The organism is Endozoicomonas sp. PH6C (genome assembly GCF_059322965.1).
In genome coordinates this window covers 5,485,687-5,543,357 of record NZ_CP185342.1, presented here as the reverse complement: position 1 = coordinate 5,543,357, position 57,671 = coordinate 5,485,687, and the positions used below count along the sequence as shown (strand labels likewise).

Here is a 57,671-nt window from a genome sequence, read left to right as displayed (position 1 = left end):
CAACTGCTCGACAGCATCCCAGTTGTAGACCAACGCACCATTGTGCTCCATCACCTGGTGATCCAGCCAGACCTGCGGGGTCTGGGAGATGGCATAACCGGGCGTGCCGAACAGCGGGTTGTCCATCAATGTGTCCAGTGCCTGGTGGTCCAGCCCCAGGGTGGAGGTAAAGACCACGGGCATCAGGACATTGGTACTGGTTTGCTGGCGCAGGGCACGGAGCACCTCCACGCCACTGAACAACCGGTGTGATAAATCAGACGACAACTGCTGTTGCACACGCCGGGCCTGCGACAGGAAATCCACAGTGGGGTCAGGGTGAATTTCCAGCAGGCTCAGGGCGGTGAAGTCGCCAATGACCCGGTCGACCTCCTCATGCACCGGCAGTCGCTGGAAGGTGGTCAGGTTCAGGGTCATGGCCGGTTCCCGGCACCAGCGGGCCAGCACCAGGGACCAGGCGGTTAACAGGACGGCATTGGCCGTCAGTCCCTGCTGACGGGCCTGGTTCTGCAGTGCCTGCCAGTGTTCAGGCGACAGTGTGCCGGAGCGCCGGACAAAGCGCGGTTGTTCTTCAGGTGCCAGGGCTGTCACCGGTAACTGGGGTGCCGTTGGCAGGGTATCAAGCCGTTCCAGCCAGTAGTCGCGGTCCCGGAGACGGGCCGGATGATCCTCCGGCACTGCCAGCAAATAGTCCCGGAAGGTCAGCTGCAGTGGCGGGTAGACAACCTCCGGATGTTGGTAGCGATCGGCCAGTTCGGCAAAGATCAGCAAGAAACTGCCGGCGTCAGCGACCAGGGCGTCCATACGGAACAGCAAGCGGCCACGCTGGTTGGGTAACCGAATCAACTGACAGTCGAACAGGGGCCATTGTTCAGGATCGCTGACCCGGTGAGACTCGTTCTGTCGTATAGCCAGCAGATGCTGTTCCAGTGCCGCCGGGTCATTCAGGGCGGTCAGGTCGGTGATGGCAAGGGTAAAGTCAGGCACTTCTGCCAGTACCTGTTGCTCACCGGAGGGCAGGATAACGGTACGCAGCATATCGTGGCGATCCACCAGGGTCTGCCATGCCTGCTCCAGGCGGCGAACATCCAGCTGTCCAATGTCGTCCAGATCCCACTCCATGTAAGCTTGCGTAGCCACCTGTCCCAGCTCAAAACCGGACTGCCGTCCGAGCCAGTAGGCCTGTTGAATGGCGTTGAGGGGAAAGGGCTCAAAGCGGTGATCAGGTTCAGGCACCAGGGCGGGCAGCTGCATCTGCGGCAGGGTCTCCAGCGATTGAATGTGTTGAGCCAGTGCCGTGACCGTGGGGTGCTGGAACAGCAAGGCGACGGGCACCTCTATCGAAAACACCTGACCAATACGCTGGCAGAGTCGTATGGCCAGCAGGGAGTCACCGCCGAGCTGGAAGAAGTTGTCGTGTATGCCGATCTGCTCGATGTTCAGCAGTTCCTGCCAGAGGTCACAGAGTCGTGTTTCGTCGGGGGTAGTGGGTGGAGCGTACTGCACATGGCTGCTGATCTCTGGTTCAGGCAGAGCCTTGCGATCCAGTTTGCCAGTGCTCGTTTTGGGCAGGGCATCCAGTGGCACATACAACGCAGGCAGCATGTAATGTGGCAGGTGCTGTTTCAGGCGCTGACTGAGGACGCGGGCCAGGTCGATGGATTGCTGACCGGGTTGCTGCCAGGCATCAGGCAAGACCCTGCCACCGATCAGGGCATGCAACACGGTTTCTCCCAGGCAAGATGGCTCTGGCCACTGCCCCACTGGGCACAGCCCTATCGCCTGATCCATGGCGGTCAGTTGCAGTTGCTGCCCCAGGTGACCCGCTGCCAGTCGGTGGTGACGATCATCCGTACCGGTGATGACCAGGGCAATACCGCTGTTGAACCAGAGTGATAACTGCGTTAATACAGGCGTTGCCACAGATTGATCAGGTCGTTCCAGCCATTGCCAGCGGTCTTCCTGGTCAACGGTTGATCGCCAGAGAATATGCAACCGGAGTCCCTTATTTTTACCCCATTCCATGGGTGAACCCAGCCAGCGCAGCAGTTTATCGCAATCCGGCTCCCAGGTTTCAAAATTGCGGAAGCTGCGACGCTGGCGCAGGGATCTTTCCATAGGGCCATCAGCCGACTCCCTGGTGGCCGCCAGTTCGCACTCCAGCAGTACCAGGTGCGAATCGTCCTGAAACGATGGCTCGTCCGCTAGTCGGTTGACCAGCGCTAACCCAAGGGGGAGCGCACAGGCTTCCAGCTGGGCCAGCATATAACCGGCCTCCAGTTCACAGAACGGCAAGGCCAGTTGACCATACATCGGTTCAATGGCAGACCGTCGGGCATTCAGAATAAGCTCAATGCGTTCAGCGCCAATATCATCGTTTCCAAGCCAGAGCAGCTGGTGATCCGGATGATAGTAGTAACGGCCGGCAGGTATCTCGTCAATGGCACCGGAACCGATACGCAGAACCAGTTGCACGGGGTAAAGGCTGCCAGCGGACGGATAACCGTATTTGGGTAGCGGAGTACTGTCGTCGGAGTAACTGCGTAACCCGGCCAGCAGTGCACTGAACCTGTCCAGCGACAGCGGTGTGATATCGGATATTGCCAGGGGCTCCGAAGCATCAGCAAACCAGGCAGGACAGAAACGGAACCGGTCGTTGGAAGCACTGCTTAACGGAATAATGGTATCGTCCTTACGGATGTGCCGTACACCATGGCGAGCCATTTTGAAATCAATACGCTCCGCCTTATCCCGGATCTCTGCCTGTCCCGGCTGCTGGTCAGGCCCGGGTAGCCTCTGCTGGTCGACGACCAGGAAACCGACCAGCGTTTCCTGTTGGCAGGTCACGGCAGCCTGATCGATCCACGGCAGTTGTTCCAGTGCGTATTCAATCTCACCCAGCTCCACCCGGTGTCCATGGATTTTCACCTGGGTATCTTCCCGCCCTTCAAAGACCAGGAGGCCTTCCCCATCAAGATGCCCCAGGTCACCGGTCCGGTATAAATGACCATAGTCTGGATGCTCAATAAAGGCGGACGCTGTCTTTTGCGGGTCACCCAGGTAGCCCTGCGCCAGCCCGGCACCGCCGATGCACAGCTCACCGGTCACCCCCGGTGGGCACAGTAGCCTACTATCCGGCTGCAGAATGTAGAACTGCTGGTTAGCCAGCGGCGTGCCGTAGGGAATGGATGACCAGTGTTGCTTACTCTCGGTTACGGTATCCGTGACGGTAAAGCAGTTGGACCAGATGGCTGCTTCCGTTGCGCCACCCAGGGCGAGCACCTGAATGCCCGGTGCTGCCTCACGCAGCCTGTCCGGCAGGGTCAGGGGTATCCAGTCACCACTGAGCAGGGCCAGGCGCAGGCTGCCCAGGGCATCCGCCGGTGCCGCTTCAATCAGCAGTTCAGCCAGCGCAGGGACGGTATTCCAGACCGTGACCCGGTGCTGTTCCACCTGGTGACGCCAGTGTTGAGGCGATTTCACCAGGCAGCTGTCCGGTAATACCAGGGTGGCCCCGGCACAGAGCGTACCAAAGATATCCCACACCGACAGGTCAAAAGAGAGGTCGGACAAGCCGTATACCCGGTCTTCAGCGTTCAGTGACACACGACGGTTCACATCCCGGAGCGTATTCAGCACCGCCCGGTGGGTCATCATGACGCCTTTGGGGGTGCCGGTGGAACCGGAAGTGAAGATGATGTAGGCCAGGTCGTCCGGTTGGGTATTGGGTAATTCGACCTGATGATTGGCTGGTTCACCGTCGTCAATCAGCAGCGTGGTCACGGCATCCGATGCCAGCGAATGCAGATTGCCAGCCCATTCCGCATCGGTCACCACCACCGGCTGATCCAGTTGCGCCAACACCTGCCGGATACGGGCGATGGGCCATTCCGGGTTCAGGGGCACGTAGAAGGCACCGGTCAACAGGGTCGCCAGCACCGCTGTCACCTGCCCGATACTTTTCTCCAGGTAAATGGCCACCGGGCTACAGGGCTGAACACCCTGATCCATCATGACGCCAGCCAGTGAACGGGCCCTGGCCAGTAATGTCTGGTAATCCAGCGTTTCATCACTGCTGACCAGGGCGGGTTGCCTGCCCCGTTGTTCAGCCTGTTGCAGAATGTCCGTCAGCAGGGTGGCCCGGTCATCATCCGCCCATGCATAATCCGTGTCGTTTAATGCCTGCCACAGGACAAGATCCGGTTGTGGGAGGGAAGGGGGCACCGGTGCTTTCCAGCACTGTGGCCCGGTCGCCAGGGTCAGCAGCAGGGAGTTCCAGCTGGCAAACAGGCTGTTCAGCACGGCCGGGTCAAACAACTGCTCGACAGCATCCCAGTTGTAGACCAACGCACCATTGTGCTCCATCACCTGGTGATCCAGCCAGACCTGCGGGGTCTGGGAGATGGCATAACCGGGCGTGCCGAACAGCGGGTTGTCCATCAATGTGTCCAGTGCCTGGTGGTCCAGCCCCAGGGTGGAGGTAAAGACCACGGGCATCAGGACATTGGTACTGGTTTGCTGGCGCAGGGCACGGAGCACCTCCACGCCACTGAACAACCGGTGTGATAAATCAGACGACAACTGCTGTTGCACACGCCGGGCCTGCGACAGGAAATCCACAGTGGGGTCAGGGTGAATTTCCAGCAGGCTCAGGGCGGTGAAGTCGCCAATGACCCGGTCGACCTCCTCATGCACCGGCAGTCGCTGGAAGGTGGTCAGGTTCAGGGTCATGGCCGGTTCCCGGCACCAGCGGGCCAGCACCAGGGACCAGGCGGTTAACAGGACGGCATTGGCCGTCAGTCCCTGCTGACGGGCCTGGTTCTGCAGTGCCTGCCAGTGTTCAGGCGACAGTGTGCCGGAGCGCCGGACAAAGCGCGGTTGTTCTTCAGGTGCCAGGGCTGTCACCGGTAACTGGGGTGCCGTTGGCAGGGTATCAAGCCGTTCCAGCCAGTAGTCGCGGTCCCGGAGACGGGCCGGATGATCCTCCGGCACTGCCAGCAAATAGTCCCGGAAGGTCAGCTGCAGTGGCGGGTAGACAACCTCCGGATGTTGGTAGCGATCGGCCAGTTCGGCAAAGATCAGCAAGAAACTGCCGGCGTCAGCGACCAGGGCGTCCATACGGAACAGCAAGCGGCCACGCTGGTTGGGTAACCGAATCAACTGACAGTCGAACAGGGGCCATTGTTCAGGATCGCTGACCCGGTGAGACTCGTTCTGTCGTATAGCCAGCAGATGCTGTTCCAGTGCCGCCGGGTCATTCAGGGCGGTCAGGTCGGTGATGGCAAGGGTAAAGTCAGGCACTTCTGCCAGTACCTGTTGCTCACCGGAGGGCAGGATAACGGTACGCAGCATATCGTGGCGATCCACCAGGGTCTGCCATGCCTGCTCCAGGCGGCGAACATCCAGCTGTCCAATGTCGTCCAGATCCCACTCCATGTAAGCTTGCGTAGCCACCTGTCCCAGCTCAAAACCGGACTGCCGTCCGAGCCAGTAGGCCTGTTGAATGGCGTTGAGGGGAAAGGGCTCAAAGCGGTGATCAGGTTCAGGCACCAGGGCGGGCAGCTGCATCTGCGGCAGGGTCTCCAGCGATTGAATGTGTTGAGCCAGTGCCGTGACCGTGGGGTGCTGGAACAGCAAGGCGACGGGCACCTCTATCGAAAACACCTGACCAATACGCTGGCAGAGTCGTATGGCCAGCAGGGAGTCACCGCCGAGCTGGAAGAAGTTGTCGTGTATGCCGATCTGCTCGATGTTCAGCAGTTCCTGCCAGAGGTCACAGAGTCGTGTTTCGTCGGGGGTAGTGGGTGGAGCGTACTGCACATGGCTGCTGATCTCTGGTTCAGGCAGAGCCTTGCGATCCAGTTTGCCAGTGCTCGTTTTGGGCAGGGCATCCAGTGGCACATACAACGCAGGCAGCATGTAATGTGGCAGGTGCTGTTTCAGGCGCTGACTGAGGACGCGGGCCAGGTCGATGGATTGCTGACCGGGTTGCTGCCAGGCATCAGGCAAGACCCTGCCACCGATCAGGGCATGCAACACGGTTTCTCCCAGGCAAGATGGCTCTGGCCACTGCCCCAGTGGGCACAGCCCTATCGCCTGATCCATGGCGGTCAGTTGCAGTTGCTGCCCCAGGTGACCCGCTGCCAGTCGGTGGTGACGATCATCCGTACCGGTGATGACCAGGGCAATACCGCTGTTGAACCAGAGTGATAACTGCGTTAATACAGGCGTTGCCACAGATTGATCAGGTCGTTCCAGCCATTGCCAGCGGTCTTCCTGGTCAACGGTTGATCGCCAGAGAATATGCAACCGGAGTCCCTTATTTTTACCCCATTCCATGGGTGAACCCAGCCAGCGCAGCAGTTTATCGCAATCCGGCTCCCAGGTTTCAAAATTGCGGAAGCTGCGACGCTGGCGCAGGGATCTTTCCATAGGGCCATCAGCCGACTCCCTGGTGGCCGCCAGTTCGCACTCCAGCAGTACCAGGTGCGAATCGTCCTGAAACGATGGCTCGTCCGCTAGTCGGTTGACCAGCGCTAACCCAAGGGGGAGCGCACAGGCTTCCAGCTGGGCCAGCATATAACCGGCCTCCAGTTCACAGAACGGCAAGGCCAGTTGACCATACATCGGTTCAATGGCAGACCGTCGGGCATTCAGAATAAGCTCAATGCGTTCAGCGCCAATATCATCGTTTCCAAGCCAGAGCAGCTGGTGATCCGGATGATAGTAGTAACGGCCGGCAGGTATCTCGTCAATGGCACCGGAACCGATACGCAGAACCAGTTGCACGGGGTAAAGGCTGCCAGCGGACGGATAACCGTATTTGGGTAGCGGAGTACTGTCGTCGGAGTAACTGCGTAACCCGGCCAGCAGTGCACTGAACCTGTCCAGCGACAGCGGTGTGATATCGGATATTGCCAGGGGCTCCGAAGCATCAGCAAACCAGGCAGGACAGAAACGGAACCGGTCGTTGGAAGCACTGCTTAACGGAATAATGGTATCGTCCTTACGGATGTGCCGTACACCATGGCGAGCCATTTTGAAATCAATACGCTCCGCCTTATCCCGGATCTCTGCCTGTCCCGGCTGCTGGTCAGGCCCGGGTAGCCTCTGCTGGTCGACGACCAGGAAACCGACCAGCGTTTCCTGTTGGCAGGTCACGGCAGCCTGATCGATCCACGGCAGTTGTTCCAGTGCGTATTCAATCTCACCCAGCTCCACCCGGTGTCCATGGATTTTCACCTGGGTATCTTCCCGCCCTTCAAAGACCAGGAGGCCTTCCCCATCAAGATGCCCCAGGTCACCGGTCCGGTATAAATGACCATAGTCTGGATGCTCAATAAAGGCGGACGCCGTCTTTTGCGGGTCACCCAGGTAGCCCTGCGCCAGCCCGGCACCACCGATGCACAGCTCACCGGTCACCCCCGGTGGGCACAGTAGCCGGCTGTCCGGCTGCAGAATGTAGAACCGCTGGTTAGCCAGCGGCGTGCCGTAGGGAATGGATGACCAGTGTTGCTTACCCTCCGTTACGGTATCCGTTACGGTATCCGTCACGGTAAAGCAGTTGGACCAGATGGCCGCTTCCGTTGCGCCACCCAGGGCGAGCACCTGAATGCCCGGTGCTGCCTCACGCAGCCTGTCCGGCAGGGTCAGGGGAATCCAGTCACCACTGAGCAGGGCCAGGCGCAGGCTGCCCAGGGCACCCGCCGGTGCCGCTTCAATCAGCAGTTCCGCCAGCGCAGGGACGGTATTCCAGACCGTGACCCGGTGCTGTTCTACCTGGTGACGCCAGTGTTGAGGCGATTTCACCAGGCAGTTGTCCGGTAATACCAGGGTGGCCCCGGCACAGAGCGTACCAAAGATATCCCACACCGACAGGTCAAAAGAGAGGGCGGACAAGCCGTATACCCGGTCTTCAGCGTTCAGTGACACACGACGGTTCACATCCCGGAGCGTATTCAGCACCGCCCGGTGGGTCATCATGACGCCTTTGGGGGTGCCGGTGGAACCGGAAGTGAAGATGATGTAGGCCAGGTCGTCCGGTTGGGTATGGGGTAATTCGACCTGATGATTGGCTGGTTCACCGTCGTCAATCAGCAGCATGGTCACGGCATCCGATGCCAGCGAATGCAGATTATCAGCCCATTCAGCATCGGTCACCACCACCGGCTGATCCAGTTGCGCCAACACCTGCCGGATACGGGCGATGGGCCATTCCGGGTTCAGGGGCACGTAGAAGGCACCGGTCAACAGGGTCGCCAGTACCGCTGTCACCTGCCCGGCACTTTTCTCTAGGTAAATGGCCACCGGGCTACAGGGCTGAACACCCTGATCCATCATGACGCCAGCCAGTGAACGGGCCCTGGCCAGTAATGTCTGGTAATCCAGCGTTTCATCACTGCTGACCAGGGCGGGTTGCCTGCTCCGTTGTTCAGCCTGTTGCAGAATGTCCGTCAGCAGGGTGGCCCGGTCATCATCCGCCCATGCATAATCCGTGTCGTTTAATGCCTGCCACAGGACAAGATCCGGTTGTGGGAGGGAAGGGGACACCGGTGCCTTCCAGCACTGTGGCCCGGTCGCCAGGGTCTGCAGCAGGGAGTTCCAGCTGGCAAACAGGCTGTCCAGCACGGCCGGGTCAAACAACTGCTCGACAGCATCCCAGTTGTAGACCAACGCACCATTGTGCTCCATCACCTGGTGATCCAGCCAGACCTGCGGGGTCTGGGAGATGGCACAACCGGGCGTGCCGAACAACTGGTTGTCCATCAATGTGTCCAGTGCCTGGTGGTCCAGCCCCAGGGTGGAGGTAAAGACCACGGGCATCAGGACATCGGGACTGGTTTGCTGGCGCAGGGCACGGAGTACCTCCACGCCACTGAACAACCGGTGTGATAAATCAGACGACAACTGCTGTTGCACACGCTGGGCCTGCGACAGGAAACCCACAGTGGGGTCAGGGTGAATTTCCAGCAGGCTCAGGGCGGTGAAGTCGCCAATGATCCGGTCGACCTCCTCATGCACCGGCAGTCGCTGGAAGGTGGTCAGGTTCAGGGTCATGGCCGGTTCCCGGCACCAGCGGGCCAGCACCAGGGACCAGGCGGTTAACAGGACGGCATTGGCCGTCAGTCCCTGCTGACGGGCCTGGTTCTGCAGTGCCTGCCAGTGTTCAGGCGACAGTGTGCCGGAGCGCCGGACAAAGCGCGGTTGTTCTTCAGCCGCCAGGGTTGTCACCGGTAACTGGGGTGCCGGTGGCAGGGTATCAAGCCGTTCCAGCCAGTAGTCGCGGTCCCGGAGACGGGCTGGATGATCCTCCGGCACTGCCAGCAAATAGTCCCGGAAGGTCAGCTGCAGTGGCGGGTAGACAACCTCCGGATGTTGGTAGCGATCGGCCAGTTCGGCAAAGATCAGCAAGAAACTGCCGGCGTCAGCGACCAGGGCGTCCATACGGAACAGCAAGCGGCCACGCTGGTTGGGTAAGCGAAACAACTGACAGTCGAACAGGGGCCATTGTTCAGGATCGCTGACCCGGTGAGACTCGTTCTGTCGTATAGCCAGCAGATGCTGTTCCAGTGCCGCCGGGTCATTCAGGGCGGTCAGGTCGGTGATGGCAAGGGTAAAGTCAGGCACTTCTGCCAGTACCTGTTGCTCACCGGAGGGCAGGATAACGGTACGCAGCATATCGTGGCGATCCACCAGGGTCTGCCATGCCTGCTCCAGGCGGTGAACATCCAGCTGTCCAATGTCGTCCAGATCCCACTCCATGTAACCTTGCGTAGCCACCTGTCCCAGTTCAAAACCGGACTGCCGTCCGAGCCAGTAGGCCTGTTGAATGGCGTTGAGGGGAAAGGGCTCAAAGCGGTGATCAGGTTCAGGCACCAGGGCGGGCAGCTGCATCTGCGGCAGGGCATCCAGCGATTGAATGTGTTGAGCCAGTGCTGTGACCGTGGGGTGCTGGAACAGCAAGGCGACGGGCACCTCTATCGAAAACACCTGACCAATACGCTGGCAGAGTCGTATGGCCAGCAGGGAGTCACCGCCGAGCTGGAAGAAGTTGTCGTGTATGCCGATCTGCTCGATGTTCAGCAGTTCCTGCCAGAGGTCACAGAGTCGTGTTTCGTCGGGGGTAGTGGGTGGAGCGTACTGCACATGGCTGCTGATCTCTGGTTCAGGCAGAGCCTTGCGATCCAGTTTGCCAGTGCGGGTCATGGGGAATGACTCAACGGCAATAAAAGCCTTTGGGATCATGTATTCTGGCAGTTTCTGACGCAATTGAGCCTGTAGCGAAGCTTCAACCTGTGGCTGTTCGCAGGTATACCAGCAGACGAGGTAGTCATACCGATCCTGCGAATCATTGCTTCGGCTGCGTGGTTGCACAAAGGCCCTGGTGATGCCGGGTACGGTCGTCAGTGTCTGTTCGATTTCAGCCGGCTCTATTCTGTGCCCCCGGATTTTAACCTGCTGGTCGATACGGCTTATGTAAAGCAATTCGCCATTGTCGAGCCACTTGACCTTGTCACCTGTTCGATAGACATGGCCGTGTATTGGAAGCGAAGGCACATCTATAAAGGCTGCTTTCGTCAACTCAGGTTGATTCTGATAACCACGGGCCAACCCGTGACCACCGATATACAGTTCGCCTGGAATGCCGACGGGGACTGGCTGCAGGTATTGATCCAGCACATAGACCCGTGTATTGGCTAATGGCTTGCCAATGGATAGGGAATCCCTGTTCTGAGCGGGGCTCAATCGCACCTGGGCAGTAGTGGCAACCCCAGTCTCAGTTGGGCCGTAGGCGTTAAATACCAGAGTGTGGTGTGGGCAGGCGGTAATGAACCGGTGAGCAAGGTCGTCATTAAATGTTTCTCCAATGACAAAAACCAGCCTCAGACACTGAAGAGAATCTGAACTTTTTTGTGAAATGGTTTTGAGAAATCTTTCCAGCTGTGTTGGAACAAATATGATGATGGATGCAGAGTGTTTACAGATCATGGTCGCCAATGTGTCTGGATCATAACGAGCATCAAGCGAAGCAATGACTGTATGCCCTTTTGAAGACATACTAAATAATATTTCCCATATGGAAACATCAAACCCATGGGATATCTTCTGGATAAGAACATCGCTGTGATCCGTGGGATACCGAACCAGGCAGTCCTGAATAAAGTTGACACTGGCAGCATGTGAAATCATGACACCTTTAGGCTGACCAGTGGTGCCGGAGGTGTAGAACATATAGGCGAGGTGATCTTTGGTAACCAGTGAGTCCGGATTGTGTCGTGTCAGATCAGCCCATAATATTTTATCCAGCATTACTGCAGAAACGTTTTCCTGATGATCAGGACTGTCCCAGAATGATGGTTGGTGAGACGTTGTCAACACCACCCGGGATCCTGTGTCATTGAGGATAAAACGAAGACGTTCAATTGGGTCGGTATGGTTCACCGGAACATACACGCACCCTGCCTTCAATACCGCCATGGCAGCAATGTTAAATTCAAGACAGGGCTTACAGCAGACCATGACACAGGTTTCCGGTGGGATGACACCGTCGCATTGTGCTTTTATTGTCTCCTGAATCATCATTGCCAGCTGGTTGGCCCGGTTGTTGACCTCCCGGTTGGTTAACTGCTGCTCTTCAAATACAAGACAGAGGTTATCCGGATACTGTTCGGCCTGCTGTTCAAACAACTGGTGCAGCAGGAGGCTTTCCTGGCCTTCGGGCAGGGGAGCGTCGGTCTGGTTCCAGTCAACGACGATCTGCTGGTATTCCTCAATACTGAGCAGGGAGATCTCCCGGGTTAAACACTCCGGCCGGGCAACAAACTGCTCAAGTACGCGCTTATAGTGCTGCCACAGGCGTGTTACGGTCTCTTCCCGGAACAGGGCTGTTGCGTATTCGAGATTGGCATGAAGTCTGTCTTGCTGGTCATCCACCATCAGGGTCAGGTCAAACTTTGTAGTCTGTGCCTCCGGTGGCAGGGGAAGCTGTGATATGCCCTGACCTTGAGCCAGGGTAAAGTGCTGCACGGCAAACATCACCTGGAACAGCGGGTGACGGGAAGGGTCCCGTTCTACCTGCAACTGATCAACCAGCTGCTCAAAGGGAATATCCTGATGCTGTTGCACGACGGCGACTGATTGGTGCACCTGGCGAATCAGTTCACGACAGGTCTGTTCAGGGGCAAGCCGGGTACGGATCACCAGGGTGTTGGCAAAAAAACCGGCAAGGGATTCCAGCTGCGGGTGCTGGCGATTGGCGACCGGGCTACCAACGGCAACATCGTCCTGACTGCAGTAACGGCTGAGCAGTACGGCAAAGGCACTGAGCATGACCGTGTACAGGGTGGTATTTTCACGATTGGCCAATTGGCGCAACTGCGCAGAGAGTTCCGGTGACAGCGAACATTGGCAATGGCCACCGCGGTAGTCGATTTGCCGTGGTCGAGGATAATCCAGTGGCAGGTTCAGGGGTTCCAGGTCTGCCAGTTCCTGCTGCCACCATCGGGTCTGGGTTTCCAGCAGCTGGTCCTGCCAGGTTTCCTGCTGCCAGAGGGTGAAGTCCAGGTAATCGATGGGCAATTCGGGAAGCACGGTTTCCGGCGTATTCTGGTGGGATGGCAGTGCGCCCATCACGCCCATCAATAGTGTCAGCTCTCTGGAAAGCATTTCCAGGGACCAGCCGTCCACGGCAATGTGATGAAAGAGTAACAGGAAAATGTCTTCTTCTTGACGGATTTCAGACGCAGCGCCTGGCGGATTATCACTGACCGTAAACCAGACGACGCGAAGCGGATACTGAGTGCTGAGATTAAACGGTGTGTTAATGGAACGGGACAGAGCCGGGTTTAACTCCGCTTTAGCCAGTGTTTTTTGCTCAACCGGTAATGGGCCTTTCTGAACTTGTTGCAGAGGCTGACCATCATCATCCGTGCTGAAAAAAGTCCTTAGGGTTTTATGGCGTTGAACCAGTAGTTGCAAGGCCCCGACCAGCGTTTGTGCCTGCTTTGGCTGATGGAGTTTCAGCACCATGGGAATGTGATAGGCGGCAGTCCCCTGCTCATACTGTTCGATAAACCAGAGACGCTGTTGCGCGAAGGACATGGGCGCCTGGCTCAGGTGGCGGGCCGGTATCGGCTCAATATCCCGGGTTAGTTCCGGAGCCAGCCGGGCAATGGTCGGATGCTGGAACAACAGGGCGACTGGCACGTCCACCGACAGCGCCTGGGCAATACGCTGGCAGAGTCGTATGGCCAGCAGGGAGTCACCGCCGAGCTGGAAGAAGTTGTCGTGTACGCCGATCTGCGCGATGTTCAGCAGTTCCTGCCAGAGGTCAGAGAGTCGTGTTTCGTCGGGGGTAGTGGGTGGGGCATACTGCACATGGCTGCTGATCTCTGGTTCAGGCAGAGCCTTGCGATCCAGTTTGCCAGTGCGGGTCATGGGGAATGACTCAACGGCAATAAAAGCCTTTGGGATCATGTATTCTGGCAGTTTCTGACGCAATTGAGCCTGTAGCGACGCTTCAACCTGTGGCTGTTCGCAGGTATACCAGCAGACGAGGTAGTCATACTGATCCTGCGAACCATTGCTTCGGCTGCGTGGTTGCACAAAGGCCCTGGTGATGCCGGGTATGGTCGTCAGTGTCTGTTCGATTTCAGCCGGCTCTATTCTGTGCCCCCGGATTTTAACCTGCTGATCGATACGGCCTATGTAAAGCAATTCGCCATTGTCGAGCCACTTGACCTTGTCACCTGTTCGATAGACATGGCCATGTATTCCTGGCGGAAGCGAAGGCACATCCATAAAGGCTGCTTTCGTCAACTCAGGTTGATTCAGATAACCACGGGCCAACCCGTGACCACCGATATACAGTTCGCCTGGAATGCCGACGGGGACTGGCTGCAGGTATTGATCCAGCACATAGACCCGTGTATTGGTTAATGGCTTGCCAATGGATAGGGAATCCCTGTTTTGAGCGGGACTCAATCGCACCTGGGCAGTAGTGGCGATAACCGTAGTCTCGGTTGGGCCGTAGGCGTTAAATACCAGAGTGTGGTGTGGGCAGGCGGTAATTAACTGGTGAGCAAGGTCGTCATTAAATGTTTCTCCAGTGACCAAAACCAGCCTCAGACACTGAAGGGAATCTGAACTTTTTTGTGAAATGGTTTTGAGAAATCTTTCCAACTGTGTTGGAACAAACATGATGATGGATACAGAGTGTTGACAGATCATGGTCGCCAATGTGTCTGGATCATAGCGAGCATCAAGCGAAGCAATGACTGTATGCCCTTTTGAAGACATACTAAATAATATTTCCCATATGGAAACATCAAACCCATGGGATATCTTCTGGATAAGAACATCGCTGTGATCCGTCGGATACCGAACCAGGCAGTCCTGAATAAAGTTGACACTGGCCCCGTGTGAAATCATCACCCCTTTTGGCTGTCCGGTGGTGCCGGAGGTGAAGATAATATAAGCGAGTTGATCATGGCTGATCAGTGCGGGCGGGTTGTACAGTGTTTGCTCTGTCCATGATATGTCGTCCAGCATCACGACAGAAACGCTATCCGGTTCATCATGGTTGTCCCAGAAGCAGGGTTGGTGAGACGTCGTCAACACCATCCGGGATTGTGTGTCATTAAAGATAAAACGAAGACGTTCCACCGGATCGGTATGGTTCACCGGAACATACACGCACCCTGCCTTCAATACCGCCATGGCAGCAATGTTAAATTCAAGACAGGGCTTACAGCAGACCATGACACAGGTTTCCGGTGGGATGACACCGTCGCATTGTGCTTTTATTGTCTCCTGAATCATCATTGCCAGCTGGTTGGCCCGGTTGTTGACCTCCCGGTTGGTTAACTGCTGCTCTTCAAATACAAGACAGAGGTTATTGGGATACTGTTTGGCCTGCTGTTCAAACAACTGGTGCAGCAGGAGGCTTTCCTGGCCTTCGGGCAGGAGAGCGTCGGTCTGGTTCCAGTCAACGACGATCTGCTGGTATTCCTCAACACTGAGCAGGGAGATCTCCCGGGTTAAACACTCAGGCCGGGCAATAAACTGCTCAAGTACGCGCTTATAGTGCTGCCACAGGCGTGTTACGGTCTCTTCCCGGAACAGGGCTGTTGCGTATTCGATATTGGCATGAAGTCTGTCTTCCTGGTCATCCACCATCAGGGTCAGGTCAAACTTTGTAGTCTGTGCCTCCGGTGGCAGGGGAAGCTGTGATATGCCCTGACCTTGAGCCAGGGTAAAGTGCTGCACGGCAAACATCACCTGGAACAGCGGGTGACGGGAAGTGTCCCGTTCTACCTGCAACTGATCAACCAGCTGCTCAAAGGGAATATCCTGATGCTGTTGCACGACGGCGACTGATTGGTGCACCTGGCGAATCAGTTCACAGCAGGTCTGCTCAGGGGCAAGCCGGGTACGGATCACCAGGGTGTTGGCAAAAAAACCGGCAAGGGATTCCAGCTGCGGGTGCTGGCGATTGGCGACCGGGCTACCAACGGCAACATCGTCCTGACTGCAGTAACGGCTGAGCAGTACGGCAAAGGCACTGAGCATGACCGTGTACAGGGTGGTATTTTCACAATTGGCCAATTGGCGCAACTGCGCAGAGAGTTCCGGTGACAGCGAACATTGGCAATGGCCACCGCGGTAGTCGATTTGCCGTGGTCGAGGATAATCCAGTGGCAGGTTCAGGGGTTCCAGGTCTGCCAGTTCCTGCTGCCACCATCGGGTCTGGGTTTCCAGCAGCTGGTCCTGCCAGGTTTCCTGCTGCCAGAGGGTGAAGTCCAGGTAATCGATGGGCAATTCGGGAAGCACGGTTTCCGGCGTATTCTGGTGGGATGACAGCGCGCCCATCAAAAGTGTCAGCTCTCTGGAAAGCATTTCCAGGGACCAGCCGTCCACGGCAATGTGATGAAAGAGTAACAGGAAAATGTCTTCTTCCTGACGGATTTCAGACGCAGCGCCTGACGGATTATCACTGACCGTAAACCAGACGACGCGAAGCGGATACTGAGTGCTGAGATTAATCGGTGTGTTAATGGAACGGGACAGAGCCGGGTTTAAATCCGCTTTAGCCAGTGTTTTTTGCTCAACCGGTAATGGGCCTTTCTGAACTTGTTGCAGAGGCTGACCATCATCATCCGTGCTGAAAAAAGTCCTCAGGGTTTTATGGCGTTGAACCAGTAGTTGCAAGGCCCCGACCAGCGTTTGTGCCTGCTTTGGCTGATGGAGTTTCAGCACCATGGGAATGTGATAGGCGGCAGTCCCCTGCTCATACTGTTCGATAAACCAGAGACGCTGTTGCGCGAAGGACATGGGCGCCTGGCTCAGGTGGCGGGCCGGTATCGGCTTAATATCCAGGGTCAGTTCCGAAGCCAGCCGGGCAATGGTCGGATGCTGGAACAACAGGGCGACTGGTACGTCCACCGACAGCGCCTGGGCAATACGCTGGCAGAGTCGTATGGCCAGCAGGGAGTCACCGCCGAGCTGGAAGAAGTTGTCGTGTATGCCGATCTGCTCGATGTTCAGCAGTTCCTGCCAGAGGTCACAGAGTCGTGTTTCGTCGGGGGTAGTGGGTGGAGCATACTGCACATGACTGCTGATCTCTGGTTCAGGCAGAGCCTTGCGATCCAGTTTGCCAGTGCGGGTCATGGGGAATGACTCAACGGCAATAAAAGCCTTTGGGATCATGTATTCTGGCAGTTTCTGACGCAATTGAGCCTGTAGCGACGCTTCAACCTGTGGCTGTTCACAGGTATACCAGCAGACGAGGTAGTCATACCGATCCTGCGAATCATTGCTTCGGCTGCGTGGTTGCACAAAGGCCCTGGTGATGCCGGGTACGGTCGTCAGTGTCTGTTCGATTTCAGCCGGCTCTATTCTGTGCCCCCGGATTTTAACCTGCTGGTCGATACGGCTTATGTAAAGCAATTCGCCATTGTCGAGCCACTTGACCTTGTCACCTGTTCGATAGACATGGCCGTGTATTGGAAGCGAAGGCACATCTATAAAGGCTGCTTTCGTCAACTCAGGTTGATTCTGATAACCACGGGCCAACCCGTGACCACCGATATACAGTTCGCCTGGAATGCCGACGGGGACTGGCTGCAGGTATTGATCCAGCACATAGACCCGTGTATTGGCTAATGGCTTGCCAATGGATAGGGAATCCCTGTTCTGAGCGGGGCTCAATCGCACCTGGGCAGTAGTGGCAACCCCAGTCTCAGTTGGGCCGTAGGCGTTAAATACCAGAGTGTGGTGTGGGCAGGCGGTAATGAACCGGTGAGCAAGGTCGTCATTAAATGTTTCTCCAATGACAAAAACCAGCCTCAGACACTGAAGAGAATCTGAACTTTTTTGTGAAATGGTTTTGAGAAATCTTTCCAGCTGTGTTGGAACAAATATGATGATGGATGCAGAGTGTTTACAGATCATGGTCGCCAATGTGTCTGGATCATAACGAGCATCAAGCGAAGCAATGACTGTATGCCCTTTTGAAGACATACTAAATAATATTTCCCATATGGAAACATCAAACCCATGGGATATCTTCTGGATAAGAACATCGCTGTGATCCGTGGGATACCGAACCAGGCAGTCCTGAATAAAGTTGACACTGGCAGCATGTGAAATCATGACACCTTTAGGCTGACCAGTGGTGCCGGAGGTGTAGAACATATAGGCGAGGTGATCTTTGGTAACCAGTGAGTCCGGATTGTGTCGTGTCAGATCAGCCCATAATATTTTATCCAGCATTACTGCAGAAACGTTTTCCTGATGATCAGGACTGTCCCAGAATGATGGTTGGTGAGACGTTGTCAACACCACCCGGGATCCTGTGTCATTGAGGATAAAACGAAGACGTTCAATTGGGTCGGTATGGTTCACCGGAACATACACGCACCCTGCCTTCAATACCGCCATGGCAGCAATGTTAAATTCAAGACAGGGCTTACAGCAGACCATGACACAGGTTTCCGGTGGGATGACACCGTCGCATTGTGCTTTTATTGTCTCCTGAATCATCATTGCCAGCTGGTTGGCCCGGTTGTTGACCTCCCGGTTGGTTAACTGCTGCTCTTCAAATACAAGACAGAGGTTATCCGGGTACTGTTCGGCCTGCTGTTCAAACAACTGGTGCAGCAGGAGGCTTTCCTGGCCTTCGGGCAGGGGAGCGTCGGTCTGGTTCCAGTCAACGACGATCTGCTGGTATTCCTCAACACTGAGCAGGGAGATCTCCCGGGTTAAACACTCCGGCCGGGCAACAAACTGCTCAAGTACGCGCTTATAGTGCTGCCACAGGCATGTTACGGTCTCTTCCCGGAACAGGGCTGTTGCGTATTCGATATTGGCATGAAGTCTGTCTTCCTGGTCATCCACCATCAGGGTCAGGTCAAACTTTGTAGTCTGTGCCTCCGGTGGCAGGGGAAGCTGTGATATGCCCTGACCTTGAGCCAGGGTAAAGTGCTGCACAGCAAACATCACCTGGAACAGCGGGTGACGGGAAGTGTCACGTTCTACCTGCAACTGATCAACCAGCTGCTCAAAGGGAATATCCTGATGCTGTTGCACGACGGCGACTGATTGGTGCACCTGGCGAATCAGTTCACAGCAGGTCTGTTCAGGGGCAAGCCGGGTACGGATCACCAGGGTGTTGGCAAAAAAACCGGCAAGGGATTCCAGCTGCGGGTGCTGGCGATTGGCGACCGGGCTACCAACGGCAACATCGTCCTGACTGCAGTAACGGCTGAGCAGTACGGCAAAGGCACTGAGCATGACCGTGTACAGGGTGGTATTTTCACGATTGGCCAGTTGGCGCAACTGCGCAGAGAGTTCCGGTGACAGCGAACATTGGCAATGGCCACCGCGGTAGTCGATTTGCCGTGGTCGAGGATAATCCAGTGGCAGGTTCAGGGGTTCCAGGTCTGCCAGTTCCTGCTGCCACCATCGGGTCTGGGTTTCCAGCAGCTGGTCCTGCCAGGTTTCCTGCTGCCAGAGGGTGAAGTCCAGGTAATCGATGGGCAATTCGGGAAGCACGGTTTCCGGCGTATTCTGGTGGGATGGCAGTGCGCCCATCACGCCCATCAATAGTGTCAGCTCTCTGGAAAGCATTTCCAGGGACCAGCCGTCCACGGCAATGTGATGAAAGAGTAACAGGAAAATGTCTTCTTCTTGACGGATTTCAGACGCAGCGCCTGGCGGATTATCACTGACCGTAAACCAGACGACGCGAAGCGGATACTGAGTGCTGAGATTAAACGGTGTGTTAATGGAACGGGACAGAGCCGGGTTTAACTCCGCTTTAGCCAGTGTTTTTTGCTCAACCGGTAATGGGCCTTTCTGAACTTGTTGCAGAGGCTGACCATCATCATCCGTGCTGAAAAAAGTCCTTAGGGTTTTATGGCGTTGAACCAGTAGTTGCAAGGCCCCGACCAGCGTTTGTGCCTGCTTTGGCTGATGGAGTTTCAGCACCATGGGAATGTGATAGGCGGCAGTCCCCTGCTCATACTGTTCGATAAACCAGAGACGCTGTTGCGCGAAGGACATGGGCGCCTGGCTCAGGTGGCGGGCCGGTATCGGCTCAATATCCAGGTTCAGTTCCGGAGCCAGCCGGGCAATGGTCGGATGCTGGAACAACAGGGCGACTGGTACGTCCACCGACAGCGTCTGGGCAATACGCTGGCAGAGTCGTATGGCCAGCAGGGAGTCACCGCCGAGCTGGAAGAAGTTGTCGTGTATGCCGATCTGCTCGATGTTCAGCAGTTCCTGCCAGAGGTCACAGAGTCGTGTTTCGTCGGGGGTAGTGGGTGGAGCATACTGCACATGGCTGCTGATCTCTGGTTCAGGCAGAGCCTTGCGATCCAGTTTGCCATTGCGGGTCATGGGGAATGACTCAACGGCAATAAAAGCCTTTGGGATCATGTATTCTGGCAGTTTCTGACGCAATTGAGCCTGTAGCGACGCTTCAACCTGTGGCTGTTCGCAGGTATACCAGCAGACGAGGTAGTCATACTGATCCTGAGAATCATTGCTTCGGCTGCGTGGTTGCACAAAGGCCCTGGTGATGCCGGGTATGGTCGTCAGTGTCTGTTCGATTTCAGCCGGCTCTATTCTGTGCCCCCGGATTTTAACCTGCTGATCGATACGGCCTATGTAAAGCAATTCGCCATTGTCGAGCCACTTGACCTTGTCACCTGTTCGATAGACATGGCCATGTATTCCTGGCGGAAGCGAAGGCACACCTACAAAGGCTGCTTTCGTCAACTCAGATTGATTCAGATAACCACGGGCCAACCCGTGACCACCGATATACAGTTCGCCTGGAATGCCGACGGGGACTGGCTGCATATATTGGTCCAGCACATAGACCCGTGTATTGGTTAATGGCTTGCCAATGGACAGGGAATCCCTGTTTTGAGCGGGGCTCAATCGCACCTGGGCAGTAGTGGCGACAACCGCAGTCTCAGTTGGGCCATAGGCATTAAATACCAGAGTGTGGTGTGGGCAGGCGGTAATGAACCGGTGAGCAAGGTCGTCATTAAATGTTTCTCCAATGACAAAAACCAGCCTCAGACACTGAAGAGAATCTGAACTTTTTTGTGAAATGGTTTTGAGAAATCTTTCCAGCTGTGTTGGAACAAATATGATGATGGATACAGAGTGTTGACAGATCATGGTCGCCAATGCGTCTGGGTCATAGCGAACATCAAGCGAAGCAATGACTGTATGCCCTTTTGAAGACATACTAAATAATATTTCCCATATGGAAACATCAAACCCATGGGGTGTCTTCTGGATAAGAACATCGCTGTGATCCGTGGGATACCGAACCAGGCAGTCCTGAATAAAGTTGACACTGGCCCCGTGTGAAATCATCACCGCTTTTGGCTGTCCGGTGGTGCCGGAGGTGAAGATAATATAAGCGAGTTGATCATGGCTGATCAGTGCGGGCGGGTTGTACAGTGTTTGCTCTGTCCATGATATGTCGTCCAGCATCACGACAGAAACGCTATCCGGTTCATCATGGTTGTCCCAGAAGCAGGGTTGGTTGGACGTCGTCAATACCATCCGGGATTGTGTGTCATTAAAGATAAAACGAAGACGTTCCACCGGATCGGTATGGTTCACCGGAACATACACGCACCCTGCCTTCAATACCGCCATGACAGCAAGGTTAAATTCAAGACAGGGCTTACAGCAGACCATGACACAGGTTTCCGGTGGGATGACACCGTCGCATTGTGTTTTTATTGTCTCCTGAATCATCATTGCCAGCTGGTTGGCCCGGTTGTTGACCTCCCGGTTAGTTAACTGCTGCTCTTCAAATACAAGACAGAGGTTATCCGGATACTGTTCGGCCTGCTGTTCAAACAACTGGTGCAGCACGAGGCTTTCCTGGCCTTCGGGCAGGGGAGCGTCGGTCTGGTTCCAGTCAACGACGATTTGCTGGTATTCCTCAACACTGAGCAGGGAGATCTCCCGGGTTAAACACTCCGGCCGGGCAACAAACTGCTCAAGTACGCGCTTATAGTGCTGCCACAGGCGTGTTACGGTCTTTTCCCGGAACAGGGCTGTTGCGTATTCGAGATTGGCATGAAGCCTGTCTTCCTGGTCATCCACTATCAGGGTCAGGTCAAACTTTGTAGTCTGTGCCTCCGTTGGCAGAGGAAGCTGTGATATGCCCTGACCTTGAGCCAGGGTAAAGTGCTGCACAGCAAACATCACCTGGAACAGCGGGTGACGGGAAGGGTCCCGTTCTACCTGCAACTGATCAACCAGCTGCTCAAAGGGAATATCCTGATGCTGTTGCACGACGGCGACTGATTGGTGCACCTGGCGAATCAGTTCACGACAAGTCTGTTCAGGGGCAAGCCGGGTACGGATCACCAGGGTGTTGGCAAAAAAACCGACAAGGGATTCCAGCTGCGGGTGCTGGCGATTGGCGACCGGGCTACCAACGGCAACATCGTCCTGACTGCAGTAACGGCTGAGCAGTACGGCAAAGGCACTGAGCATGACTGTGTACAGGGTGGTATTTTCACGATTGGCCAGTTGGCGCAACTGCGCAGAGAGTTCCGGTGACAGCGAACATTGGCAATGGCCACCGCGGTAGTCGATTTGCCGTGGTCGAGGATAATCCAGTGGCAGGTTCAGGGGTTCCAGGTCTGCCAGTTCCTGCTGCCACCATCGGGTCTGGGTTTCCAGCAGCTGGTCCTGCCAGGTTTCCTGCTGCCAGAGGGTGAAGTCCAGGTAATCGATGGGCAATTCGGGAAGCACGGTTTCCGGCGTATTCTGGTGGGATGACAGCGCGCCCATCAATAGTGTCAGCTCTCTGGAAAGCATTTCCAGGGACCAGCCGTCCACGGCAATGTGATGAAAGAGTAACAGGAAAATGTCTTCTTCCTGACGGGTTTCAGAGGCAGCGCCTGACGGATTATCACTGACCGTAAACCAGACAACGCGAAGCGGATACTGAGCGCTGAGATTAAACGGTGTGTTAATGGAACGGGACAGAGCCGGGTTTAACTCCGCTTTAGCCAGTATTTTTTGCTCAACCGGTAATGGGCCTTTCTGAACTTGTTGCAGAGGCTGACCATCATCATCCGTGCTGAAAAAAGTCCTCAGGGTTTTATGACGTTGAACCAGTAGTTGCAAGGCCTCGACCAGCGTTTGTGCCTGCTTTGGCTGATGGAGTTTCAGAACCATGGGAATGTGATAGGCGGTAGTCCCCTGCTCATACTGTTCGATAAACCAGAGACGCTGTTGCGCGAAGGACATGGGCGCCTGGCTCAGGTGGCGGGCCGGTATCGGCTCAATATCCCGGGTCAGTTCCGAAGCCAGCCGGGCAATGGTCGGATGCTGGAACAACAGGGCGACTGGTACGTCCACCGACAGCGCCTGGGCAATACGCTGGCAGAGTCGTATGGCCAGCAGGGAGTCACCGCCGAGCTGGAAGAAGTTGTCGTGTATGCCGATCTGCTCGATGTTCAGCAGTTCCTGCCAGAGGTCACAGAGTCGTGTTTCGTCGGGGGTAGTGGGTGGCGCATACTGCACATGACTGCTGATCTCTGGTTCAGGCAGAGCCTTGCGATCCAGTTTGCCAGTGCGGGTCATGGGGAATGACTCAACGGCAATAAAAGCCTTTGGGATCATGTATTCTGGCAGTTTCTGACGCAATTGAGCCTGTAGCGAAGCTTCAACCTGTGGCTGTTCGCAGGTATACCAGCAGACGAGGTAGTCATACCGATCCTGCGAATCATTGCTTCGGCTGCGTGGTTGCACAAAGGCCCTGGTGATGCCGGGTACGGTCGTCAGTGTCTGTTCGATTTCAGCCGGCTCTATTCTGTGCCCCCGGATTTTAACCTGCTGATCGATACGGCTTATGTAAAGCAATTCGCCATTGTCGAGCCACTTGACCTTGTCACCTGTTCGATAGACATGGCCGTGTATTGGAAGCGAAGGCACATCTATAAAGGCTGCTTTCGTCAACTCAGGTTGATTCTGATAACCACGGGCCAACCCGTGACCACCGATATACAGTTCGCCTGGAATGCCGACGGGGACTGGCTGCAGGTATTGATCCAGCACATAGACCCGTGTATTGGCTAATGGCTTGCCAATGGATAGGGAATCCCTGTTCTGAGCGGGACTCAATCGCACCTGGGCAGTAGTGGCAACCCCAGTCTCAGTTGGGCCGTAGGCGTTAAATACCAGAGTGTGGTGTGGGCAGGCGGTAATGAACCGGTGAGCAAGGTCGTCATTAAATGTTTCTCCAATGACAAAAACCAGCCTCAGACACTGAAGAGAATCTGAACTTTTTTGTGAAATGGTTTTGAGAAATCTTTCCAGCTGTGTTGGAACAAATATGATGATGGATGCAGAGTGTTTACAGATCATGGTCGCCAATGTGTCTGGATCATAACGAGCATCAAGCGAAGCAATGACTGTATGCCCTTTTGAAGACATACTAAATAATATTTCCCATATGGAAACATCAAACCCATGGGATATCTTCTGGATAAGAACATCGCTGTGATCCGTGGGATACCGAACCAGGCAGTCCTGAATAAAGTTGACACTGGCAGCATGTGAAATCATGACACCTTTAGGCTGACCAGTGGTGCCGGAGGTGTAGAACATATAGGCGAGGTGATCTTTGGTAACCAGTGAGTCCGGATTGTGTCGTGTCAGATCAGCCCATAATATTTTATCCAGCATTACTGCAGAAACGTTTTCCTGATGATCAGGACTGTCCCAGAATGATGGTTGGTGAGACGTTGTCAACACCACCCGGGATCCTGTGTCATTGAGGATAAAACGAAGACGTTCAATTGGGTCGGTATGGTTCACCGGAACATACACGCACCCTGCCTTCAATACCGCCATGGCAGCAATGTTAAATTCAAGACAGGGCTTACAGCAGACCATGACACAGGTTTCCGGTGGGATGACACCGTCGCATTGTGCTTTTATTGTCTCCTGAATCATCATTGCCAGCTGGTTGGCCCGGTTGTTAACCTCCCGATTGGTTAACTGCTGCTCTTCAAATACAAGACAGAGGTTATCCGGATACTGTTTGGCATGCTGTTCAAACAACTGGTGCAGCAGGAGGCTTTCCTGGCCTTCGGGCAGGGGAGCGTCGGTCTGGTTCCAGTCAACGACGATCTGCTGGTATTCCTCAACACTGAGCAGGGAGATCTCCCGGGTTAAACACTCCGACCGGGCAACAAACTGCTCAAGTACGCGCTTATAGTGCTGCCACAGGCGTGTTACGGTCTCTTCCCGGAACAGGGCTGTTGCGTATTCGAGATTGGCATGAAGTCTGTCTTCCTGGTCATCCACCATCAGGGTCAGGTCAAACTTTGTAGTCTGTGCCTCCGGTGGCAGGGGAAGCTGTGATATGCCCTGACCTTGAGCCAGGGTAAAGTGCTGCACGGCAAACATCACCTGGAACAGCGGGTGACGGGAAGGGTCCCGTTCTACCTGCAACTGATCAACCAGCTGCTCAAAGGGAATATCCTGATGCTGTTGCACGACGGCGACTGATTGGTGCACCTGGCGAATCAGTTCACAGCAGGTCTGTTCAGGGGCAAGCCGGGTACGGATCACCAGGGTGTTGGCAAAAAAACCGGCAAGGGATTCCAGCTGCGGGTGCTGGCGATTGGCGACCGGGCTACCAACGGCAACATCGTCCTGACTGCAGTAACGGCTGAGCAGTACGGCAAAGGCACTGAGCATGACCGTGTACAGGGTGGTATTTTCACGATTGGCCAGTTGGCGCAACTGCGCAGAGAGTTCCGGTGACAGCGAACATTGGCAATGGCCACCGCGGTAGTCGATTTGCCGTGGTCGAGGATAATCCAGTGGCAGGTTCAGGGGTTCCAGGTCTGCCAGTTCCTGCTGCCACCATCGGGTCTGGGTTTCCAGCAGCTGGTCCTGCCAGGTTTCCTGCTGCCAGAGGGTGAAGTCCAGGTAATCGATGGGCAATTCGGGAAGCACGGTTTCCGGCGTATTCTGGTGGGATGGCAGTGCGCCCATCACGCCCATCAATAGTGTCAGCTCTCTGGAAAGCATTTCCAGGGACCAGCCGTCCACGGCAATGTGATGAAAGAGTAACAGGAAAATGTCTTCTTCTTGACGGATTTCAGACGCAGCGCCTGGCGGATTATCACTGACCGTAAACCAGACGACGCGAAGCGGATACTGAGTGCTGAGATTAAACGGTGTGTTAATGGAACGGGACAGAGCCGGGTTTAACTCCGCTTTAGCCAGTGTTTTTTGCTCAACCGGTAATGGGCCTTTCTGAACTTGTTGCAGAGGCTGACCATCATCATCCGTGCTGAAAAAAGTCCTTAGGGTTTTATGGCGTTGAACCAGTAGTTGCAAGGCCCCGACCAGCGTTTGTGCCTGCTTTGGCTGATGGAGTTTCAGCACCATGGGAATGTGATAGGCGGCAGTCCCCTGCTCATACTGTTCGATAAACCAGAGACGCTGTTGCGCGAAGGACATGGGCGCCTGGCTCAGGTGGCGGGCCGGTATCGGCTCAATATCCCGGGTTAGTTCCGGAGCCAGCCGGGCAATGGTCGGATGCTGGAACAACAGGGCGACTGGCACGTCCACCGACAGCGCCTGGGCAATACGCTGGCAGAGTCGTATGGCCAGCAGGGAGTCACCGCCGAGCTGGAAGAAGTTGTCGTGTACGCCGATCTGCGCGATGTTCAGCAGTTCCTGCCAGAGGTCACAGAGTCGTGTTTCGTCGGGGGTAGTGGGTGGGGCATACTGCACATGGCTGCTGATCTCTGGTTCAGGCAGAGCCTTGCGATCCAGTTTGCCAGTGCGGGTCATGGGGAATGACTCAACGGCAATAAAAGCCTTTGGGATCATGTATTCTGGCAGTTTCTGACGCAATTGAGCCTGTAGCGACGCTTCAACCTGTGGCTGTTCGCAGGTATACCAGCAGACGAGGTAGTCATACTGATCCTGCGAACCATTGCTTCGGCTGCGTGGTTGCACAAAGGCCCTGGTGATGCCGGGTATGGTCGTCAGTGTCTGTTCGATTTCAGCCGGCTCTATTCTGTGCCCCCGGATTTTAACCTGCTGATCGATACGGCCTATGTAAAGCAATTCGCCATTGTCGAGCCACTTGACCTTGTCACCTGTTCGATAGACATGGCCATGTATTCCTGGCGGAAGCGAAGGCACATCCATAAAGGCTGCTTTCGTCAACTCAGGTTGATTCAGATAACCACGGGCCAACCCGTGACCACCGATATACAGTTCGCCTGGAATGCCGACGGGGACTGGCTGCAGGTATTGATCCAGCACATAGACCCGTGTATTGGTTAATGGCTTGCCAATGGATAGGGAATCCCTGTTTTGAGCGGGACTCAATCGCACCTGGGCAGTAGTGGCGATAACCGTAGTCTCGGTTGGGCCGTAGGCGTTAAATACCAGAGTGTGGTGTGGGCAGGCGGTAATTAACTGGTGAGCAAGGTCGTCATTAAATGTTTCTCCAGTGACCAAAACCAGCCTCAGACACTGAAGGGAATCTGAACTTTTTTGTGAAATGGTTTTGAGAAATCTTTCCAACTGTGTTGGAACAAACATGATGATGGATACAGAGTGTTTACAGATCATGGTCGCCAATGTGTCTGGATCATAGCGAGCATCAAGCGAAGCAATGACTGTATGCCCTTTTGAAGACATACTAAATAATATTTCCCATATGGAAACATCAAACCCATGGGATATCTTCTGGATAAGAACATCGCTGTGATCCGTGGGATACCGAACCAGGCAGTCCTGAATAAAGTTGACACTGGCAGCATGTGAAATCATGACACCTTTAGGCTGACCAGTGGTGCCGGAGGTGTAGATTATATAGGCGAGGTGATCTTTGGTAACCAGTGAGTCCGGATTGTGCCGTGTCAGATCAGCCCATAATATTTTATCCAGCATTACTGCAGAAACGTTTTCCTGATGATCAGGACTGTCCCAGAATGATGGTTGGTGAGATGTTGTCAACACCACCCGGGATCCTGTGTCATTGAGGATAAAACGAAGACGTTCAATTGGGTCGGTATGGTCCACCGGAACATACACGCACCCTGCCTTCAATACCGCCATGGCAGCAAGGTTAAATTCAAGACAGGGCTTACAGCAGACCGTGACACAGGTTTCCGGCGGGATGACACCGTCGCATTGTGCTTTTATTGTCTCCTGAATCATCATTGCCAGCTGGTTGGCCCGGTTGTTGACCTCCCGGTTGGTTAACTGTTGCTCTTCAAATACAAGACAGAGGTTATCCGGGTACTGTTCGGCCTGCTGTTCAAACAACTGGTGCAGCAGGAGGCTTTCCTGGCCTTCGGGCAGGGGAGCGTCGGTCTGGTTCCAGTCAACGACGATCTGCTGGTATTCCTCAACACTGAGCAGGGAGATCTCCCGGGTTAAACACTCCGGCCGGGCAACAAACTGCTCAAGTACCCGCTTATAGTGCTGCCACAGGCGTGTTACGGTCTCTTCCCGGAACAGGGCTGTTGCGTATTCGAGATTGGCATGAAGTCTGTCTTGCTGGTCATCCACTATCAGGGTCAGGTCAAACTTTGTAGTCTGTGCCTCCGGTGGCAGGGGAAGCTGTGATATGCCCTGACCTTGAGCCAGGGTAAAGTGCTGCACGGCAAACATCACCTGGAACAGCGGGTGACGGGAAGTGTCCCGTTCTACCTGCAACTGATCAACCAGCTGCTCAAAGGGAATATCCTGATGCTGTTGCACGACGGCGACTGATTGGTGCACCTGGCGAATCAGTTCACAGCAGGTCTGCTCAGGGGCAAGCCGGGTACGGACCACCAGGGTGTTGGCAAAAAAACCGGCAAGGGATTCCAGCTGCGGGTGCTGGCGATTGGCGACCGGGCTACCAACGGCAACATCGTCCTGACTGCAGTAACGGCTGAGCAGTACGGCAAAGGCACTGAGCATGACCGTGTACAGGGTGGTATTTTCACGATTAGCCAGTTGGCGCAACTGCGCAGAGAGTTCCGGTGACAGCGAACATTGGCAATGGCCACCGCGGTAGTCGATTTGCCGTGGTCGAGGATAATCCAGTGGCAGGTTCAGGGGTTCCAGGTCTGCCAGTTCCTGCTGCCACCATCGGGTCTGGATTTCCAGCAGCTGATCCTGCCAGGTTTCCTGCTGCCAGAGGGTGAAGTCCAGGTAATCGATGGGCAATTCGGGAAGCACGGTTTCCGGCGTATTCTGGTGGGATGACAGCGCGCCCATCAAAAGTGTCAGCTCTCTGGAAAGCATTTCCAGGGACCAGCCGTCCACGGCAATGTGATGAAAGAGTAACAGGAAAATGTCTTCTTCCTGACGGGTTTCAGAGGCAGCGCCTGACGGATTATCACTGACCGTAAACCAGACGACGCGAAGCGGATACTGAGTGCTGAGATTAAACGGTGTGTTAATGGAACGGGACAGAGCCGGGTTTAACTCCGCTTTAGCCAGTGTTTTTTGCTCAACCGGTAATGGGCCTTTCTGAACTTGTTGCAGAGGCTGACCATCATCATCCGTGCTGAAAAAAGTCCTTAGGGTTTTATGGCGTTGAACCAGTAGTTGCAAGGCCCCGACCAGCGTTTGTGCCTGCTTTGGCTGATGGAGTTTCAGCACCATGGGAATGTGATAGGCGGCAGTCCCCTGCTCATACTGTTCGATAAACCAGAGACGCTGTTGCGCGAAGGACATGGGCGCCTGGCTCAGGTGGCGGGCCGGTATCGGCTCAATATCCCGGGTTAGTTCCGGAGCCAGCCGGGCAATGGTCGGATGCTGGAACAACAGGGCGACTGGCACGTCCACCGACAGCGCCTGGGCAATACGCTGGCAGAGTCGTATGGCCAGCAGGGAGTCACCGCCGAGCTGGAAGAAGTTGTCGTGTATGCCGATCTGCTCAATGTTCAGCAGTTCCTGCCAGAGGTCACAAAGTTTAGATTCAACAGAGGAGGCTGGAAGTTCCTTTTCTTCGATTTGGTTCTGCAAGCCTTTTGAGCTGGCAATGATATCAAGGCTTTTATCAAGGTAGGCTGCTTTAATGCTGGAACGTTGAATTTTGCCGCTGGAAGTTTTATGAATTGATCGTTTTCGGACAAAGACAAGGTCATAAATGGGAACCTGATGAGCATCAGTTATTCGATTCAGTAAGTTTGTAATATACAGTTCAGAGCATTCTATTTTTTTTGGAAGTTGCTGAACAACAATAATGCACTCGATTCCATTATGAAGGATGCTGAAGGTCGCTGAATCATTTTTATTCCTGCCGTTGTGACAGGCTTTGGAAACGGTTTCTTCTATATCCTGGGGATAGATGTTTTGCCCATTGATAACGATCAGATCTTTTAATCGCCCGGTGACGAACAGCTCCCCCTTATGGATAAAACCTAAATCTCCAGTTCTGAGCCATGATTCACTGTTACCTTCAATTTTTTTATTGAAGGTGGTTTGGGTTGCCTTTTTATTGTGCCAGTAGCCTGAGGCGACTGTTGGCCCATTGACCCAGATTTCGCCGGTATTCTGGTCTGACAGTGGTTTGCCAGTCGTTGAGTCAACGATGCACACTTGAGTATCGAACAAAGGTTGCCCACAGGACACGAAATGATGTTGATCCCTGCCGTTTTCTTCAATAGAAGAGGATAAAGAATCCGTAGTATATGTTATATTCCTCGTCCGTTTCGAATGCCAGACTATTGTTTTTTCAACACTGGTGACGCCAACAGTTGCCTCAGCCAGGCCATAGGCGGGGCAAAGCGCCTCTGGTAGAACCCCAAACCGTGAAAGGAATGTCGAGAATCTTGTAAGACAATCTATGGTGATAGGCTCTGCTGCTATTAATATCTGGCCAAGACAGGATAAATCCCGATTTTGTTCTCTATTTTCCAGCAAATTGACTAGCAAGTTGGCAGCTGACTGCGTCACCCCTGCGAAAGTCACCCTGTATTTTTCGATGATTTGCAGCCAGATCTCAGGTTTCTTTAGAAAGAGATCAATGGGTATATGCGTGGTGGTATCGCCATTGCAAAGTGGCCAAATTCCATAACAGACTAAGCCAAAATCATGAAAATGGGGTAACCAGTTGAAGCCATTGTGTTCAGGGTTTTCAGGATCTGCGACTAAACGGCAATTGGTGATAATATTGTCATGAGTTATAGGGATTCCTTTCGGTGATTCGGTAGAGCCTGAAGTGTATTGAAGAATAGCAATGGTTTTTTTTGTGGCGGATGATGGGGTAATCGGTGACCGGGCATGGGATTTGGTGATGTCGTAGACTGGCAGGTTACAGGACGTTTCTTCAGGGCATATGTCTTTTAATATTTCCGGTTGGTCCTTTTCAAGGCAAAAAATAACCACAGCACGGCTATCTTGAACAATTTTTTGTAACCGTTGCCTTTGTGCCTTTGTCTTTCCTATAGGAATGGGGGCAGGGATCACTTTTGCGTGTATGCAGCCCAGCAATGTAAACCAGAATTCCAGCTGGTCGGGCATGGCCAGTAACGCAACCTCTTCCGGTTGACAGAGCTGGCGTATTGACCAGGAGTAGTCGCAGATCGTCTGCCGTAGCTGTTGGTATGTTATTTCTTTAGCAGGGCCGTTGTTTTGGTATATATATCTGAGAGCGATTTTGTCCGGGGTTGACTCTGCCGCAAACCAGATGCGTTCAATGATGGTATTGCCAGCAGGCCCCGAATTTGCTTTTGATGTTCTTGAGACAGATGCAAGTAGTGCTGTTCCGGTGGACATTACTTTTGCGCCAAACTACCTAACCTGTATGAAAATAGACCACGAATACGGTGTTTTTCAAGATAGTTGTCCCGAAAACTGAATTTTAGGCTGCTTGTTTCAAGCGCTCCTCCGACTCCGGAATTCTCTCCGGGTTCAATGCTACCGCTCCTACAGGTTGCCAGTTCCTGGTTTGCCCTGACCACCGTGAAGGATTCGCTTATTTCTTAAAGTCAGGGAGACTTTTGAATTTTTCATAGGGGGTCATCATGTTTTCATAGTGATACTTTTTCTTTTCTTTGCCCTTTACGTCCACTTCTGTTTCCGGGAAGAAGCATGGACGATGAAAGTTTAGGTAGTGCCTGTCCGAAAACCCTCAAGCACTTCAAAACATAGGCTTATAGCCCAATATGAGGAACGAAGATTTTCCACAACGAGCCGTTTCCACTTATGCGCCAAACCATCAACCCACAAATGCAGCTTGGCGAGGTTGACATCTCTGCCATCACATTCAACCTCAGGTCAAGGGACGATATTCCTCGATTGCTTCTGGCATTGCAGCATATCTGAACAAATATCGAGTTGAGAAACCAGGTTTTTCACGTGCTTGAGGATATGATAACTGCCGATCAAGGTAACGGGCGCCCTGGAATGGATCTCTGGAGGGTGTTGGTTTTTGGCACTTTGCGGCTGGTCATTAACTGCGACTACGACCGGCTTCTTGAGCTGGCCAACGAGCATGGAACTCTCCGAAAGATGCTGGGCCATGGGCCTTATTGTGAGCATCAGTACAAACTGCAAACTTTGCAAGACAATATCTCGCTGTTCACACCGGAAATCCTTGATCAAATCAATCAGGTCGTCGTCAATGCCGGTCACCAGCTGGTAAAAAAAAAGAAGAGCGGCTACGCGCCCGCGCTGACTCGTTCGTTGTAAAAACCAATGTTCACTTTCCGACGGATATCAACCTGCTCAGGGATGCCACGCGCAAGATGATAGAGTGGGCACCATCTGGTTATGGAAAAACAGACGGACGACCAAGTGACTGTACTTATTGCGGAAGGTGCCAAACAGCGATTTCCCCAGGTATCTCAAGTCAGTTATGACCGAGGTTTCTGGTCAAAGAAAACCTTGAAAAACTGAAAGAATTTCTCGACCGGGCCGTGTTGCCAAAAAAAGGCAGGTGGTCGAAACAGGATAGACTTCGTGAGCGACACCCGGAGTTTATCAGGGCAAAAAGGAAGCACTCCGCTGTAGAATCTGACATTAATGCCCTCGAACAGCATGGGCTGGACCGATGCCCGGATACTGGCATTGATGGCTTCCGTTGTTATGTGTCACTGGCAGTTCTGGGAACCAATCTGCATCGATTGGGTACCTTGTTGCAAAAGCAGGCAGCCCAGACAAGTAAAAAAGCCGCCTGAAAAGAGAAACGGGCTTGTTGGCAACCAGATTCACCTTGGGTGAGGGTGCCCTGTGCTCAAAAATCGGGAAGTTGTTCATAAAATGAACAGAAATTAACCAAAAAGTAGCACCCACAAATGAGTAGGCTAAATTTTAATCAAAAAATTTTGGCTGCTGCATCGGATTATTTGTGGGTTTTCGGGCAGGCACTAGGTAGGATAAAAAACCGGCGTGTCAAATTTGTACGGGTCAGTCTACCCGGACTTGACTGCTGTTGCTCGAAAGAAAAATAAAAAATATTTTACAGGGGAAATATCATGCGTTTTGTCGCTGCCCTCTTTATGCTGATCCTGCCAGCATTCTCTTTTGCACAGAACTACTCCATTGGTACCGGTGGTCAAAGTGGTATTTATTATCCGCTCGGTGGTGCACTGGCAAAAGTTTGGTCTGATAAGGTTCATGGGGTTAATGTAAAAGCAGAAGTTACTGCCGCTTCTGTTGAAAATACTATCAAGGTTGTTCGGGGCGATATGCTGGCTGGCATTGCCATGGGGAATGTTGTTCTCGATGCATACAGGGGTGAAGGCAAGTTTCCCGGTGAGATGCCGGTAAAAGTGTTGTTTGCCCTCTATCCAAATCTGGTTCATGCTTTGACCCTTCAAAGCTCGGACATCGCCAAACTGTCTGACCTCAAAGGCAAGCGGGTTTCCCTGGGTGCACCGGGTTCCGGGACCGCTGTTACCTCTGCTGCACTGTTGGAAAGTGTGGGTGTTGATCCCAAAAAAGATATCCGTGCTGTTTACCTGAATTATTCTGAAACCACCAATGCACTGGCTAATGGTCAGGTTGATGCGGGCTTTATTGTCGGTGGTCAGGGAGTAGGCGCTGTAACCCAGGTCGCTCTGACTCACCCGATTCGTGTCCTGCCAGTCTCTGAAAAAGAGCGTGAGAAATTCATTGCTGAAAACCCTGCTTACAGCAGTTATACCATTCCGGGTGATGTATACAACGGCGTTGAGTCGGTTGATACCCTGAGTATCTGGAATGTCCTCGTCGTGCGAGCTGATATGTCTGACGACATGGCTTTCAGCCTTACTAAAGCAGCTTTTGAAAACATGGATGATGTTCGCAAGGTGGTAAAAGTGGCCGAAGCCACTACCAAAGGCAATGCCACTCGCCTGTCCGGCGTGCCGTTGCATCCGGGTGCTGAAAAATACCTGAATTCCATTAATTGAGTTTTCGGGTGGCTGAATGAATAAAGTCGTGATCAAAACGCTGGGTTATCTGGTTCTTGTCTGTGCGGTTCTTTTGTCTGTGTTTCAGGTCTGGCAGGGGATTACCTCGACGATTTCTGCCACCTATTTCAGGCCAGTTCATCTGGCCTGGGTCATGGTGCTGATATTTCTTCATTATCCTTTGCTGAAAAACGAAGAGAGTCGTTTTTTTGTACCAGTCAGGCTGTTTGATTTGATTCTGGCCCTGGCTACTGTGGTGGCGGGCTTTCGAATCGTTAACTTTGACTACAACGATATTAACTATCTTCTGTACGGTCTTTCCGATTATGACCTTTATGCTGGTGTCGTCTATGTGGTGCTGATGATGGAGGCCTGTCGTCGGGCTGTAGGCTGTGTGATGGTGTTTATAGCATTGTTGTTTCTGGCTTATAGTGGTTTTGGCGATATGCTGCCAGGTGCTCTGGCAACCAAGAGTTACAGTGTTCAGGAATGGGTGCAGTTTCAGGTCTTTTCCAGTAATGGTGTGTTTGGTTCTGCGCTGGGTATTGCCGCCACCACTGTCTTTATCTTTGTTCTGTTTGGAGCTTTCCTCGAGGTAACGGGCGCAGGCAAGTTTTTTATTGATCTGGCTTTTGCTATTGCCGGTAAATACCGGGGAGGGCCTGCCAAGGCTGCCGTTATTGCTTCCGCTGGTCTGGGTTCTATTTCCGGATCTGCCATTGCCAATACGGTGACCACTGGTGCCATCACCATACCGATGATGAAAAAACTGGGTTACAAGCCAGAACAGGCTGCAGGTATTGAAGCCGCCGCATCAACCGGTGGGCAAGTAATGCCACCTATTATGGGGGCAGGTGCTTTTGTGATGGCGCAATTTACCGGTGTGCCCTATAGCGACATTATGATTGCCTCCATTGCGCCTGCACTGCTCTACTTCTTCTGTACACTGTTGTATGTCCATATTATGGCCTGCAAGCTGGAATTGCCAACAGTCAGTCGGACTGAAGCGGTATGGAGTGTCATGAAACAGGGGGCCCACTTCCTTCTTCCTCTGGCCCTGATTACTGCTCTACTGATGATCGGGTACTCGCCGCTCCTGGTTGGGGTGGCAGGTTGTGCGGCTATTCTGGTGGCAGCGTCACTGAGAAGTCATAGTCGTATAGGTGTCAGAAAGATCATTGAAGGGCTCAAGTCGGGTGCGCTGCTGGCCTTGCCTATCTCTGTTGCCTGTGCAGCGGCAGGAATTATTGTTGGTGTAGTAGGGCAGACCGGTATTGGGTTGCAGTTTACGCAGTTCGTTATGGCGCTTTCCGGCGGGTATATGTTTACTGCGCTGATTCTCATCAGTCTTGTTGCCCTGGTGCTTGGAATGGGATTGCCTGTCACTGCTGCCTATATAGTATTGGCGGTAATGGCTGTACCTTTGTTGGGTGATTTTGGATTGCCTCTGTTGACATCGCATCTGATGGTTTTCTGGTTGTCTCAGACTTCCAATGTAACGCCTCCTATCGCTCTGGCAGCGTTTGCGGGAGCGGGGGTTGCTAATGCCAGTCCAATTAAATCTTCCGTTGAGGCGTTCAAGTTGGCGGCGGGCTTATTTTTGATTCCGATTATGATGGCCTATACCGGTTTAATTAATACTGGAGAGGATTTTGCCGGATTGGTTATCGCGGTTGCCCGGACAATAGCCATCATTATTAGCATGGCTGTTGTTGTCGAAGGTTACCTGATTAGAAGATTAAGCCTGTTGGAAAGAGGTTTGGCCTTCAGCAGTTTACCAGTTCTACTGTTTAATCCTGCGGGTTTAGGCTTTTTGGGTATTTTTCTTGTAATGATGCTGTTGTTAATGCAGTGGCGAGCAATTGGGGCTGTGTTGCGTTCTCATTCGAGTTGAGTGATATGGGCCGGTCGCGCTCTCATTCATCAGCTAATGTGCAGTACTCTGATATAAAGTTAACGTTCTTGAAGGCTATTCATGCACTGGCCTTGAATGAGCAGGAGTGATTCTCTAAGTGCTTGACTGGTTATGAGTTTATTGATTTTTATCCGCTGTTGGAAAATTGCCAGTGAAAGGTGTCAGCACAGTTGTATAACAAAGGAACTTGGGTTAGTATGCCGACCTCGCGAATGTTGAGGTGAGCAGTATGCGCCAGCCACTGGTTGCCGGTAATTGGAAGATGAATGGATCTCTCGAAGAGAACCGTCAATTACTGGGTAAACTTGTTTCCGGTCTTGATACTAAAGCTGAAGTCCTGGTTTGTCCTCCTTCGATTTATGCTCAAGGCATTTGCGAAATATTGGCTGTTAGTGCTATAAAAGTTGGCTTGCAGAATGTCTCTGACAAGACATCTGGCGCTTATACTGGCGAGGTTTCGCCTCTGATGGTCAAAGATCTTGGTATTGAATACGTGATCATTGGTCATTCTGAGCGTCGCTCTCTGTTTGGAGAGGGTGATGAGGAAGTTGCTGCGAAATTCTGTGCTCTGGCTGATCAGGGTTTGGTGCCTATCCTTTGTGTGGGTGAAACTCTGCAAGAGCGAGAAGCTGGCAACACCATGAAGGTGGTGACAGCTCAGGTCGAAGCTGTGCTGCGGACTGCTGGTCCGGAGCGTTTGGCAAATTTTGTGATCGCTTATGAGCCCGTATGGGCTATTGGAACCGGGCTGACTGCAACACCGGAACAGGCGCAGGAAGTGCATGCTGTGATTCGCAGCTTGCTGGCAGAACATGATCAGGCTATGGCTGACAGAACTCGTATTCTGTACGGTGGTAGCATGAAAGCAGCTAATGCTGCAGACCTGATCGCTTTGCCGGATGTTGACGGTGGTCTTGTGGGGGGAGCCTCATTGGTTGCTGAAGAGTTCCAGGCGATCTGTCGCGCTGCAGGATAGTGATGGAAACCATAATTCTTATTGTTCATGTTCTTGCCTCTGCTGCCGTAGTCGGTCTGATTTTGTTGCAGCAGGGTAAGGGTGCGGAAGCCGGTGCCAGTTTTGGGTCCGGTGCGTCACAAACAGTGTTTGGTAGTCAGGGTACTGGCAACTTTATGAGTCGTGCTACGGCGATTCTGGCAACGGTGTTTTTTGTGACCAGTTTTGCTCTGGCTATGGTGGCCAGGCAAAAGGCAGACAGTATCGGTGATGCAGGTGTGCCAGCTGTAGTTGTTGAGGAGTCCGTTCCGGCCGGTGATGCACCGATCGCTCCGGAAGCCGCTTCAGAAACGAGCTCAGGTATAGGCTCAGAAAAGAGTGTCGAGAGCGATGCTCCTGTGATAGAATCACAACCCGTCGAAAGCGACGAGCAGAATAAAGAGCTGTCTCTGCCTCCAGTCCAGTAAGGACTAGCTTTAAGCAGGATGTAGTGGTGGTGTTTGCCCAGGTGGTGGAATTGGTAGACACGCCGTCTTGAGGGGGCGGTGGCCTAACGGTCGTGCGGGTTCAAGTCCCGCCCTGGGCACCAAATTGCCATTAACTTTTTCAGTAAATGGAAGAAAAGAATTTGGTTTAGTGTTGTAATGATTAAAATGCGTATCTACAGTTATGGCTTGTGAAGCAGGTTTTTAGCTGGCAGTATACTGGAGTAGGTTTGATGCGGGGTGGAGCAGCCTGGTAGCTCGTCGGGCTCATAACCCGAAGGTCGTCAGTTCGAATCTGGCCCCCGCTACCAAATAATTAAACCCCGTTATGGGGTTTTTTATTAGGTGCGTCAGAGTCTTTTGTTGGACTTGAGGTGTCGGTCTCGACAGGGCTCTGGGAGTCTATTGAATTCATGTCTGATGGCGTGACTTTGGTAGGCTAATTAGTTGCGTCCAGCTGGAAAACTGGGTGCATAGAAGAGACAGGGCTTTTAAGCCCTTTTTTTGTTTTTGCAGACAGGTGTTTCCAACGTGGCAGGCAAGCAGTCGCAGCTGGAAGCATTGATTGGACCCGTGGTTGAATCCCTTGGCTATCAGCTTTGGGGAGTTGAGTTCAAATCTCAGGGTAAGCAGTCAATGCTTCGCATTTATATTGATTCCCTTGATAAAGAAAAGGGAATTCAACTGGATGACTGTGAGGTCGTCAGTCGCCAGGTCAGTGGGGTTCTCGATGTGGAAGATCCCATTACGGAAGAATATACCCTCGAAGTCTCATCGCCCGGAGTGGACAGGCAGCTGTTTACTCTTGAGCACTTTGTAGCCTGGGCGGGGGCAGAAGTTAATGTGCGTTTGAGGGTGCCTTTTGAAGGGCGTCGCAAGTACAGGGGTATTGTAAGAGGGGTTGAAGATCAGGACGTGGTGTTAGTTGTCGACGATCACGAACTGCTTCTTCCCATTGAGAGCATAGACAAGGCTCAGGTGATACCGAGATTCGACTAACTTCAGACTCAAAACTGGTAATGACCAGATAAAAGATTGAGAACAAGGTTCAGGCCGGGTTGTTAGCCGTTGTCTGCAATAACAAAGTTGATTACAGGCAGGGGTCTTCCCGGTTAACGGCCAGGGAAGTGTTGGCAAAGGCATGGACTGGTTCAGCATAGGCGAGGCAGAGCATGAGTAAAGAAATTCTGTTGGTCGTTGAGTCCGTTTCCAACGAGAAGGGCGTTCCACCCGAAGTGATCTTCGAGGCTATGGAAATTGCTCTGGCGACCGCGACCAAAAAGCGTTACGAAACCGAAGTTGATATCCGGGTGGCGATTGACCGCAGCAGTGGTGAATACGATACCTTCCGTCGTTGGACTGTAGTTGCTGACGAAGATTTCGAGTTTCCTGGCATGCACTTTACCCTGGATGAGGGTAAGGAAAAGGATGAGTCACTGGAAATCGGTGGTGTCTGGGAAGAGCAGGTTGAGTCTGTAGCATTTGGACGGATAGCAGCCCAGACTGCCAAACAGGTTATTGTTCAGAAAGTGCGTGAAGCTGAACGTGCCCAAATGGTTGAGCAATATCGTGACAAGCTGGGCGATCTGATTAATGGAACCGTAAAGAAAACGACTCGTGACAGTATTATTGTTGACCTTGGCAACAATGCTGAAGCAGTCATGCGTAAGGATAGCGTCTTGCCACGTGAGAACTTCCGTATGGGAAGTCATGTAAGGGCACTGCTCAGTGAAATTTCCACGGAAGGTCGTGGACCGCAGCTGATGCTGTCCCGAACTGCGCCTGAAATGCTGATTGAATTGTTCCGCATTGAAGTGCCAGAAATTGCTGAAGAGGTTCTGGAGATCAGGGCGGCTGCCCGTGACCCGGGCTCAAGGGCAAAGATTGCCGTTAAAACCAATGACGGTCGCATTGATCCGGTAGGTGCTTGCGTAGGTATGCGCGGTGCTCGTGTACAGGCGGTATCCGGCGAGTTGGGTAATGAACGTATCGACATTGTTCTGTTCGACGAAAACCCTGTCCAGTATGTGATTAATGCCATGCAGCCTGCAGAGGTTGCCTCCATCATCGTTGACGAAGATTCCGGAACTATGGATATCGCAGTCAGTGAAGATAATCTGGCCCAGGCCATTGGTCGTAGTGGTCAGAATGTTCGACTGGCCAGTGAGCTGACTGGCTGGAAATTGAACGTTATGACAGAAGCTGAAGCCGCTGCCAAACAGGAAAAGGAAGCGGACAGGTTTAAACAGAGTTTTATTGATCTGCTCGACATTGATGAAGAACTGGCGCAGCTGCTGGTCGACGAAGGATTCACCACCGTTGAAGAAATTGCCTATGTCCCACTGGAAGAGATGGTGGCAATTGAAGGCATGGATGAAGACATCGTGGAAGAGCTTCGCACTCGTGCGAAAGACAAGCTGCTGACCCAGGCCATTGCTCGAGAAGAAAAGCTAGATGGCGCACAGCCAGCTGAAGACCTTCTGACTATGGACGGTATGGATGAGGAGCTGGCACTGGAGCTGGCCAGCCTGGGTGTCATTACTATGGAAGATCTGGCGGAGCAGTCCATTGACGACCTTCTCGAAATTGAAGGTATGGACGAGACGCGTGCGGGTGAATTGATTATGACGGCGCGTGCTCCCTGGTTCGAGGAAGCTGGTAACTGAGCGGGCCACTGAGAGGAGAAGTGTTAATGGCAGAAGTAACCGTAGAACAACTCGCGAAGGTGGTCGGCGCTCCGGTCGAAAGGTTGCTGCAGCAGATGCAGGATGCGGGCCTGAAGCAGACAAAGGCTTCGGAAGCCGTGTCGGATGCAGAAAAGAAGCAGTTGCTGGCTCACCTGAAAAGCATTCACGGTGATCATACAGGTACTGCTGAGCCAACCAAGATCACCCTCAAGCGCAAAACTGTCAGTCAGATGAAAGTATCTGGCGGTGGTGGCGCTGGTAAGAAAAAAGTTGTCAATGTAGAAGTTCGCAAGAAGCGTACCTACGTCAAGAACGAAAAAGCGGAAGAGCAGAAGCCGGAAGAAAAGCGGGCTCGTGGTGACTCACGCCGTGATGGTGACCGTCCTCAGCGTCGTGACGGCGATCGTCCTCAGCAGCGTCGTGACGGCGATCGCCCACCGCGTCGTGATGGTGATCGTCCTCAGCGTCGTGATGGTGATCGCCCACCACGTCGTGATGGTGATCGCCCACCACGTCGTGATGGCGACCGCCCACCGCGCCGTGACGGAGATCGTCCGGCTCGTCGTGATGGTCCTTCTGCACCTGGCTTTGATCCAGCAGCAGCGCCAATGCCGACTCCGGAAGGTGATAAGCGAGGTCGTAATCGTAAAGCCAAAGATCGCCGTGATGAGCCCCGTGAAGAGCGCGGTCGTCGTGGTGAGAAGCGTGGCGGACGTAGCGCCGGTCGTAAAGACGATCGTCGTGGCGGCCGTAAGGCAGCTCGAACTATCACGCCTGAATCCATGGCCGCTCACGGCTTCACCAAGCCAACCGCTCCGGTGATACGTGAAGTCTCAATTCCTGAGACCATCACTGTTGCTGAACTGGCGCAAAAAATGGCCGTGAAGGCCGCTGACGTCATCAAGGCAATGTTCAAGATGGGCTCCATGGTGACCATCAACCAGGTGATCGACCAGGATACAGCGTCCATCGTGGTTGAAGAGATGGGTCACACCTTCAAGTTGGCTAAGGCTGACAGCATTGAAGACTCCCTGACTGAAAATCAGGAAGGTAGCGTAACCGAGTTTGAAGAGAGGCCTCGTGCACCGGTTGTCACGGTAATGGGTCACGTTGACCACGGTAAGACCTCCCTGCTGGACTATATCCGCAAGAGTCGTGTGCAAGCTGGCGAGGCCGGTGGTATTACTCAACACATTGGTGCTTATCATGTAGATACGCCACGCGGTATGGTGTCCTTCCTGGATACTCCTGGACACGCGGCCTTTACCGCTATGCGTGCTCGTGGTGCCAAGGCAACGGATATCGTCATTCTGGTGGTTGCAGCTGACGATGGTGTTATGCCTCAGACCGAAGAAGCGGTTCAGCACGCCAAGGCTGCCGGTGTTCCTGTGGTTGTTGCTGTGAACAAGATCGATAAGGAAGCTGCAGATCCTGATCGTGTGAAGAATGAACTGGCTGCGAGGGAAGTCATTCCTGAAGAGTGGGGTGGTGACACCCAGTTTATTCATGTATCGGCTCTGACCGGTCAGGGTATTGACGAGCTGCTGGAAGCGGTGCTTCTTCAGGCTGAGGTTCTTGAGCTTTCTGCTGCTGACGAAGGTCCGGCTAAAGGCGTGGTGGTTGAATCCCGTCTGGATAAAGGTCGTGGCCCTGTCGCTACGGTTCTGGTTCAGTCCGGTAACCTGCAACAGGGTGACAACATTCTGGTAGGTCAGCAGTACGGTCGTGTTCGTGCGATGCTGGATGAAGACGGTAAGGCGATCAAGGATGCAGGTCCTTCCATCCCGGTTGAAATTCTGGGCTTGGACGGTACGCCTGATGCCGGTGATGAGCTGATTGTGGTTAAGGATGAGCGTAAGGCTCGTGAAATCGCACTGTTCCGTCAGGGTAAATACCGTGAAGTCAAACTGGCTCGTCAGCAGGCTTCCAAGCTGGAAAATATCTTCTCCAGCATGGGCTCTGAAGAGAAGAAAACTCTCAATATCGTTCTGAAAGCAGACGTACGAGGTTCTCTGGAAGCTCTGACGACTTCTCTGGAAGAGCAGGGTAACGATGAAGTACAGGTTAAGGTTATTTCTGGCGGCGTAGGTGGTATCACTGAAACCGACGCTAACCTCGCTCTGGCTTCCAACGCTGTTATTGTCGGCTTTAATGTTCGTGCTGATGCCTCTGCCCGCAGGGTGATTGAGGCAGAAGAACTGGATCTCCGCTACTACAGCGTCATCTACGACATCATCGAAGATGTTAAGAAGGCTCTGGGCGGTATGCTGGGCTCCGACACCCGTGAGCAGATTGTTGGTACCGCAGAAGTGCGTGACGTCTTCCGTTCTCCGAAGTTCGGTGCGGTGGCTGGCTGTATGGTTATTGAAGGTACTGTTTACCGCAACGACCGTATCCGTGTTCTGCGTGACAACGTGGTTATCTTTGAAGGCGAACTGGAATCCCTGCGTCGCTTCAAGGATGACGTGCAGGATGTGCGCGAAGGCATGGAGTGTGGTATCGCGGTTAAGTCCTACAACGACGTTAAGCCAGGCGATAAGATCGAAGTGTACAAGACTGTTGAGGTCAAGCGTACTCTTTAATCAGGCTCGACCGATCTCATTCGGCTGCCCGTCAAAGAAGCCCGCAGAAATGATTGCGGGCTTTCTCATATCAGCAGGATTGAATCCCCAATGGCTAAAGAATACAGTCGAACCCAGCGGGTGGCGGACCAGATTCAGAAAGAACTGGCACAGCTGATCCAGCTGGAGATGAAAGATCCCCGTCTGGGTATGGTCACTGTCAGTGCGGTAGAAGTTTCCCGCGACCTGGCCTTTGCCGATGTTTTTGTTTCTTTTCTGGGTGTAGACGACCAGAAAGGCGTCAGTAACCAGAAAAGCGCTGATGAGGACCTTGAGGTGCTGCAGAGTGCTGCCGGATTCCTGCGCAGCCAGCTGGCCCGTTCCATCAAGTTACGTAGCATTCCCCAGTTGCGTTTCCGCTATGACAATAGCCTGAGGCGTGGGGCGTATATGAGTGAGCTGATTGCAAAAGCTCGTTCTGGTGACAGTGATCATCAGGGTGAGTCTGAGGAATAATGGATGTCTAAACGCAGACGTAGCCGTGGCCGCAGGGTGGACGGTATTGTTGTTGTGAATAAGCCCAAAGGTGCCAGTTCCAATGACGTTCTGCAACGCGTCAAGCGGCTTTATGGTGCAGCCAAGGCCGGTCATACCGGCAGTCTTGACCCTCTGGCCACAGGCGTTTTGCCGATCTGTCTGGGTGAGGCGACCAAGTTTTCACAGTATCTGCTGGAGTCCGATAAGTCCTACAGGACGGAAGTAAAGCTGGGTATCCAGACGGAGACCGGTGACCGTGAAGGTGAGATTGTTGAGCAGCGTGCGGTGAATGTTACCCGCTCTGATATCGAGACTGTCCTTGATCGTTTCCGTGGTGAGGTTGATCAGGTTCCCAGTATGTATTCAGCGTTGAAGTACAATGGTGAGCCCCTTTATAAGCTGGCTCGTCAGGGGATTGTTGTTGAGCGTCCGTCTCGCCGAATCACTATCTATCGTCTTGAACTGCTGGATTTTGAAGGTGACAGGTTAATCCTTGAAGTGGACTGTTCCAAGGGCACCTATATCCGTACACTGGCTGAAGATGTTGGTGCGGCTCTTGGTTGTCTGGGGCATGTTGCCGAACTGCACAGAATTAAAGCCGGTCCATATACTGAACACCAGTCTCACACTTTGGAAGAGCTCGAAGACATTCGTGACGGCGGTGGTCACAGGGCTCTGGATGAGCTCTTATTACCGTTGGATACTTCCGTCAGTGACTGGCCTCAGATCCGTCTGGGGGCAACCAGCAGCTACTACATCAGTCAGGGGCAGCCTGTTCAGGTACCTCAGGCGCCAACCAAAGGGAATGTCCGTATTTATGGCCAGGAAGAGGTTGAAGGGCAGGAAGTCTTTCGATTCCTGGGGATTGGTGAGATTGATGAAGACGGTCGTGTCGCTCCCAGGCGGCTGATCAATTCTGGAAACTGAGGCAGATTTTCTGGCGTGGTGGTTTTAACAGACTGGCTTCCGGTTGGAAGTTGGTGTTAGAATGCCTCGCTTGGTTGACAGCAGGTGCTGTTAAACTTTGAAGGCTGGCTGTAAATATGCACGGTCTTGCCTGATTGTGAATGCATATTAACTGGAGTACAAAACAATGGCTTTGACTGCCAAAAAGAAAGCGGAAATCATCAAGAAATTCGGTCGCACTGAAGGCGACAGCGGTAGCCCTGAAGTCCAGGTTGCTCTGCTGACTGCAAACATCGAAGGTCTGCAGGGGCACTTCAAGGCAAACCACAAGGATCACCACTCCCGTCGTGGTCTGATTCGCATGGTAAACCAGCGTCGCAGCATGCTGAACTATCTGAAGGGTAAAGACGTTGAGCGTTACCGTTCCCTGATCGAGCGTCTGGGTCTGCGTCGCTAATAGCGCCTGTCTCGCTATTGACCTGGATTCAGGATTCTACTTTGGGTTGTTCTGTCATGTTCAACTCAGGGTTGAACAGAGATACATTGAACAGTTTTGTGTCTGATAAATGTATTTCTGTGCAGCTAAAGCACCGCCGGCTTCCGTTGTGAGGCAGGCGGTGTTTTTGCATTGTTGATCACAGGAAAAAAGAAAAATCAGTGTGTTGTAAAAAGCAGCAAGGTGTTGCTGATAAGCTGTGAAATCTTTATTGCAAATAAGTGTATAATAAGGTTCTGACTTTTCTTGTGGTTAAAAAAACCATAAAGACGACATTGCTTTTACGGTTTTAAAGAGAGGGATTACCCCTCTCAAGTGCCTGACCAGGTACTTATACCAATCGTACTTTCTAACTCCCGCAATGAGCATGGAGATTTTGAGCCTTAAGACAAGGCGGCGTGAGGAGTCATAGCCTTAGCTATGGCGACGATCGCCAACGCAGGATTAAGGCTCAAATCTTCAGCGCAATAGGGAGTTAGAAAGTTCGATTGGTATTACATGTCAGCACTCTGGTCGTCAGTAGAGGGTGCAATTCCAAGTCTGTCTGGATAGGCGGGGTCTGTACATTATCCAGAAGGTTTAGAATTGCATCTGTCACGCCACTATGACCGGGTACTGTATTGGTTCATTCACACTCAATAGGAAAACGTTGTGAATCCGGTAATTAAAACATTTCAGTTCGGTGATCAGACCATCACTCTGGAAACTGGCCGTGTTGCTCGTCAGGCTTCAGGTGCCGTCCTGGCCAAGATGGGCGATATTGCTGTTTTGGCAACCGTAGTGGGTGCCAAGCAGGCAAACGAAGGTCAGGATTTCTTTCCGCTTTCTGTGCACTATCAGGAAAAAACATACGCTGCTGGTAAAATACCGGGTGGTTTCCTGAAGCGCGAATCCCGTCCAAGCGAAAAAGAAACTCTGACCTCCCGTTTGATCGATCGTCCTATTCGTCCTCTGTTCCCTAAGGGGTTCATGAATGAAGTGCAGGTTGTCTGTACTGTCATGTCTACTGACAAAAAGAACGACCCGGACATTCTCGCCATGGTCGCTACTTCTGCGGCTCTGGCTGTATCAGGTATTCCTTTCGATGGCCCTATTGGTGCTGCGCGCGTTGGTTTCAATGAAGAGAAAGGCTATCTGCTGAACCCTGACTATGAAGAGCTGAAGACTTCAGAGCTGGACATGGTAGTAGCGGGTACCAACGACGCTGTTCTGATGGTTGAATCTGAAGCTCAGGAGCTGACAGAAGACGAAATGCTGGGAGCAGTTTTATTTGCTCATCAGGAATACCAGACCGTCATCCAGGCCGTTAAAGAGCTGGCTGCAGAAGCTGGCAAGGCTCGCTGGGAGTGGGAAGCGCCAGCTGAGAACACTGAGCTGAAAGAAAAAGTAGCGGCCTTCGAAGGCAAAATGCGTGAAGCTTACCAGATCACCATCAAGCAGGATCGTACTGCTGCCGTAAAATCGCTGCGCCAGGAAGTGCTGGAAGCCATTGCTGGTGAAAACAGTGCTTTCGACACTTCTGATGTTGAAAAAGCCTTCGGCAAGCTGGAGAAAAATGTTGTACGTGGCAACATCATTAGCGGTATGCCTCGTATCGATGGCCGTGATACCAGGACGGTCCGTAACATTGGTGTCGAGATCGGCGTTCTGCAGAAGACCCATGGTTCATCCCTGTTCACCCGCGGTGAAACTCAGGCCATCGTTACCGCCACTCTGGGGACGACTCGCGACGCTCAGATCGTTGACAATCTGGAAGGTGAAGTCAAAGATCCATTCATGCTGCACTACAACTTTCCTTCATACTCTGTAGGCGAGTGTGGTCGTATGGGAGCGCCTGGTCGTCGTGAAATTGGTCATGGTCGTCTGGCTCGTCGTGGTGTTCAGGCGGTTCTGCCTACTCAGGAAGATTTTCCGTACACCATCCGTGTTGTTTCCGAGATCACGGAATCCAACGGTTCCAGCTCCATGGCTTCAGTCTGTGGTTCTTCCCTGGCTCTGATGGATGCAGGTGTGCCTCTTAAAGCGCCGGTAGCCGGTATCGCCATGGGTCTGGTTAAAGAGGGTGATCAGTTCGCTGTTCTGACCGACATTCTGGGTGATGAAGACCACCTGGGTGACATGGACTTTAAAGTAGCGGGTACTTCTGAAGGTATCACTGCCCTGCAGATGGATATCAAGATTGCCGGTATTACCGAAGAGATCATGGAGATTGCACTGGAACAGGCGATGCACGCCCGCCTGCACATCCTGGGCGAGATGAACAAGGTCATCAGTTCTGCTCGTACGGAACTGAATCCGAATGCGCCTATGACCATGTCTCTGAAAATTGACCCGGACAAGATTCGTGACGTGATCGGTAAAGGGGGTTCTACTATTCGCAGCATCTGCGATAAAACGGGTGCGTCCGTTGATATCGACGACAGCGGTATGGTACAGATCTTTGCCGAGAACAGCGAGAAAGCGAAGGCTGCCTATGACATGGTCTACGGCATAACTGCCGAAGCCGAGATTGGTAAGATCTATACCGGTGAAGTGACTCGTATTCTTGACTTTGGCGCATTCGTCAGTGTTTTGCCCGGTAAAGACGGTCTTGTGCACATTTCTCAAATCGCCAATGAGCGTGTTGAGAATGTGACCGACTACTTGAAAGTTGGCCAGACTATCGACGTTGTGGTGCTGGATATTGACTCCCGTGGTCGTATTAAGCTCAGCATTAAAGAAGTTGAGCGTGCAAGAGAACAGCAGGGCTGATCTTGAGTGCGTAACTTTCTAATAAAACAGGAGCCAGTGGCCCCTGTTTTATTATCTCCCTATCACACCGCTAAATCGCTGAACTCCCAAGCTGTAAGTCAGACTTCATTAGAACCAGTTTTTATAAATCATTTATATAATTTGCTATTAAACCCACAAACTCAGAGCCAGATCTCATAAGAATCGGTTTTTATAAGTCATTTATATTCTATTTATCATTGAAATAAAAACTATACTGTCGTCTTGTTGAGTGTTACGAACAGGCTTTTAACCGGGTTTTACCGTAACTATGGTCGAGGAGCTTAAGCATGAAACGAGTTTTAGGGGCTCTACCCGTGCTGGTCTTATCCATCGCTGTGACTCACGGTGCAATTGCTTTTGCCGTTGAGCAGCGCCAGGGAGGGCTTACGCACTCAGATTCAAAGCAATCAAAAAATGAAACGCTTCTTCCATCCGTTTCGGGTCCGACATTTCCGTCGGGCGACTCAAAAGCTGGGAGAAGCAGTCCTGTGGATTCCTCATCAAGTCAGAGTGATATTAACAACAGCGCCGGTGCGCCATTGCAGGGCACACAGGTTCCAGTGAATTATCAGAAAGCGATTATTGATGAGAACAACCTGATTCCTTTTGATGTCGATGAGGATAACTACACTGACGCTAAGAAAAAGCCAACGCTTCTTTGGGCAAGGGCGACTTTTCTTAAAAAAAAGCACCCCCATCACCTTAAAGAAGGTGATCTCCGGCCGGCACTATTTCCATTAAACACTTCCTATAACCGGGCCAATCCCTTCGGGACTGCGGTCGTAGAGTGTGGTTCCCCACTGCCAGCACCTTTAACCAAAAAGGGTCGCTGCAATGATCAGCAAGCGACCGGATTCTGTCGAGTCAAGTTAGAGTGGGACGGAGGGGTCTATACCCTCGTTGGTATGCTGGCCAACACACCCGATGATTTCAGCGGATGCCTTTTATCGGGTAGAATAACAGATAATTTCCTTGTATCCTTGGGGGTTGAGGCTCTGCTACCCAGAGACATTCTGGTCACTGACGAAGAATATTATCAGATCAATGTTACTTATGGCAGAGTCTCCTACCGATTTCGGAAAGAGCCTAGGCATCCGGTACTCTTTGCATCGACAGTACTCTTGTCTGGGAGTCTGCGTCATGAAACTTTGTGTAAAAATGATGCCAGCCCCGGAACCCAATGGTACAGCGATTACAGCGATGGGGTTCGTGAAAGCGGAGATGGATGTGCAGGACTGATAGCTGGTGCTAACCCATCAGGCTCTATGCTCCATTTTATCCCTATACGAAAGAAGGCCCTTCCAGTCAAGCAGTCTCCTGTTGTATGGCAAGCAATGGAATCTGAACAAGATATCAGAGGAGTCAATCTTGATGTTTATGAATACTTTTGCTCCCCCAGAAGGCCTTACAAAGAGTTTATCCTGGGCTCACTGGCAGGGCAGGGATCTGATAAGTATTGTGGATATATAGGTACCAGTGGAAAAAGTGGCTACGTCGCTACCAATCAGGATGGCAGTATTGCTACTGATTACCTGAAACCTGTGATTAATGGTAGGATTGGCTGGAAGGCTTTTGAGGATAATCTGCCTGACGAGGCTATTATTGCCGGTTACAGCGTTGCAGGTTTTAGCAGAAGAATAGACAGGGTACCGGTATATTTTTGTCGTTTTATGAATAACGGTTTCAAAACCTTCGGCCAGTATTTTAAGGAGGGCAAAGTCTGTAAAGCATCATTTGCAACGCCCTGCGGAGACTCCAACGCCCTGGTTACTTCAGATACCTTTGAAATTCTAGTCAGGAAGTGAAGGGCAGAACCAGGAAGGCTGCAAACGGAATGTCAATTGTCGTTGTTTGGGCAATGGTACGGCCCGCACTGGCTAATGAACATGTCATTAAACGTTTCAATGAACTGCTCTATGTGCATTTCAATAATGCCGGTACTAGCAGGGCTTCTCTCAGAAGTAGACCTGAATCCTTCGATGTTCAGTGGGATTGTGTCTTCGGTTCTGTCGAATATATAATAGGGTACAGCGTGTTTCAGGAGGTCCTTTACTTGCGGCTTTGTCAGGCCATAAGCGACTCCATAGCTGAAATGCCCCGGATTACTCCTCATGACTTCAAATATTACGCTATTTTCTGAGGAAAGAGGCTGAGTATGTTGATTAATGGTAATCAGATTTTCAACTGCATCAGACTCACCTTCAGGGTCTCGGATGTAAACAATATCTTTTTCTTTGTCATAGCCAATCAGGCTGTAGGCGTGTTCGGTTCTAATTTCTGCGAACGGTCTCAGCCCCAAGGGAGCTGAATGGGGTGGGCTAATGGAAACAGTGGCTGCTTTTTCATTATCGACAAAAGAATTAAGTTGCTTCTTCAATCGCTCCTGAGTTTGAAGTTGCGGGTTGACGAAATCGGTAAGCGATCCCATCAGTACAGTCAAAACTGATTCTTCATCTAACCCGTCCAGTTCTGAGTATTGATGATACTTGAATCTTGCCGGGCGATTATATCGATTTGCATTAATGAAACGTTTCGACAGGTGGGCGTAAGCGGCTTCCAGCATAGCTAGCCAAACACCACCATCACGTGTTTCGGCAAAGTGTGAGTAGCGCTCAACTTCTCTGAATTGGATCAGCGTGCCATCATCAATCCCCGGAAAAACAATGTCAAATGTTCGTTCATCCGTCGTCGTATGGAAGTAATTGAATATTAGTCTTTTTCCGGTTTCAGAACTGGCAATTGAGGCCAGTGAGGCAATCAGAACACAATCTGGAAAATGTTTCTGCAGGAGATTGTCGGGAGTAATACTGGTCAGGCTGTGGGGGAAAAGCCGTCTATAGGCATTGGCAAACGCTTGCCGTTCGGGCCTGGCAAGCCAGGCGTTCCAGAATCCGTTGTCCTGCTCGTAGTGATATTTTGCGACCTGCCCTGACAGTTCAGCCAGCTCAATACTATCCCTGCTTAATAAAGCGGTAACAGGGTTTTGCCATGGCTCGAAATTAACAAGGTAAAGCCTGATGGTCTGGTAAAGGTCTTTGTTCAAATAGGGAGCATGATAGCCCTCAATCAGCTCATCGTGGGAGAGCAGGCCATCAGAGTCTTTATCAAGTGCGCCTGCCAGCTCCGGGAAGTGGTGGTACGCCGACGGGTAACCGGGTGAAAATTCGCCACTAAATACCTGGACAGTAAAAAAGAGCAGACTGGTTAGTAATAAAGTACGTAAATGGTCCATCCTGTTAATTCCTGTAATAAGCATCCTGCTGTTAAGCCATGCCCTCTGGTTTTGTCATGGGTTGTGACACGGCTTCTTAACCATTAAGTACCTGGCCAGTTGGTTTCGCATATTCTGGCGAGTGGATTTTTTCATCCTTCAAGGCGCAACGACGGGCGCGTAGCCATAGCTACGCAACCAGAGTTGGAACGCAGAAGGGTGGAAAAAGCCGCCGACCAGAATATGCGAAACCAACTGGTTAGGTACTTAGATGACAGGAAGTTCAAAAAGTTCATTTACAGGTCAGAGAAATGGAGATCCCTGTTAGCAGAATGACCAACTGGCCAGGTACTTAGTTATTGTTTATAGGGCATTGATACGGCCCGTCCTGACTAATATGCATGGTATTAAAGGTGCTAATGAGCTGCTCTACGCTCATTTCGATGATGCCGGTATTGGCAGGGCTTCTTTCAGAAGCAGGCCTGAATCTTTCAACATTAATATTGATTGTCTCTTTCTCCATGTGAATAATCCTTTGGTCAAGTCGATTAAGGAGGTTGTTTACTCCAGACTCCGTCATTATATGGGCGACTCCGTAGTCAGGGTGGTTGGGATCGTTCACCATGGCTTCAAATATTACGCTATCTCCTTCGGAAAGATGCTGATTATGTGGAATAATGGTAATGAGATTTACAACCGCAGCAGACTTACCAAAAGGGTCACGAATATAAACAACATCTTTTTCCTTGACATAGCCAATCAGGCTGTAGGAATGATCGTTTTCAATTTTTGCGAACGGCTTTAGCCCGAGGGGAGCTGAATTACATGGGCTAATAGCAACAGTTGCTGCTTTTTCATTATCGACAAACGAGTTGAGTAGTTCCTTTAATCGCCCCTGAGTCACAGATTGCGGGTTGATTAAATTGCTATGCGATCCCATTAGTGTGTGAAAAGCATCTGACTCCTTGATTCGGAGTTTTTCAAGATAGTTGTCCCGAAAACTGAATTTTAGGCTGCCTTTTTCTCGTTAATTCTTGCTTCAGACAACCGCTCAGGATTCAGTGCAACCGCACCTACAGGCTCCCAGTTTCTGATAACTCCTGACCAGCGCGTTGGATTAGCTTCTCGCGCTTTGGTATACACCTGTTTCCGGTGATTCAGGATTTCCTGATCTCTTTTCTCATGCCGTTGCGCAGGTGTCACAAAGCGGATTGAGCTATGGCGGTGTTCATTGTTATAAAAGCGCTCAAACTTCAGCATCCACTGTCGACTGTGTTCTAACGTCAGAAAACCTTGAGATGGCCACTGAGGACAGTACTTCACCGTTTTAAAGATCGATTCTGCAAATGCGTTATCATTACTCACCCTTGGGCGACTATGAGAGGGAATAATGCCCAATTCCTCAAGCTTGGCCTTAAAGGTACTCGACGTCATTGGAGCCCCATTGTCTGAGTGCAGTACAAGCGGTGTTTTAGTGCATTTTTCAGCCACCATTGTCCGGTTAATCAGTTCACTGGCTAACTCACCAGACTCACGGCTATGAATCTCCCAACCAACAATCTTACGACTGTAAACGTCCAGTATCAGGTAGAGGTACCAGAACTGGCCGCGTACCCTGGAAGGTATGTAACTGATGTCCCAACACCAGACCTGGTTAGGGCCAGTAGCAACATAGGTTGTCGGCTTGTTGCTTTTCGATCGCTTTCTTGAACGACCGCGGTGGTGCAACTGACCATACTTTTTCAACACACGGTAAAAGCTAGATTCAGAAGCAACGTATACTCCCTTGTCTGCAAGGGCTGGCACGATCTGCGATGGTGGCAGGCTCGCATACTCATCTTCATTACTGATAGTCAGAATACGTTGCTCCTCTTCCTCAGTCAGTTTGTTAGAGGGTACCGGGCGCAAGGCATCCGGGCGTTTGTCCGTTAACACTGCACCATTGTCATCGCGCCAGCGATTCAGTGTTTTCAGGGATATTTCCAATTGTTCAGCAGCCTTCCAGCGAGAAGCGCCGTTTGCTATAGCCTCATCAAACCATGTCAGCAGTTGGCGGCGCTTATCGACAGGTGTCAGTTGTCCTCGCTGTCTATCCCGTAGAAGGCATCGAGCTTTTTTGATAGCACCAGCAGGGCTGCAGCTTCTGCCAACGCCTTGTCTTTACGGCGAAGCTCTTTTTCAAGGCTCTGATTGCGCTTACGCTCTTGTTTTAATTGCTTGCTTTCCTGGTCTGCACGCTGAGAAGCCTGAACAGCACCTGAAATACAAGCGTGCTTCCACTCCTTGACTTGTTGAGGATAAAGCCCTTTTTTACGGCAGTATTCACTTAACTCTGTTTCTGACAAAGCAGCGGTTTCGACGACCACGGCAAACTTGCTTTCAGCAGACCATTGTTCTGATTTTTGTTCGTTCCCTGGCACAGGTAATCCTTTGTCCCGTAGTTTTTTACGCCAATTATACAGGGTTTGTTCGCTGATACCTTCCTCTCTGGCAACATCCGGCACAGAGCGATTGTGTGGTGGTAACAGTTTTTTCAAAACAGCTGATTTACGTTCCTCTGAAAAACGAGGCATATTCAACGTCCATCGCCCACTGTCTAGCTTTTATTGGTTAATCAGTGAGCGGGACAACTATCCTGACACAGCGGGGATTCCGTCCAGTTCTGAATATTGTTGATACTTGGATTGTGCCCGGTCATTATGTCGATTTTTATTAATGAAACTTTTCGACAGGCCAGCGTATGCGGCTTCCAGCACAGCCAGCCAGATACCACCATCTCGTGTTTTGGCAAAGTATGAGTGGTGCTTAAATTCTCTGAATTCAATCTGGATGCTCTCACTAATACCTTCAAAAAGAATACTAAATGTCTGTTCATTAATGGGATAGAAGTAATTGAATATTAACCTTTTTCCGGTTTCAGAGCTGGCTATTGAGGCCAGCGTAGCGATCAGAACACAATCTGGAAAATCATTCTGCAGGAGGTTATCCGGGGTGATACTGGTAAGACCATGGGGGAAAAGTCGTCTATAAACGTCTGCAAACGCTTTTTGTTTCGGCTTTGCTAGCCAGGTATCCCAGAAGGTGTTGTCCTGCTCGTGATGATACTTTGCGACTTGCCCCGACAGTTCAGCCAGTTCAATGCTCTTCCTGCTTAATGAAGCAGTAACAGGGTTTTGCCATGACTCGAAATTAACAAGGTAAAGCCTGATGGTTTGGTAAAGGTCTTTGTGCAGATACGGGGCATGGTAGCCCTCAATCAGTTCATCGTAGGAGAGCAGACCATCAGAGTCTTTATCAAGTGCGCCTGCCAGCTCCGGGAAGTAGCGGTATGCCGACGAGTAGCCGGGTGCGAATTGCCCGCTAAAAACCTGGACAGAAAAAAACAGCAGACTGGCCATTAATAGAGTAGGTAATCGATCTGGCATATTCATTGGTGGTCAAAGATTCCCGTCATACTCTTGATTTGTGGTCAGGGATTCGCGTCATCTTTACCGTCGATGGCGCGTCATCATAATGCCATGCCGTGGGGCGAGGGTGATCAGGGGCTCGAGAGCAATGGGATGGCCAGCTACGAGGTCAAGGCGGTATTGTTGGCAGAGGGTGGCGAGGATGAGGCTGCCTTCCATCATGGCCATCTGGTTGCCAATGCACTGACGTGGGCCGCCGCCAAAGGGAAAGTAAGCAAAGCGTTTGATTTCGCGTTCTTTTTCAAAGCGCTCTGGCTCAAAGCCTTCAGGGTTTGGCCAAAAGCTGGCATGGCGGTGCGTCACGTAGGGACTGGTGAAGATCATCGTGTCGGCGGGGATGTGGTAGCCCGCGATTTCATCATCGGCGACGGCGCGGCGCGAGATGAGCCAGGCGGGTGGAAAGAGGCGCATCGCTTCGAGAAAGACCATGCGCGTGTAACTAAGCTTCGGCAAATCATCCATCGTGGCACGTCGCCCCCCTAAAACTTCATCTATCTCAGCCCAAAGACGGCGGCGCACGATGGGATGTGTTGAAAGCAGATAGAAGCACCACGCCAGGGCATTGGCTGTCGTCTCAGTCCCAGCGGTAAAAAAAATCAGCACTTCGTCGCGTAGTTGCTGATCGGTCATCTGTTCGTTCGTCTCTTCATCACGGGCGTGCATCAGCATCGAGAGCAAGTTGCCGCGCTCTGTATTGTCTTGGCGATGCCTGCTGATCATTTGTTCCACGGCGTCATTCAGTTTTTTTTGTGCCGCTCGGAAACGACGGTCACGCGGCGTGGGCAGCACGGGCGGCAAGGGCAAAAGTGCCCGGAATCGTTCGCCAATCTCAGAATTAATGAGCAAGGTTTGGCGATAAATCGCCTCGGCTTGCTCTTCAACGTCTACCCCAAAGAGGGTTGTGCTGACAGTGCGGGCTGTCAAGTGTCCCATTTCCGCTGCCACATCAAACGCCGCTTCCTCTTCCTCTTGATCTTTTTGCGCCCACGCCGCAAGCATCTTGACAGTTTCCTCAACCATCAGCTCCGCAAAGGCCGCGATACGCTTATGATGAAAGGCGGGCTGCGCCAAACGACGCTGCCGTCGCCAAAAATCCCCTTCGCTCGTCAGCAAGCCCTCACGAAAAAACCAGCGTGACATATCCCAGAGGGGATTGCCTTTGTCATAGTTACGATTGTTAGTTTGAAGCACATGACGAACATGGTCTGGGTGCGTCACCAAACAGGCTGGCCAAAGCCCATAGCGGAAACGCACAATGTCACCGTACTGATTGCTCAAGCTCATCAGCGTGTTGACGATATCGCGCTGCCCCTCCCTCATCACCTTGAGCATATTAAGCCCAGTTGGCCCAGGGGCTTGAGGCGCGGACGACATGCTTTCTTTGCGGCCAAATAACTTTAAACGGGTCATGACCCCTCCTTTTTTTACTCATTGATTTCGATCAGCGATTTCCCACCCCATTCGTGCGGCGCATCAATGCCAAAGAGGTGCAAAAGTGTCGGCGTGACTTAACCCCTGTAAAAAGCAGCTTGTTACACGTGACACCTTCTGGTCTGATCGTGATTTTCGACAAGCTAATTAACCATTAGATAACAGCAAGTCCAAAGAGTAGTTCATATCCGACTGGTCAGGCGCTTAGTTATTGTTGGTTGGGCATTGATAGGGGCCGCACTGGGTAATGAACATCGTCTTAAACGTATCAACGAACTGTTCTACGGTCATTTCAATGATGCCGGTCCTGATGGGGCTTCTCTCAGAAGTAGATATGGATAATGAAATATCGGAAGGAATTATGCCTTCGGCTATGATGTCCATCCACTGTGGTACGGTTTGGTTAAGGAAGTGGAATAGTCGAGGCTCCGTCAGTCCATAAGCGAGTTTATACTCAGGGTCCCAGGGAAGGCTCTTTATGACTTCAAATACTTCGCTGTTGCCTGAGGAATGAGGCTGAATATGACGATTAATGGTATAGAGGTTTGTAACCGCAGCAGACCGGCCATGAGGGTCACGGACATAAACAACATCTTTTTCTTTGTCATAGCCGATCAGGCTATAAGCGTGTTTGGATTCGATTCTGGAGAATGGCCTTAATCCCAGGTGGTTTAGAATTTCCGGTTTACTAGTAACAGTCACTGAGACAGTCGCTGCTTTTTCATCATTAACCAAAGAGTTGAGTAGCTCCCTGATCTGCTCGTTACTCTTAAGTTGCGGGTAGATATAATCAATATACGATGACGTTAGTATACCCAAAGCATGTCCCTCAGGTACCCCGAATAGTTCTGAATATTGATGATACTGGAATCGTGCTCGTTCATTTTGTCGATTTTTATTAAGGAATAATTTCGACAGGTAGGCGTAAGCCGCTTCCACCATAGCCAGCCACATACCTTCATCGCGTGTTTTGGCGAAGTGTGAGTAGCGTTCAACTTCGCTGAATTGAACCACTTTACCTCTGGGAAGCCCAGGGAAAACAATCGCAAATCTTTGTTCATCGACGATATAAAAGTAATTGAAAATTAGCCTTTTTCCGGTTTCGGAGCTGGCTATTGAGGCCAGCGAGGCAATCAGAACACAATCTGGAAAGTGCTTTTGCAGAAGATTATCCGGAGTAATACTGGTCAGACCATGGGGAAAAAGTCGTCTATAGGCGTCGGCAAACGGTTGCCGTTCCGGCTTTGCAAGCCAGGCATCCCAAAAAGTGTTGTCTTGCTCGTGGTGATACTTTGCCACTTGCCCCGACAGTTCGGCCAGCTCAATACTCTCCCTGCTTAATGAGACGGTGACAGGGTTTTGCCATGACTCGAAATTAACGAGGTAAAGCCTGATGGTTTGGTAAAGGTCTTTGTTCAGATACCGAGCATGGTAGCCATCAATGAGTTCATCGTAGGAGAGCAGGCCATCAAAGTTTTTATCAATTGCGTTTACCAGCTCTGGGAAGTGGCGGTACGCCGTCGAGTAGCCGGGTGAAAATTCTCCAGCAAAAACCTGGACAGGAAAATAGATCAGAATGGTCAGTAATAAAGCGCGTAATCGATCCATAATGTTATCCCCCTTTTAAAGAACATTATTGGTGTTACGCAACTCCCTCTGGAGAGATCAGAGGTTGCGATACAACCCGTCTAATTATTAGAGGCAAAAAAGCTCCAAAAAGTTCATAGATAGGTCAGTAAAATGGACACACCTGTTATTGAAGCGACCCACGATGGGTCACCTGTCTTGACCAGTTGGTGGCAGCCAGATACAAAAAAACCGTGCTTTCAAAAGTGAAAAGCACGGTTTTATTGGTACATTAGAGCTGGAAGATATTACTCGTCCAGGAAGCTCCTCAGGTGATCCGAGCGCGTCGGGTGACGCAGCTTTCTCAGAGCCTTGGCTTCGATCTGACGGATACGTTCACGGGTAACGTCGAACTGCTTGCCCACCTCTTCCAGAGTGTGGTCAGTGTTCATGTCGATACCGAAACGCATGCGTAGTACCTTCGCTTCCCGAGCCGTCAGGCCAGAAAGTACGTTGCGGGTAGATTCTTTCAGACCAGTGCCGGTAGCCCGATCGATAGGTGACTGAATGGTCGCGTCTTCGATAAAATCACCCAAATGGGAGTCTTCATCGTCGCCGATGGGTGTCTCCATGGAGATAGGCTCTTTGGAGATTTTCAGTACCTTGCGGATCTTGTCTTCTGGCATTTCCATGCGAACAGCCAGTTCTTCAGGAGTCGGTTCACGCCCCATCTCCTGGAGCATCTGTCTGGAAATACGGTTC

Annotated in this window: 20 protein-coding genes, 2 tRNA genes and 1 pseudogene (2 of these 23 only partly in view); 15 read left to right on the top strand and 8 right to left on the bottom strand. The window is 52.2% G+C overall.

Annotated features, from left to right (window positions below; genetic code table 11):
- On the bottom strand, positions 1 to 31,302 hold the start of the coding sequence (locus tag ACOMG9_RS20290; protein WP_494529299.1) for a non-ribosomal peptide synthase/polyketide synthase. 33,987 nt of this gene lie to the left of the window's left edge; 31,302 of the gene's 65,289 nt are visible here — the first part of the coding sequence; it begins with the start codon at positions 31,300 to 31,302; the stop codon falls past the left edge of the window.
- Between the two features lie 429 nt (positions 31,303 to 31,731).
- On the opposite strand from ACOMG9_RS20290, the pseudogene ACOMG9_RS20285 reads away from it, so the two are divergent.
- The 15 genes and pseudogenes from ACOMG9_RS20285 (at position 31,732) to ACOMG9_RS20215 (ending at position 49,039) form a co-directional block, all read left to right on the top strand.
- A pseudogene (locus ACOMG9_RS20285) lies at positions 31,732 to 32,705 on the top strand (hypothetical protein).
- A 297-nt stretch (positions 32,706 to 33,002) separates the two neighbouring features.
- Complete coding sequence (locus ACOMG9_RS20280) at positions 33,003 to 33,920, top strand: TAXI family TRAP transporter solute-binding subunit (RefSeq protein WP_494529298.1); 918 nt, start codon at positions 33,003 to 33,005, stop codon at positions 33,918 to 33,920.
- 16 nt (positions 33,921 to 33,936) lie between these two features.
- Positions 33,937 to 35,814 (top strand): TRAP transporter permease, encoded by a 1,878-nt coding sequence (locus ACOMG9_RS20275; protein WP_494529297.1) that lies wholly within the window; start codon positions 33,937 to 33,939, stop codon positions 35,812 to 35,814.
- A 250-nt stretch (positions 35,815 to 36,064) separates the two neighbouring features.
- On the top strand, positions 36,065 to 36,811 hold the full coding sequence (gene tpiA / locus ACOMG9_RS20270) for a triose-phosphate isomerase (RefSeq protein ID WP_494529296.1): 747 nt from the start codon (positions 36,065 to 36,067) through the stop codon (positions 36,809 to 36,811).
- Positions 36,812 to 36,813: 2 nt separating this feature from the next.
- Positions 36,814 to 37,257, top strand: coding sequence for a preprotein translocase subunit SecG (secG, locus tag ACOMG9_RS20265; protein WP_494529295.1), 444 nt, complete (start codon positions 36,814 to 36,816; stop codon positions 37,255 to 37,257).
- 35 nt (positions 37,258 to 37,292) lie between these two features.
- Positions 37,293 to 37,379 (top strand) — tRNA-Leu (locus ACOMG9_RS20260).
- Between the two features lie 130 nt (positions 37,380 to 37,509).
- A tRNA-Met gene (locus ACOMG9_RS20255) sits at positions 37,510 to 37,586 on the top strand.
- Positions 37,587 to 37,806: 220 nt separating this feature from the next.
- On the top strand, positions 37,807 to 38,274 hold the full coding sequence (gene rimP / locus ACOMG9_RS20250; protein WP_422135248.1) for a ribosome maturation factor RimP: 468 nt from the start codon (positions 37,807 to 37,809) through the stop codon (positions 38,272 to 38,274).
- Between the two features lie 173 nt (positions 38,275 to 38,447).
- On the top strand, positions 38,448 to 39,941 hold the full coding sequence (gene nusA, locus ACOMG9_RS20245) for a transcription termination factor NusA (RefSeq protein WP_422135247.1): 1,494 nt from the start codon (positions 38,448 to 38,450) through the stop codon (positions 39,939 to 39,941).
- Between the two features lie 26 nt (positions 39,942 to 39,967).
- Entirely contained in the window at positions 39,968 to 42,544 is a 2,577-nt protein-coding gene (infB, locus tag ACOMG9_RS20240) for a translation initiation factor IF-2 (RefSeq protein WP_448218214.1), read from the top strand.
- Positions 42,545 to 42,634: 90 nt separating this feature from the next.
- A complete protein-coding gene (gene rbfA / locus ACOMG9_RS20235) occupies positions 42,635 to 43,039 on the top strand; it encodes a 30S ribosome-binding factor RbfA (RefSeq protein WP_422135245.1) in 405 nt (134 codons plus the stop codon).
- 3 nt (positions 43,040 to 43,042) lie between these two features.
- Positions 43,043 to 43,987: a tRNA pseudouridine(55) synthase TruB gene (gene truB / locus ACOMG9_RS20230; RefSeq protein ID WP_448218212.1), complete on the top strand. Its 945-nt coding sequence runs from the start codon at positions 43,043 to 43,045 to the stop codon at positions 43,985 to 43,987.
- A 166-nt stretch (positions 43,988 to 44,153) separates the two neighbouring features.
- Positions 44,154 to 44,423: a 30S ribosomal protein S15 gene (gene rpsO, locus ACOMG9_RS20225; protein ID WP_422135243.1), complete on the top strand. Its 270-nt coding sequence runs from the start codon at positions 44,154 to 44,156 to the stop codon at positions 44,421 to 44,423.
- Positions 44,424 to 45,113: 690 nt separating this feature from the next.
- A complete protein-coding gene (pnp, locus tag ACOMG9_RS20220) occupies positions 45,114 to 47,213 on the top strand; it encodes a polyribonucleotide nucleotidyltransferase (RefSeq protein WP_494529294.1) in 2,100 nt (699 codons plus the stop codon).
- A 308-nt stretch (positions 47,214 to 47,521) separates the two neighbouring features.
- Positions 47,522 to 49,039, top strand: a complete 1,518-nt coding sequence (locus ACOMG9_RS20215) for a hypothetical protein (protein WP_494529293.1) — start codon at positions 47,522 to 47,524, stop codon at positions 49,037 to 49,039.
- A 32-nt stretch (positions 49,040 to 49,071) separates the two neighbouring features.
- Here the strand turns inward: ACOMG9_RS20215 and ACOMG9_RS20210 are convergent, their stop codons facing one another.
- The 7 genes from ACOMG9_RS20210 to rpoD form a co-directional block, all read right to left on the bottom strand.
- The gene (locus ACOMG9_RS20210) at positions 49,072 to 50,466 is read right to left on the bottom strand and encodes a calpain family cysteine peptidase (protein WP_494529292.1); all 1,395 of its coding nucleotides are present in this window, start codon (positions 50,464 to 50,466) and stop codon (positions 49,072 to 49,074) included.
- Between the two features lie 331 nt (positions 50,467 to 50,797).
- Positions 50,798 to 51,385 carry a hypothetical protein gene (locus tag ACOMG9_RS20205; protein ID WP_494529291.1) on the bottom strand — a complete coding sequence of 196 codons (588 nt, stop codon included), beginning with the start codon at positions 51,383 to 51,385 and terminating at the stop codon, positions 50,798 to 50,800.
- Positions 51,386 to 51,453: 68 nt separating this feature from the next.
- Positions 51,454 to 53,018 (bottom strand): IS3 family transposase gene (locus tag ACOMG9_RS20200; RefSeq protein WP_448215008.1). Its coding sequence is split into 2 segments (ribosomal slippage): positions 51,454 to 52,565 and positions 52,565 to 53,018, totalling 1,566 coding nucleotides; the frame shifts between segments, so codons are not numbered across the junction.
- Between the two features lie 57 nt (positions 53,019 to 53,075).
- Positions 53,076 to 53,876 (bottom strand): hypothetical protein, encoded by an 801-nt coding sequence (locus ACOMG9_RS20195; RefSeq protein WP_494529290.1) that lies wholly within the window; start codon positions 53,874 to 53,876, stop codon positions 53,076 to 53,078.
- A 57-nt stretch (positions 53,877 to 53,933) separates the two neighbouring features.
- Positions 53,934 to 55,322, bottom strand: coding sequence for a cytochrome P450 (locus tag ACOMG9_RS20190; RefSeq protein WP_448218207.1), 1,389 nt, complete (start codon positions 55,320 to 55,322; stop codon positions 53,934 to 53,936).
- 225 nt (positions 55,323 to 55,547) lie between these two features.
- On the bottom strand, positions 55,548 to 56,951 hold the full coding sequence (locus tag ACOMG9_RS20185; RefSeq protein WP_448218206.1) for a hypothetical protein: 1,404 nt from the start codon (positions 56,949 to 56,951) through the stop codon (positions 55,548 to 55,550).
- Positions 56,952 to 57,217: 266 nt separating this feature from the next.
- Positions 57,218 to 57,671 carry the end of an RNA polymerase sigma factor RpoD gene (rpoD, locus tag ACOMG9_RS20180; protein WP_422135236.1) on the bottom strand. 1,370 nt of this gene lie beyond the right edge of the window, so only the last 454 of its 1,824 coding nucleotides appear in the window; the start codon falls outside the window, past its right edge; the stop codon is at positions 57,218 to 57,220.

What these genes read in the sequence shown, in the direction of transcription:
- secG (WP_494529295.1), top strand. Translation starts at nt 36,814, where the DNA reads ATGGAAACCATAATTCTTATTGTTCATGTTCTTGCCTCTGCTGCCGTA.
- rpsO (WP_422135243.1), top strand. Translation starts at nt 44,154, where the DNA reads ATGGCTTTGACTGCCAAAAAGAAAGCGGAAATCATCAAGAAATTCGGT.
- ACOMG9_RS20195 (WP_494529290.1), bottom strand. Translation starts at nt 53,876, where the DNA reads ATGAATATGCCAGATCGATTACCTACTCTATTAATGGCCAGTCTGCTG.
- ACOMG9_RS20280 (WP_494529298.1), top strand. Translation starts at nt 33,003, where the DNA reads ATGCGTTTTGTCGCTGCCCTCTTTATGCTGATCCTGCCAGCATTCTCT.
- ACOMG9_RS20210 (WP_494529292.1), bottom strand. Translation starts at nt 50,466, where the DNA reads ATGGACCATTTACGTACTTTATTACTAACCAGTCTGCTCTTTTTTACT.
- ACOMG9_RS20185 (WP_448218206.1), bottom strand. Translation starts at nt 56,951, where the DNA reads ATGGATCGATTACGCGCTTTATTACTGACCATTCTGATCTATTTTCCT.
- tpiA (WP_494529296.1), top strand. Translation starts at nt 36,065, where the DNA reads ATGCGCCAGCCACTGGTTGCCGGTAATTGGAAGATGAATGGATCTCTC.
- rbfA (WP_422135245.1), top strand. Translation starts at nt 42,635, where the DNA reads ATGGCTAAAGAATACAGTCGAACCCAGCGGGTGGCGGACCAGATTCAG.
- ACOMG9_RS20190 (WP_448218207.1), bottom strand. Translation starts at nt 55,322, where the DNA reads ATGACCCGTTTAAAGTTATTTGGCCGCAAAGAAAGCATGTCGTCCGCG.
- infB (WP_448218214.1), top strand. Translation starts at nt 39,968, where the DNA reads ATGGCAGAAGTAACCGTAGAACAACTCGCGAAGGTGGTCGGCGCTCCG.
- ACOMG9_RS20275 (WP_494529297.1), top strand. Translation starts at nt 33,937, where the DNA reads ATGAATAAAGTCGTGATCAAAACGCTGGGTTATCTGGTTCTTGTCTGT.
- ACOMG9_RS20205 (WP_494529291.1), bottom strand. Translation starts at nt 51,385, where the DNA reads ATGGGATCGCATAGCAATTTAATCAACCCGCAATCTGTGACTCAGGGG.
- ACOMG9_RS20215 (WP_494529293.1), top strand. Translation starts at nt 47,522, where the DNA reads ATGAAACGAGTTTTAGGGGCTCTACCCGTGCTGGTCTTATCCATCGCT.
- truB (WP_448218212.1), top strand. Translation starts at nt 43,043, where the DNA reads ATGTCTAAACGCAGACGTAGCCGTGGCCGCAGGGTGGACGGTATTGTT.
- nusA (WP_422135247.1), top strand. Translation starts at nt 38,448, where the DNA reads ATGAGTAAAGAAATTCTGTTGGTCGTTGAGTCCGTTTCCAACGAGAAG.